The following is a 56,987-nucleotide window of genomic DNA, read 5'->3' on the forward strand; positions in this document are numbered from 1 at the left end:
CTTCATCAACGACTACATCGCCATGGTCATGGGCATGTTGGTGTGCGCCGCCGCCGGGGCGATCATTCTGCCGCCCAACAGCCGCTGGTTGTGGCGTCGGCTTGAGCAGGATTTGCGCGGGCAAGTGGTGTACGCCATCAGTGGAAAACTCAAGGGGCTCGGTTCGAGCTTCGAGAGCCGCACTCGGGATTTGCTGCATCAGGCCTATGGCCTGGCAGTGAGGCAACCGCAGGTGCAGCGTGATCTGCTGCGCTGGATGTTCGTGGTGCTGGAAGTCGGCCACGCGATCATCGAGTTGCGCAAGGAACAGGCGATCCTCCCGGTGCATCCGGCTTACGCCGAAATCCAACCATGGCGCCAGGCGATTCGGGTGATGGGGCGCTCATTGGTGCGGCTGTTTATCCAGCCGAGCCAAAGTAACCTCGAGCGCGCGTTGACCGCGGTCGACCACGCTATCAGCCGGGCGCAGGCCACCGCCGAACCTTTCGCGCCGCACTTCGATACCTCGGCGCTGCGTCGCGTCAAGAGTTACCTGCACTTCATCCGCACCTCATTGCTCGACCCGCAATCACCGCTGGCCGCGTTCGCTGCACCCGCCGAGCCGCAAGGACTAGAACATGCCTCGTGAAATCGCCTTCCACGGCGTGTACATGCCGACCATGACCCTGATGTTTTTCATCGCGGCTCTGCTTGCCTGGGCCCTGGATCGTTTTGTCTCCGGTTACGACCTGTACCGCTTTTTCTGGCACCCGGCGCTGCTGCGCCTGAGCCTGTTCACCTGCATTTTCGGCGCCTTGGCGCTCACTGTTTACCGTTGAGAACGATCTGATGAAAAAACTCTTCAGCCTGCTCGCCACCTTGCTCGTGCTGGCCCTCGCCCTGTGGATCGGCCGGACCCTTTGGGTGCATTACATGAACACGCCCTGGACCCGTGACGGCAGGGTGCGCGCCGATATCATCAACGTTGCCGCCGACGTCACGGGTGAGGTGGTCGACGTCCCGGTGCGTGACAATCAGTTGGTAAAAAAGGGCGACCTGCTGATGCAGATCGACCCTGAGCATTACCAGATCGCGGTGAAACAGGCGCAGTCGCTGGTGGCCTCACGCAAGGCAACCTGGGAAATGCGCAAGGTCAACGCCCATCGGCGCGCCGACATGGACAGCCTGGTCATCTCCAGGGAAAACCGTGACGACGCCAGCAATATCGCTGACTCGGCCCTGGCAGATTACCAACAAGCGCAAGCACAGCTTGAAGCAGCGCAGCTGAACCTCAAACGTACCCAAGTGCTGGCGGCGGTGGACGGTTATGTCACCAACCTCAACGTCCATCGCGGCGACTACGCGCGCATCGGTGAAGCGAAAATGGCCGTGGTCGACATGAATTCATTCTGGGTCTACGGCTTCTTCGAAGAAACCAAACTGCCCCACGTAAGGGTCGGCGATAAAGCCGATATGCAACTGATGAGCGGCGACGTGCTCAAGGGACATGTGGAAAGCATTTCTCGTGGCATCTACGACCGCGACAATCCCGAGAGCCGTGAACTGATCGCCGACGTCAATCCGACCTTCAACTGGGTGCGCCTGGCGCAACGGGTACCGGTGCGCATTCATATCGATGAAGTGCCGGACGGCGTGCTGCTGGCGGCGGGGATTACCTGTACGGTGGTGGTGAAGCAGGAAGGCGAGCAATAGTCCTCAGACCGTCTGATCGTTCCCACGCTCTGCGTGGGAATGCATCTTTCGGATAGCTGCGATCCTCTTACAATCGCCCACTCAACCCGAACCGCTTCATCAACCCCGTCTCCAACACGCCCTTGGGCAGCACTGCCGCCAACAACGGCATCGCCCGGCTGCCATTGCCCAAACGCAGCAAGCGCGGTGGTTTGCTCCGCTGTACAGCCTTGAGCAAATCAGCCGCAAACTCACTGGCAGGTGTCGGGTTGTTCTGGGAGGCTTTGGCCCGGGCGCGGATGCCTTCGCGCAGTGGCCACCAGGGAGATTGTTCGGTGATCAACTGTTCGGCCTCATGCCCTGCATTCTTGGCAAAACTGGAGGCGATGGCGCCGGGCTGGACTTCCATGACGTGGACACCGAACGGTGCCAACTCCATGCGCAGGGCATCGCTCAAGGCATGTACGGCGGCTTTCGAGGCGCAGTAGGCGCCAGCAAATGGTGTCACCAATACGCCGGACACACTGCCGATATTCACCACCAGGCCTTTGCCGCGGCGCAGTACCGGGAACATTGCACGGGTTACCCCGACTACCGCGAACACGTTGGTTTCGAACTGGCGCTGCATCGCCTCCACACCACCATCGAGCAGCGGCCCCATGGCGCCATAGCCGGCATTGTTGATCAGCACTTCCAAACCGCCGTGTTGCTGATTGATGCGCTCGCTCAACGCTTCCAGCGCAGGCCCGTCATTGACGTCCAGTTGCACCGCGGTGAACCCGGCGGCGGCCAATACCGCAACATCATCAGCCTTGCGCGCAGTCGCCCAGACCTCGTAACCGGCCGTTTTGAACGCATCGGCCAACGCGCGGCCGATGCCGCTGGAACAACCGGTGATTAACGCGAGGGGCATGGAGCGGTCCTTGTGCAAAAGGGGAGAAGTGATGGCTCAGTCAGAGAAACTACCCTGCAAATGCTCGGCGCGAAACTCCAGGGTTTGCGGGCGATAACCGGGACGCAGTGGTGGTAGCGGCAAGCAGTCTTCCCACGAGGCGCCGGCCTGTAGCTCACCGGGGCCACGGTAGCGCGGGGCAGCGTAGAGATTGTCCGCAAGGTTTACCGTGTCGCCGGGCGCATACGCGGCGATCCGCCAACGCAGTTCGGTCAGTGGCACGTCATTGCCGTTGTTCATTGTAAGTTTCAGCGGGCGATCCGCCGGGCAGTGCTCGGGCGCATAGCTGATGCGCAACTCCAGCCGCGCCAGTTGCTTGAGTTCGCGGTTGTCCAGCCAGACCACCCACGTCGCTACCAGACCCAGACTCATCGCTGCCGCCAGCGATACCGGCAAGGCTTTGGCCGGATAACGCAGCAGCAGGGTCAGCCAGGTGATGACCAGCAAGACGCCGATGAACATGACGCGGACCTCGGGAATTGAGGAGACCATCCTACCCAAGCGTAGGCGCGATTGACCATGGCCGAAAACCAGTGGTGAATGCTCAGGGGGCCAATCGCTTCGCTTGCTCGTGATGGCGGCCTGTCATCCAGCACCATTGGACAACATGGAAAGCGGGAATAAAAAAGTTCTTCACACAATCCCGGGAAACGCTGTTTGGCGCACGTGCCGATTCATGATGTGCGCCGAAAGAGAGCTCTATTCGGGGGCGTGGTCGCGCAGAAAAACCAGAGTGTCGGGCCTGGACTGCTCAGCGTTGAAGCGGTAACCCTGCGCATCAAATTGCTTGAGTGCGGCCGGGTCGTTGATGCGCTCCTGAATGACGAAGCGGCTCATCATGCCGCGAGCCTTTTTCGCGTAGAAGCTGATGATTTTGTACTGGCCGTTTTTCAGGTCCTTGAACTCGGTGTTGATGATCCGTGCGTTCAGGGCCTGGCGTTTGACCGCCGAGAAGTACTCGTTGGAGGCCAGGTTGAGCAGCACATCGTCGCCTTGTTCGGCCAACGCCTGGTTCAACCACTCACTGATTCGGGTGCCCCAAAAAGCGTACAGGTCCTTGCCACGGGCGTTGGCCAGTTTGGTGCCCATCTCCAGCCGATACGGCTGCATCAGGTCCAGCGGGCGCAGCAGGCCGTACAGACCGGAAAGCATGCGCAAGTGTTGCTGGGTGTAATCGAAATCCGCCTCACTGAACGTTTCGGCGTTCAGGCCGGTATAAACGTCACCTTTGAACGCCAGCAGCGCCTGTTTTGCGTTGGCTTGGGTGAAGGCCGGGGTCCAGCTGCCGAAACGTGCGGCGTTCAGGCCACCGATTGTGTCGGAAACGTGCATCAACTCGCTGATCTGCGCCGGGCTCAGCTCGCGTAACTGCAGGATCAGCTCCTGGGAATGATCGAGGTATTGCGGCTGGGTGAAGCGCTGGGTCACCGGCGGAGTCTGGTAATCGAGGGTCTTGGCTGGGGAAATCACCATCAGCATGAAGTCGTCTCCTGAAATCGTCGGGGGATTCTAGGGGGTTGCAGGCGTTGACTCCAGCTATCAAGGTCATAGGGGGTTTCGTAGCAGCTGGCGAAGCCTGCGTTCGGCCGCACAGCGGTCGTAAAATGGTCAACCGCGTTAATTCAAACAGAGCCCGGATATCCTGATTGCGAGTGCTGCGGTCGGACGCCACCCCGGCTCGAACGCAGCCTTCGGCAGCTGCTACATGGAGCGCGTCAGGCGCAATGCATCAGCTATAGTGCCGCGCGGCTTTTGTTATGGAGACATCCCTTTGCGTATCGCTTTTCTCTTCTTGGCCTGGCTGTTCAGTCTCAGCGCCATGGCTGTGCCCAATGACGTCGCCACGCTGGACCGCAGCACCTGGCCAGAGCAGCTGACCAGTCCGACTCTGTTCGACGTCGCGTCGCGAGCGGAAATCCTCACCTTTGCTCGCGCCTTGCTCGCCAGCGAGGCGCTGGACGAAACCGCTTTAAAGCAGCGCCTGGGGTTGCGGACGATCAATCTGGAGTCGATCAATAGCTTGCGTCAGCGGATGTGGCAGCGTTTGCTCGCCAACTACAATTTCGCCCAGCAAAGCTGCGATCAGGACGCCTCCTTCTGTTATCTGGTCGAAGACATGGACTCCCTGCGCGAGCAGGCCGGTAAGTTTCAGGTTGCTGCGGATTCCTACTACATGCGCTGGGCCGAACCGAGCCGGATCTTTCATGAGCACTATCTGGACGAACAACTGCGCAAGGCGGCGTTGTTTGCGCAAACCAGCAGCGAAGTCGATCGATTCGGCGATTACGAGCGCAACGGTGACGAGCTCAACGATCGGCTGTTTTTACTGACCTTCGACAGCGCCGCCGCAACCTCGCCGGATAACACCGCCTGGCTCAGCGACTACTTGCGCAAGTCGAACATGAGCGCGACCTTTTTTGTGCTGGGCAGCGATATTCAGAATCGTTTGGCCCAACGCTCGGTGGCTGATTTACAGGCGTTGTACTCAAAGCAGTGCGTCGGTGTGCAGGGTTGGGAATACCGCTCCCATAGCCATTGGCAGGACTGGCAATACTCGATCGAGCGCAGCGTGGAACTGGTGAAAAGCAAGTTACCGGAAAATTACAAACCGCTGTTTCGCCCACCTTATGGTCAGCGACGCGCCGACGGCGAAGGGTTTTTCAAGGCGCAGGGTTTGCAGGTCGCCTTGTGGGACATCGACCCTCAGGACGCCGGCGGCAAGCTCAAGGCTCAAGAGAGCGGCCAGAGGGTGTTGACGCTGATGCTGCTGTGGCGGCGTGGGGTGATCAACTTCAATGTCAAACAGGACGCGGTAAAAACGGCGATACCCTGGCTGGTCACGCAAACCGCGCAAAGCGGTATCGGCTGGGAGGATTGTCAGGACGTTTTTCGTTGAAAAGGCAAAAGGCCAGCAATCATTGGGGGAAGGGTAAGGCAGGAAGGTTTTTAGCGGGATTTCGATACAGGCAGACTTTCGACTTTAACGGGGGTGATGGCAGTCCGCCAAGTGCTATTGGTCACTCTGAAAAATAAACTTCAAAAAAACGTCAAAGTGCTTTTTCCTGTCACAGGTTTTGGAGTATTACGAAGACAGACCGCCGAAACCTGCAACACAGGTGGCGTCTTTCAAGACCCAGCGTGTGCAGTTCACTTGAGTCCTGCTGTTTTTGAGTACTGCAGGGTGAATTCGGTGGCCACTTCGAGGCGCAGCACTGTAATGGTATTGCGTCGACTGGCTCCCACAAAGGTGACCGAGTATGGATGATCACGGACGTAGCTCTTCTTCCAACCAGCCAATCCTCTATGTACTCGATACCAACGTATTGATTCACGATCCAAACGCACTCCTGAACTTCGAAGAACACCACGTTGCCATCCCGATGATCGTCCTTGAAGAGCTCGACAAGCTCAAAAGTGGCCATCACAGCGTCGCGTCCGAATGCCGGCAGGCGATCCGTCTGATCGACAAGACTCTGGGTGATGCAACCCCGGAAGACGTTGAGCTGGGGGTGCCGATCCAGCGTGGCAAGAGCGGGCCAAAAGGTTTGCTGTCGATTCTGATGAACAAGCGCAAAGAGCCCAACAATCTTTTGCCCGAGAATCTGAACGACAACATCATCATCAACCAATTGATCGACCTGCACGTGCGCGACAAGGATCTGCGCCTGGTGCTGGTGACCAAAGACATCAACATGCGCCTCAAAGCGCGAGCCTGTGGGATCGCCGCCGAGGACTACAGCACCGACCAACTGGTTGACGACGTGTCGCTGCTGTCACGTGGTTATCACAACATGACGGGTTCGTTCTGGGATCGCGTCAGCAAGGTCGAGACTCGTCAGGACCACGGTCGCACCTGGCATCAGGTGCAACTCATCGACAACCTGCCTGCCGTGCATGTCAACGAGTTCATCATCGACGAGCAGGGTTTTGTCGGCTGGATCAAAGAGATCAGGGTCGACGTCCTGCTGATCCTCGACCTGCATCAAGAACCGCTGATGCACCAGGAAGCCTGGGGGCTGAAGCCGCGTGACGTCTATCAAAGCCTGGCGCTGTTTGCCTTGCTCGATCCGGACATCCATCTGGTCAACCTGTCCGGTGCCGCCGGTTCCGGGAAAACCATCCTGGCACTGGCCGCCGCCATCGAACAAACCATGGTCAGCAAACGCTACCGGCGCATCATCGCCACCCGTAGCGTGCAGGGGCTGGACCAGGAGATCGGCTTCCTGCCGGGCACCGAAGCGGAAAAAATGGAGCCTTGGCTAGGCGCCATTACCGACAACCTCGAAGCCTTGCACATGGATGACGAAAATACCCATGGCAGTGTGGATTACATCCTCAGCAAAGTGCCGTTGCAGTTCAAATCCCTCAATTACATCCGGGGCCGCAGCTTCCAGCAGAGCCTGATCCTGATCGATGAATGCCAGAACCTCACCCCGCACCAGATGAAAACCATCATCACCCGTGCCGGTGCCGGTTCCAAAGTGGTGTGCCTGGGTAACCTGGCGCAGATCGACACCCCTTACCTGTCCGCGACCAGTTCCGGGCTGACCTACCTGACCGAACGCTTCAAAGACTTCCCCAATGGTGTGCACATCACCCTGCAAGGGGTGCCACGTTCGATTCTGGCCGAATACGCCGAATCCCATCTGTAACCCTCAAGAACCGGGCGGCCCAAAGCCGCCCGGCTTTTTTTTGTTGCGATACAACACCCCCTTGTAGGAGCGAGGCTTGCCCGCGATCGGCTGCGAAGCGGCCGCAATCCAGACGACTCAATTGTCCTGTGGGAATGCGCAGACCTGTTCTGCGACCGCTTCGCGCTCGATCGCGGGCAAGCCTCGCTCCTACTATCGCGGGTTTCAATAATCAAACGTGCGAAAAATTGACCTGCAGGTTTACAATCGGCGCTCCTGATCAGGAGTAACCCTGTGCTGACTCATCTCGATTCCCAAGGTCGCGCCAATATGGTCGACGTCACCGAAAAAGCCGTGACGTCCCGTGAAGCCACAGCCGAAGCGCTTGTGCGCATGCTTCCCGAAACCCTGCAAATGATCGTCAGCGGCGGTCATCCCAAGGGTGATGTGTTTGCCGTGGCGCGGATCGCCGGGATTCAGGCGGCGAAGAAAACCTCCGATTTGATTCCGTTGTGCCATCCGCTGATGCTCACCAGCGTCAAGGTCGAGCTCAGCGCCGAGGGCGAGGACGCGGTGCGCATCGTCGCCCGCTGCAAACTCGCCGGCCAGACCGGTGTCGAGATGGAGGCGCTGACCGCCGCCAGCATCGCCGCGCTGACCATCTACGACATGTGCAAGGCCGTGGATCGTGGTATGACCATCGAGAGCGTACGCTTGCTGGAGAAGTTGGGTGGCAAGAGCGGCCACTATCAGGTGTCTGAATAATGCAGGTGTCCGAATAATGAAAGTGACGGTGAAGTTTTTTGCCCGCTACCGCGAGGCGCTTGGAGTGGACTCGCTGAACGTCGAAGGCGATTTCGCCTCGGTCGATGATGTGCGTTTGCTTTTGGCACAGCGCAACGGTGCCGAGGTACTGAGTGAACAGAACCTGATGTGCGCCCGCAATGAAGACCTGTGTCAGCTCGATGAGCCGCTGACCGACGGCGATGAAGTGGCGTTTTTCCCTACCGTGACCGGAGGCTGAGCATGGCCATTCGCGTGCAATCCGCAGCGTTCGACCCAGGCGCTGAAGTCAACGCGATGCACGCGGCGAATGTCGGCGTCGGCGCGGTGGTGAGTTTTGTCGGCTACGTGCGCGACTTCAATGATGGCCGTGAAGTTGCCGGGATGTTTCTCGAGCACTATCCGGGCATGACCGAAAAGGCTCTCGGCAAGATCGCCGATGAAGCCGGGCAGCGTTGGCCGCTGCTCAAGCTTGAAGTGCTACACCGGATCGGCGCCCTGGAGCCGGGTGAGCCGATTGTCTTCGTCGGTGCCGCCAGTGCCCACCGCCAGGCAGCGTTCGACGCCTGCGCTTTTGTCATGGACTACCTGAAAACCCGCGCGCCGTTCTGGAAAAAAGAAAACACCAGTGACGGGCCTCGCTGGGTGGAAGGGAAGGACAGCGACCATGCGGCGGTAGAGCGCTGGGAAAAGTAATCCCCTGATCGTTCCCACGCTCCCGCGTGGGAATGCCGCCCCGGACGCTCTGCGTCCGCTTTGGCTGTGACGCGGAGCGTCACGGGATGCATTCCCACGCAGAGCGTGGGAACAATCAATGGATCTCCTTTCGTTACCCCATTTCATCCTCGCGACCAAAGGAAGGGCGAAGTGTGGACGGCCGATTGACGGCCAATACATAAAAGTCCAGTATGGAATTATAAGTACAAAAAAGCGCTTCAGTTTTAACTTTTCCTTCTGTCTTGCAAAACCAACAACAACCCGCGAGAGAACGAACATGAAGAAACTCCCCCTCATCAGTGGCCTGGCCCTTAGCCTGTTGGCGTGTAGCAGCCTGTTCGCTGCCGAGAAAACCGTACGTATTGGCATTGAAGCCGCTTATCCACCCTTCGCCTCAAAGACTTCCGACGGCAAGATCAGCGGTTTCGATTACGACATCGGCAACGCGTTGTGTGCGCAGATGAAGATCAAGTGCGAATGGATCGAGGGTGAGTTCGATGGCCTGATCCCGTCGCTGAAAGTGAAGAAAATCGATGCGGCCCTGTCCTCGATGACGATCACCGAGGAGCGCAAGAAGTCCGTCGATTTCACCCACAAGTACTACTTCACCTCGTCGCGTCTGGTGATGAAGAAAGGTGCCGTGGTGGATGACCAGTACGCCAGCCTCAAGGGCAAGACCATCGGCGTGCAACGCTCGACCACCACCGACCGCTATGCCACCGAAGTGTTCGAGCCCAAGGGCATCAAGGTGGTGCGCTACAGCAACAACGAAGAGATCTACATGGACCTGGCGTCCGGGCGCCTGGACGCCATCTTCGCCGACACCATTCCGCTGGATGACTTCCTGTCGATGCCGCGCGGTGCCGGTTATGCCTTTGTCGGCCCTGAGTTGAAAGATCCGAAATACGTCGGTGAAGGCGCCGGGATTGCCGTGCGTAAAGGCAACACCGAGTTGCTGGCCGATCTGAACAAGGCCATCGACGGCATTCGCGCCAGCGGCGAATACCAGAAGATCGAGGCCAAATACTTCAAGTCGGATATTTATGGGGATTGATCAGGGGGATTTGTAGCGCCTGATACATTGCAATCGCGGGCAAGCCTCGCTCCTACAGACCCCATTATCCGTAGGAGCGAGGCTTGCCCGCGAAGCGATGGTAAGAACCATAAATCTGATTCAGGTCAAACGCGGACCTTCAGCCCTTCAATTCTTTCAAATGCTTGTACACCGTCGCCCGGCCCATGTTCAGTACATTCGCCACATAATTGGACGCGCTTTTGCCCTTGAAGGCGCCTTCAGCGTGCAGGGCCAGCACCAGCTCGCGTTTATGCTCGCGGGTCAGCAGGTTGAGGCTCAGCTGACGTTCTTGCATCCATGCGTGCAGGAAGGTGTTGATTCGCTCCTGCCAGTCATCACGAAACAGTGAGTCCGGTTGCGCAATCAGCTTGCTCGGCGACAGGAACAAATCCAGCGCCGCCTTGGCATTTTCGAACAGCGAAATATTCAGGTTGATACACAGCACAGCCAGAGGCTGGCCATCGCTGTCGCGCAGCACACTGCTGAGGCTGCGGATTTTTTGACCGTCCCAGTTGAGCTTTTCGTAAGGGCCAATGTTTCGTTCGCTGACCTCTTCGCTGAGCATGTCTTCCAGCGCGGCATCGTCGCCGATTTCGCGTTTGGACAGGTTGTTGGCGATGTAGTCGATCTTTTGCGTGCGCAAATCGTGCAGCACCACCTCGGCGTGGGGATAAAACAGCGTGGCAATGGCGTCGGCAATCGCCCGGAAGTTTTCCAGGGCGGGATCTTGTCGAGGTGGTGTCATAGGGAGTTGCTCCAGGCAGCGTCAGCGCCCTATCGAAAAGGGCGCTGGAAGTGTGCCGCAATCGAGGCGGGTCGTCACCTGAGGGCGTTTTAACCGAGGCGAGCGGGGGAGAGCATTGCGGCGCTCAGACCAAAGCGCGTCAGTTGTTCAGGCAGGGCTTCGCCGCGTACCAGTGCCGCACCGGCCTGACCCATGGCGGGCGAGGTCTGGATGCCATAACCGCCTTGGGCCGCGACCCAGAACAGCCCCGGCACCTGCTGGTCAAAGCCGCACAAAAGGTCACCGTCGCTGACGAAACTGCGCAGTCCGGCCCAGGTTCGGGTCGGGCGGCGGATGGTCAGCGTGGTGGCTTCTTCAATCTGGTAAATGCCCATGGCGATGTCCAGCTCTTCAGGCTGTACGTCGTGAGGTTCGACCGGGTCGGCGTTGGCCGGTGAGCCGAGGAACATCCCGGCATCCGGTTTCATGTAGAACGACTCGTCGAGGCTGACCAGCATCGGCCAGTCATGGATATCCACCCCTTCAGGGCCGGCGAAGATAAATGCCGCACGACGCTTGGGCTGCAGGCCGAGCGGCCTGGCCCCGGCCATCTCACCGATTTTATCGGCCCAGGCACCTGCCGCATTGATCACCACCGCAGCGCTGAAGGTCTGTTTGGCGGTCTTGACCTGCCAATTACCTTGGGCGTCACGGGTCAGGCTCTGGACTTCACTGTCGGTATGCACTTCACCCTGATTGCGCCGGATACCGCGCAGGTAGCCTTGGTGCAGGGCGTCGGTGTCGATATCGCTGGCGCTCGGGTCATAAATCGCCCCGTGAACTTTCTCCCGGCGCAGGATCGGCAGGCGTTCGCAGGCTTGCTCGGCGCTGAGCAATTGCATCTCCGGCACGCTGGCCTTGGCGCTCAGGTATTGGCTGTTCAACTCTGTCGGGTCGCCGGTGAAGTCCACAGTCATTTCACCACGCGGGGTCAGCAACGGGTGCTCGCAGAAACCGGCCGGCGGCGCGTCGAAGAATTCCCGGCTGGCGAGGGTCAATGCACGGACCTGGGCGGTGCCATAAGCGGCGGTGTATAAGGCGGCGGAACGCCCGGTCGAGTGATAGGCCGGATGCGATTCACGCTCCAGCACAATCACCCGAGCCTGACGCGATAGCCAGTAACCGGTGGACGCACCGGCGATACCGCCGCCGATGATGATGAAATCTGCCTGGGGCATGGGGGTTCTCCTGTCACTGCTCAATGCTTTTGTAGGAGCGAGCGGTGCGGCGATCCGACTTGCCCGCGATGAACGATGACGCGGTAAATCAGACAGACCGCAGCGCCTGATTTCGCGGGCAAGTCGGATCGCCGCATCGCTCGCTCCTACAGGTGTTGGTATTAGCCGATGCGTTTTTGTAGAAGGTAGATAGCATTGGCTAGCGCGATGTCTTCCAGGCCCAGGCCAATGGAACGGAAGAATACGTGGCGGTCGTAGGCCGGGCGCGGCGCCTTATCGGCAAGCAGCTCTGGCAGGTCGCCTAGAATGGCGCTCCTGTCCCAGCCATGCTGCTCGCTGGCGATCAGCATTTCCCCGGCCGAGCCTGGGGTGGTCTGACGATAGTCGCAATAGACCTGCATTTCATTCAGGGTTTGCGGCGGCACTTCGTGAGCCCGTGGCGCGTTGGTGCTGATCGAGGTGATCAGTGCCGGTTTACTGAGGGTGCGCGGGTCGATCACCGGGCCCGCGGAGGAGGTGCAGAGCATGATCACGTCGGCGTCCTGAAGCGCCTGCTCGCGGCTGGCAACGATTTGCAAGCGCGGGTCAAGGGTGCTGATTGGCGCCAGCTCTTCAGGGCTTTTGCCGGCCAGGGCTGGCGAGTAGAGGCTGATGCTCTGCCAGTCGCGCAGCGTCTTCACATAGCGCAGGTGAGCCAGGGCCACCGGGCCGCTGCCAATAATCGCAAGACGCCTGGCGTGCGGCTCAGCCAGGGCGTCGATGGCCACAGCGGTCGCGGCGGCGGTGCGGGCGACCGTCAGTTCGCCTGCGTCGCAGAGTAGCAGCGGTTGACCATTGTCCATCGACATCAGCAGCGTCCAGGCCGTCACCAGTGCGCCTTCGCTGCGCACGATATAGGGTGAGGTTTTCACGCCGTAGACGCGGTCTTCGGCCAGAACGCCAAGGTAATTGATGAAATCGCCGGCGCCTTGGGGGAACTCCACCAATTGCTGGGCTGGTTGCACGGCATGCCCGGCGGCCAGATCACGAAACATCTTGCGCAGAATCTGCGGCACGTCGAGGTGTTCGAGTAGCTGGCGGGCCTGGGCTTTGGCGACCACATAAGGCGTGCTGGACATGCTGATGCTCCGTGGAAGTGAATGTAAACTAATTTGTCCATTATGGACTTATAGTTCCATATGACAATATCCAGACGAAAAAAAACGCAGACCGTTTCCGGGCTGCGTCTCTTTTGTTGCGCCGGGTTCTACGGGCGCTTGCGCTCTACTGCGCGCAGTAGATGCGTCGGCGGTGTCTCGCAACTGATCTTGCGACCCAGCAGCGCCTCGATGGACGGTAGCTGGTAGGAGTCGTCTTCACCGGCGAAGCTGATGGACACACCATCGGCGCCCGCACGACCGGTCCGGCCAATGCGGTGGACGTAATCGTCCGGCACTTCCGGCAGGGTGAAGTTGATCACGTGGCTGATGCCGTCGATGTGAATCCCGCGACCGGCGACATCGGTGGCCACCAGCACGCGAATCTTGCCTTCGCGGAAGCCTTCCAGGGTCTTGATGCGCTTGTGTTGTGGAACGTCGCCGGAAAGCTGGGCGGCGTTGACACCGTCACGCACCAGACGTTCTTCGATGCGCCGCACTTCGTCCTTGCGGTTGGCGAAGACCATCACCCGTTCCCAGCCGTTGTCGTTCACCAGGTTGTAGAGCAGTTTGTATTTGTCGGCAGCGGCAACAGCATAGATGTGCTGTTCGACGTTCTCGCTGGCAACGTTCTCGGATTCGATTTCAACGATGGACGGGTCGGTGGTCCATTGCTTGGCCAGGTTCATCACGTCTTCGGTGAAGGTCGCAGAGAACAGCAGGGTCTGACGCTCGTTTTTCGGCGGAGTCTGGCGAATGATCTGACGCACTTGTGGGATGAAACCCATGTCGAGCATTCGGTCGGCTTCGTCCAGGACCATCACTTCGACCATGTCCAGGTGCACGTCGCCGCGCTGGTTGAAGTCCAGCAGACGGCCCGGGGTGGCCACGAGGATGTCGCAGTGGCGGGCCTCGAGGTGCTTGAGCTGCTTGTCGAAGTCCATGCCGCCAACGAACGTCATGACGTTGAGGTCGGTGTACTTGGTCAGGTTGGCGGCGTCCTTGGCGATCTGCACCACCAGCTCGCGGGTCGGCGCGATGATCAGCGCCCGCGGTTCACCCATGTAGCGCTCTTTCGGCGGTGGGGTTTGCAGCAGCTGGGTGATGATCGAGATCAGGAACGCGGCGGTTTTGCCGGTACCGGTCTGGGCGCGGCCGATAGCGTCTTTGCCTGCCAGGGTGAAACCCAGCACCTGCGCCTGGATCGGGGTGCAGTACGGGAAACCCAGGTCCTGGATCGCGTGCATTAATTCTGGCGCAAGCTTGAAATCGTGGAAACGGGTTTTGCCTTCCTGGGGTTCGACGACGAAATCTTCGAGTTTCCAGGGAGTGACAGGCGCTTTCGGCGCGTGCGCGCGACGAGGTTGCTCTGGTTTGGGCTTTTCGCTGCGCGGTTGTTCGGAGGCCGGAGCCGCTGCCGGTTGAGCTTGGGGAGTGTTCACCGGCTCTTTTTTAGGCGCGGTGTCAGGCACGGCGCGACCAGGCTGATTACCGTCGGTGCGGCTGCCGGGGCTGTGGGAAGGTGCAATGGAGCCAGGCGCGAGCTGCTCAGCCTCGCTTTTACCAAACATTTTCTTGAGTGCTTTGAGCACGGTCATCTCATCAATTGGTTAAGGAATGTACGCCGGGCAGTGTAATGCAAGAATCGGGCGCGGCGTAGTGGATTGCTTAAAGGGCTACAGGAAGTTTCTATTTCAACGCAAACGGTTGGTGATCCAGGCGCCAATGTCGCGAATTTCATCGGGTAACACTTCATGGCCCATTGGGTATTCCTGCCATGTCACGGTGACATCAAGTCGCTTCAAATGCTCGTAGGCAGTTCGACCCATGGCGTTTTGTACGACGTCATCGTAGTGGCCATGCAGGCAATACACCGGGATCCGCTGTTGGCTGGCCGACAATTGCAGTTCGTCACTGAATGTCGGTGCATAAGTAGAGAGGGCGATTACGCCACCCAAGGGGCCTTGCCATTTCAAGAAGGCGGTGTGCAGCACCACCGCACCGCCCTGGGAAAAACCGGCTAGAAAAATCCGCGAGGCGTCTATTCCGCTGGCGCGCTGTTCTTCGATCAAATCGGTGAGCGACCGCGCGGACTCATCCAGCTGCTCGCGGTTGATTGCCCGCGCCGGGTTCATGGCCAGAATGTCGTACCAGCTCGGCATTTCATAGCCGCCGTTGATGGTCACGGCGCGGGTCGGCGCTTGTGGCAGAACAAAGCGGGTAGTCAGCAGGCTTTCTTGTAGCGCCTCGGCTACCGGCAGGAAATCGTAGCGGTCGGCGCCCAGGCCATGCAGCCAGATCACGCAGGCATCGACGGGCTTGCTGGGCTGAAGAATCAAGGTCTGGGTCATGTCTGCTCCATTAGTGTGCGTGCGCTCTGATTGAGTGCGACGTCAGAGTGCGCTTCTGGTTAATCAGTTAAGAAGATGTCGCAAGGTTGCAAGTTTTGCTATTGACCTGCCGCTGAAACGCTTTAGCGGCAGGTGTGGTACGGGCTTTGCTATGTGGAAAGCTGTGCAAGTAATCCTGCGCCGAGCGGTAACACTATCAGTCTACCTTCGGTTGTGGGATAGCAAAGAATCCGGTGATGGACGTTCGCCAAGGGCCGCTACGGGCTTCGCGAACATGAAGGGCTACAGCCTGTTCGGCCGATTGGTGAGAAGTGAGTTTTCCATTAAGTGGATTTTCTCCTACTAGACTCATGGCTAGGTCTTACGCCGCTTGACCCTTAAAAAAGCCAACACGGGTCAACAGCGCCTCATAAGGGTGCGGCAAGACTCAAGCTCCGACACAACAAGAGCAAAACTGGAGGTTTGAATGAAGATGTTGAAATCCACCCTGGCCATCGTGACTGCGGCCGCAGTACTCGGTGTCAGTGGGTTCGCTCAGGCGGGTGCAACCCTGGATGCGGTGCATAAGAAAGGTTTCGTACAGTGCGGTGTAAGCGATGGTCTGCCGGGTTTCTCGGTACCGGACGCAACTGGCAAGATCCTCGGGATCGACGCTGACGTCTGCCGCGCTGTGGCCGCTGCCGTATTCGGCGACGCGACCAAGGTCAAATTCAGTCAGTTGAACGCCAAGGAGCGTTTCACCGCGCTGCAATCCGGTGAAATCGACGTACTGTCGCGTAACACCACCATGACCAGCTCTCGCGATGCGGGCATGGGCCTGAAATTTCCGGGTTTCATCACCTATTACGACGGTGTGGGCTTCCTGGCCAACAACAAGCTGGGCGTGAAAAGTGCCAAGGAACTGGATGGCGCGACCATCTGCATTCAAGCCGGTACCACCACTGAGCTGAACGTTTCTGACTACTTCCGTGCCAATGGCCTGAAGTACACCCCGATTACCTTCGATACCTCCGATGAAAGCGCCAAGTCGCTGGAATCCGGTCGTTGCGACGTGCTGACCTCCGACAAATCCCAGCTGTTCGCCCAGCGCAGCAAGCTGGCCTCGCCGAAAGACTATGTGGTGTTGCCGGAAACCATCTCCAAGGAACCTCTGGGGCCGGTGGTCCGTAATGGCGACGACGAGTGGCTGGCCATCGTGCGCTGGACAGGCTACGCCATGCTCAACGCTGAAGAAGCCGGTATCACTTCGAAAAACGTTGTGGAACAAGCCAAGTCCACCAAGAACCCGGACGTTGCCCGTCTGCTGGGCATCGATGGTGAGTACGGCAAGGACCTGAAGCTACCGAAGGACTGGGTCGTCCAAATCGTCAAGCAGGTTGGTAACTACGGCGAAATCTTCGAGAAGAACCTCGGCAAGGGCACGCCGCTGGAAATCGACCGCGGCCTGAACGCCCTGTGGAGCAACGGCGGCATTCAATACGCACCACCTGTGCGCTGATGGTTCTATCACCCGGTGGGCCAACCACCGGGTGATGTTCTGTTCCATTATTTCTGGGGCACTTCATGCAAAATTCAATCGGCGCACCAAAGCAGAGGTTCTCCCTCAGCGATCCTCGAGTGCGTGCGTGGCTCTTCCAGATCATCACGGTTGTCGCGGTGATCGCCATGGGTTGGTACCTGTTCAACAACACTCAGACCAACCTTCAGCACCGGGGCATCACCTCAGGGTTCGGTTTTCTTGAGCGCAGTGCCGGGTTCGGTATCGCCCAGCACCTGATCGATTACACCGAATCGGACAACTATGCCCGCGTCTTCCTGATCGGCCTGCTCAATACCCTGCTGGTGACCTTCATTGGCGTCATTCTGGCGACGATCCTCGGCTTCATCGTTGGCGTTTCCCGACTGTCGCACAACTGGATCATCAGCAAACTGGCGACCGTTTACGTCGAGGTTTTCCGTAACATTCCGCCGCTGCTGCAGATTCTGTTCTGGTACTTCGCGGTGTTCCTGACCATGCCAGGGCCGCGCAACAGTCATAACTTCGGCGACACTTTTTTCGTCAGCAGTCGTGGCTTGAACATGCCGGCAGCCCTGATCTCCGGCGGCTTCTGGCCGTTCATGGTCAGCATCGTGGTGGCCATCGTTGCCATCGTGCTGATGTGCCGCTGGGCCAACAAGCGTTTCGAAGCGACCGGCGTGCCGTTCCACAAGTTCTGGACCGGCCTGGCAATGTTTCTGGTGATTCCTGCGTTGTGCGCGCTGATCTTTGGCGCTCCGCTGCATTGGGAAATACCGAAGCTGCAAGGCTTCAACTTCGTCGGTGGCTGGGTGTTGATCCCGGAACTGCTGGCCTTGACCCTGGCGCTTACGGTGTACACCGCGGCGTTTATCGCCGAGATCGTGCGCTCGGGCATCAAGTCGGTCAGCCATGGCCAGACCGAAGCGGCCCGTTCCCTGGGGCTGCGCAACGGCCCGACCCTGCGCAAGGTGATCATCCCGCAAGCTCTGCGCGTGATCATTCCGCCGCTGACCAGCCAATACCTGAACCTGGCGAAGAACTCCTCGCTGGCTGCCGGTATCGGTTACCCGGAAATGGTTTCGCTGTTTGCCGGCACCGTGTTGAACCAGACCGGTCAGGCCATCGAAGTCATTGCCATCACCATGAGCGTGTACCTGGCGATCAGTATCAGCATTTCCATGCTGATGAACTGGTACAACAAGCGCATTGCGCTGATCGAGCGGTGAGGAAACGCGCATGACGACTCATATTTTCAAACCTGACATGCCACCACCAGGCATCCGCATCGGTGTCGTGGCGTGGATGCGCGAGCACATGTTCTCCAGCTGGATCAACACGCTGCTCACGCTGTTCGCGTTCTACCTGATCTATCTGGTCGTGCCGCCCATCCTGCACTGGGCGTTTCTCGATGCCAACTGGGTCGGTACGACCCGCGCCGACTGCACCAAGGGCGGCGCCTGCTGGGTGTTCATTGAGCAACGCATCGGCCAGTTCATGTACGGCTACTACCCGGTGGATCTGCGCTGGCGCGTGGACCTGACCGTGTTGCTGGCGGTGATCGGCGTGGCCCCGTTGTTCATCACACGCGTCCCGCACAAGGCGATCTACGGCCTGAGCTTCCTGGTGCTGTACCCGATCATTGCCTACACCCTGCTGCACGGCGGCTACCTGGGCCTGAGCAATATCGCCACCAGCCAGTGGGGCGGCCTGATGTTGACCCTGGTAATCGCTACCGTCGGTATTGTCGGTGCGTTGCCGCTGGGAATTCTGCTGGCGCTGGGACGCCGTTCGAACCTGCCGGCGATCCGCGTGGTCTGCGTGACCTTCATCGAGTTCTGGCGCGGCGTGCCCTTGATCACGGTATTGTTCATGTCCTCGGTGATGCTGCCGCTGTTCCTGCCTGAGGGCATGAACTTCGACAAGCTGCTGCGGGCGCTGATCGGCGTGATCCTGTTCCAGTCGGCCTACATCGCCGAGGTGGTGCGCGGTGGTTTGCAGGCCATACCCAAAGGTCAGTACGAAGCGGCCGCGGCGATGGGCCTGGGCTACTGGCGCAGCATGGGCCTGGTGATTCTGCCGCAAGCCCTGAAGCTGGTGATCCCGGGGATCGTCAACACCTTCATCGCACTGTTCAAGGACACCAGCCTGGTGATCATCATCGGCCTGTTCGACCTGCTCAACAGCGTCAAGCAAGCCGCCGCCGACCCGAAATGGCTGGGTATGGCCACCGAAGGCTATGTGTTTGCGGCCCTGGTGTTCTGGATTTTCTGTTTTGGTATGTCCCGCTATTCCATGCACTTGGAACGTAGGCTGGACACAGGCCACAAGCGTTAGGAGTTTTGTGATGAGTGAAGCGATCAAACAGCCTGTGGGCCCTGAAGGCATTATTCAAATGCAGGGTGTGAACAAGTGGTACGGCCAGTTCCACGTGCTGAAAGACATCAACCTGAACGTCAAACAGGGCGAGCGCATCGTCTTGTGCGGGCCGTCCGGCTCTGGCAAGTCGACCACCATTCGTTGCCTCAATCGCCTGGAAGAACACCAGCAGGGCCGCATCGTGGTCGATGGCGTGGAGCTGACCAACGACCTCAAGCAGATCGAAGCGATCCGCCGTGAAGTCGGCATGGTGTTCCAGCACTTCAACCTGTTTCCGCACCTGACCATCCTGCAGAACTGCACGCTGGCTCCGATGTGGGTGCGCAAGATGCCCAAGCGCCAGGCCGAAGAAATCGCCATGCACTATCTGGAGCGCGTACGCATTCCAGAGCAGGCGCACAAATTCCCGGGGCAGCTTTCCGGTGGTCAGCAACAGCGTGTGGCGATTGCCCGTGCGTTGTGCATGAAGCCGAAAATCATGCTGTTCGATGAGCCGACCTCGGCGCTCGATCCGGAGATGGTGAAGGAGGTTCTGGACACCATGATCGGCCTGGCCGAAGACGGCATGACCATGCTCTGCGTAACCCACGAAATGGGCTTCGCCCGCACCGTGGCTAACCGGGTGATCTTCATGGATAAAGGCGAAATCGTCGAACAGGCCGCGCCGAACGACTTCTTCGACAAGCCGCAGAATGAACGGACCAAGCTGTTCTTGAGCCAGATCCTGCATTGATGGGTTAGCCGCTGCACCGATAAACCCGGCCATGTGCCGGGTTTATTTTTGTCTGGAATTTGTGTCCTGCTAGTTGAACTCGTGGCTATATCTGACTATGTTGTCAGGAAATTCATCCGATGATTGGATGAAAAGGCGATTTCCATGACAGATATTTCCCCGTTAGTAAGGCGTTCCCTGGTCGATCAGGCTCTGGAACAGTTGCGTCTGCGCATCAATGACGGCACCTGGACGATCGGCCAGCGCTTGCCCACCGAGCCGGAGCTGGCGATCGAGTTGGGCATCAGCCGCAACACGGTGCGTGAGGCTATGCGGGTGTTGGCGTTTTCCGGGCTGATCGAGATTCGTCAGGGCGACGGCAGTTACTTGCGGGCGGTGGTCGATCCGCTGGACACCATGAAGGTGTTGTCACGCTGTTCCCACGAGCAGGCCCGGGAGACGCGGCACATCCTTGAAGTCGAGGCAATCGGCCTTGCGGCGTTGCGGCGTACGGATGAAGACCTCAAAGCGCTGCATGAAGCGCTGGGCGTCAGCGGCAGTCATTACCACGGCGACCTCGAGAGCTACATCGCGTGTGATCTGGTGTTTCACCGACGGCTGGTGGATGCCGCGCACAACCCCACCTTGAGCGAACTGTACCGCTACTTTTCCAGCATGGTCGGCGCGCATCTGCGCCAGACACTGAGCATCACGCCGCGGCGTCAGGAAGTGTTCGACCTGCACATCGAACTGCTTGAGGCCGTCGAGCAACGGGACCCGGAACGGGCCAAAGCCATTTCCCGGAAGCTGATCAATGAACCTTGAAACCGAGAATCCCATGTCCACCCCACAGGCGACCCGGCGCGGTGTGACGCAACCCAGACGCACGGCGGAGCTTGAGGAGCTATTGATCGACGCCGAAGCGGATGACGAAGAAATCCAGCAAAGCCATCCGCTTTTACGTCGGCCGTGGCTGTTGCTACTGGGATTGATTCTGGTTGCGTTGAACCTGCGCCCGGCGCTGTCGAGCATGGCGCCGTTGCTCAGTGAGGTGTCAAAAAGCCTCGGGCTGTCGGCGGCGCAAGCGGGGCTGCTGACCACATTGCCGGTGCTCTGCCTCGGTCTGTTCGCCCCGCTGGCGCCGATTCTGGCGCGACGTTTCGGTGCCGAGCGGGTGGTGCTGGGAATCTTGCTGACCTTGGCCTGCGGAATCATTCTGCGCAGTTCATACGGTGAAGTCGGCTTGTTTTCCGGCAGCATCCTGGCCGGTGCCAGTATCGGTGTGATCGGTGTGTTGCTGCCGGGCATCGTCAAACGGGACTTTGCCAAACACGCCGGGACCATGACCGGTGTCTACACCATGGCTCTGTGTCTGGGCGCGGCCATGGCGGCGGGGGCGACGGTTCCTCTGAGCCAGCATTTCGAGGGCAGTTGGGCCATGGGGCTGGGTTTCTGGATCCTGCCGGCATTGGTGGCGGTGGTGTTCTGGTTGCCGCAAGTCGGTCAGAAACACGCTACCCACAATGTGGCTTATCGGGTGCGTGGCTTGCTGCGTGATCCGTTGGCCTGGCAGGTGACGCTGTATATGGGCCTGCAATCTTCGTTGGCTTACATCGTTTTCGGCTGGTTGCCATCGATCCTGATCGGTCGTGGCCTGGCACCGACTCAAGCGGGTCTGGTGCTGTCCGGCTCGGTCATCGTCCAGCTGGCCAGCTCGCTGGCCGCGCCTTGGCTGGCAACCCGTGGCAAGGACCAGCGTCTGGCGATCGTCATCGTCATGTGCCTGACGCTCGGCGGTCTGTTCGGTTGTCTCTACGCGCCGCTCGAAGGCCTCTGGGGTTGGGCGATTCTGCTCGGCCTGGGGCAGGGTGGTACCTTCAGCCTGGCGTTGACCCTGATCGTGCTGCGCTCACGGGATGCCCATGTCGCGGCGAACCTCTCGGGCATGGCCCAGGGCATCGGTTACACCCTGGCGTCCATGGGCCCCTTCGCTGTCGGACTTGTGCATGACCTGACAGGCGGCTGGACTGCGCTGGGCTGGATCTTCGGGGTGATCGGTAGCGGTGCCATCATCGCCGGCCTCGGCGCCGGGCGTTCGCTGTACGTTCAGGTCGAAAGCGAAAAGGTCTGAGCCAGGCGCACTATCGGTATTCCCGCCACGAATGCCGATAGTTTTCCCGAGCGCTGCAGACTATCGTGCAGGCATCCTTTCGATTTTTCGGAGCCTGTTTATGAGTGATGCCCACAGCGCATTGATCACTGAGTTCTACACCGCTTTCCAGCGGCTGGATGCCGAGGCCATGAGCGCCTGCTACACCGAGGACGTGGTGTTCAGTGATCCTGCGTTTGGCGAGTTGCGCGGCCGCGATGCCGGCGATATGTGGCGCATGCTGACCACTCGGGCCAAGAACTTCTCTCTGACCTTCGACGATGTCCGTAGCGATGAGCGCACCGGTAGCGCCCAGTGGGTGGCGACCTATCTATTCAGTCAGACCGGCAACACCGTGATCAACGACATTCAGGCACGGTTCGTTTTTCGCGATGGCAAGATCTGTGAACACCACGACCACTTCGATCTGTGGCGCTGGTCGCGGCAGGCGCTGGGTACCAAGGGCTTGTTGCTGGGCTGGACACCATTGGTGAGAAACGCCGTCCGGACCCAGGCCTTGAAGGGATTGAGGGCTTTCCAGGCCAGTCGTTAAGGGCGGGCCTCTGATAAGATCGCAGCTTGTTTTCTGCAAGCCAAGATCCTCACGTGAACAGCAGCCTTGAAGCCCCCATCAACAGCGTCGAACCAGAGCCCGCGGTGAGCAAACCATGGTTCGTCTATCTGGTGCGCGCGGCCAATGGTTCGCTGTATTGCGGGATCAGCGATGATCCCGTGCGACGGTTTGCGGTGCATCAGAGTGGCAAGGGCGCGCGGTTCTTTCTTTCCAGCCCGGCGGTGGCACTGGTTTACACGGAAGTCTGCCGCGACAAGGGTGAAGCCCTGCGTCAGGAACGCCTGATTAAAAAACTCAAGAAAAGCGCCAAGGAATGCCTGGTGACGAGTGCCTCCACAGGCTTTATCAATCTGACTGATAAGGTCCCATCAGGCTGATGGGTAGGCCGCCTACCATTTGCGCGCTAAGCTGGCGACTCTTACTCGTGCGGTGGACTTGAGCATGTCAGATCTGATTCTTCACCATTACCCGACTTCCCCTTTTGCGGAAAAGACCCGGCTGTTGCTGGGTTTCAAGGGCCTGTCATGGCGCTCCGTGAAGATCTCGCCGGTGATGCCAAAACCCGATCTGACAGCGCTGACCGGTGGTTATCGCAAGACGCCAGTCTTGCAGATTGGCGCTGATATCTATTGCGACACCGCGTTGATTGCCCGTCGTCTCGAGCAAGAGAAAGTCTCACCGGCACTGTTTCCTGAAGGTCAGGAAATGATCGCCGCGATGTTCGCCACCTGGGCCGATTCGGTGGTTTTCCAGCATGCGGTCAGCCTGGTGTTCCAGCCAGAGTCGGTGGCGGTGCGCTTCGCCAAATTGTCGCCGGAAGCGATCAAGGCGTTTGTCGCCGACCGTGCCGGTTTTTTCAGTGGCGGTAGTGCCACGCGCTTGTCGGCCGAACAGGCCAAGCATCAGTGGCCGACAATCATGGCCCGTCTGGAGCAGCAACTGCAGCGCGAGCAGGGCGACTTCCTGTTCGGTGAACCGTCGATCGCCGACTTCTCCATGGCCCACCCCTTGTGGTTCCTCAAAGGCACACCGGTTACTGCGCCATTGGTCGATGCGTACCCGGCGGTGTCCGCCTGGCTTGCCCGGGTGATGGGCTTCGGCCATGGCGCATCGAGCGATATGACCGGCGAAGAGGCGCTGGAAATTTCCCGTCAGGCCACGCCAGCCGCTTTGCCGGACGAGCAGTTCGAAGATCCGAATGGTTTCAAGGCCGGTCAGCAGGTGGTGATTGCCGCGATCGACTATGGCGTTGATCCGGTCGCAGGCGAGTTACTGTTTGCGGGTCGCGAAGAGTTGATCCTGCGTCGCGAGGACGAGCGGGGCGGTGTAGTACATGTGCACTTTCCGCGGTTCGGCTTTCGGATTGAAGCACGTTGATTGACAGGTCGAGCGCATAGAGTTGGATGTGTAGGAGCGAGGCTTGCCCGCGAGCAGACGGCGCATTTTTTCAGATGTACCGCGTTGTCTTCATCGCGGGCAAGCCTCGCTCCTATAGCGCTGACAAAATAGCTTCAGGGCTGTAACCGCGAATCAAGGTGCCGTTTACGTCCAGCATCGGAATCCCGCGTCCACCCAATGCCTCATAGGCCTTGCGCCCTTGGGCATCTTTCTCGAAGTCGAACTCGCTATACGGGATGCCTTTCTGGTCCAGGAAGCGTCGGATCAGTTTGCAGTAGCCACACCAGTCGGTGGCGTAGAGCACGACCCTGGCATTGGCCCGGGTCTGCTCGGACACCACCGCTTGCGGGTTGAACACTCGCTCGATTTTCCCCCAGTTCTGGTAGGCCACGACCACCAGCAGAATCAGCAGGAATTTCTTCAGGATCCCGTTCAGCATCAGTTGCGACGCTTGAGCTGATCAGTCAGTTGGGTCGGCAAGCCCTTGATGATGAGCGTGCCGGCTTCTTCGTCGTATTCAATCTTCGAGCCCAGCAGGTGCGCTTCGAAGCTGATGGACAGACCCTCGGCACGCCCGGTGAAGCGGCGGAACTGGTTGAGGGTGCGTTTATCTGCCGGGATTTCCGGCGACAAGCCGTAGTCCTTATTGCGGATGTGGTCGTAGAACGCTTTCGGGCGCTCTTCGTCGATCAGCTCGGACAATTCCTCCAGCCCCATCGGCTCGCCCATTTTTGCCTGGCTGCTGGCGTAGTCCACCAGGGTCTTGGTCTTCTCCCGGGCGGACTCTTCCGGCAGGTCTTCGCTTTCGACGAAATCGCTGAAGGCCTTGAGCAGCGTGCGGGTCTCGCCAGGGCCATCGACGCCTTCCTGGCAGCCGATAAAGTCGCGGAAGTACTCCGAGACCTTCTTGCCGTTCTTGCCTTTGATAAAGGAGATGTATTGCTTGGACTGCTTGTTGTTCTGCCACTCGGAGACGTTGATTCGCGCCGCCAGGTGCAACTGGCCCAAATCAAGGTGGCGCGAGGGGGTCACGTCCAGCTCGGCGTTCACCGCCACGCCTTCGCTGTGGTGCAGCAGGGCAATGGCCAGGTAGTCGGTCATGCCTTGCTGGTAATGAGCGAACAGCACGTGGCCGCCGACCGACAGGTTGGATTCTTCCATCAGCTTTTGCAGGTGTTCGACCGCGATTCGGCTGAAGGCGGTGAAGTCCTTGCCGCCGTCGAGATATTCCTTCAGCCAGCCGCTGAAAGGATGCGCCCCGGACTCGGCATGGAAAAAGCCCCAGGCCTTGCCTTGCTTGGCGTTGTAGCTCTCGTTGAGGTCGGCGAGCATGTTTTCGATGGCCGCGGACTCAGCCAGTTCGGAGTCGCGAGCGTGGAGAACAGCAGGTGTGCCGTCGGGTTTTTTGTCGATCAGGTGGACGATGCAATGACGGATCGGCATGGGCTTCTCGGCTGGTCGTATAGGGAGGGTTGAGCCCCCCAAAAAAGTGCCCAGTGTACCGCACCTATTGGTTTTGGCGCTGTTCGACGGTCGTTTTGGGACTGTCTGACCGGCGTTATGCATTTTTTTACGGTTTTAGTGTGATAAAGCTGACCAAATGGGTAGGTAGAGGCGGATATTTCCCCGTCTCTGTGCTAGTTTTGCCCCGTCTTACGCGCAGTAATGGCGTTAAGCGTGCATTCAGCATTTGTCAGGTCGAACCAAACCCCATTTCCGGTATCTATAACCCCGATCTGTGGTGGTTGTAGCCAGGGGTGCCAAGTCCTGAGGATCTGGCTCGATGGCTGACACTGCACTCTGCAATCCAAATGAATTTGATAGGGAAGGAACACCACAATGGCTATTACTAAAGACCAATTGATCGCTGATATCGCTGAAGCTATCGACGCGCCGAAAACCACCGCGCGTAACGCTCTGGACCAACTGGCTCAAATCGTTGCTGATCAATTGGAAAACGGCGGCGAAATCACTCTGCCAGGTATCGGCAAGCTGAAAGTGACCGAGCGTCCTGCCCGTACTGGCCGTAACCCATCGACTGGCGCTGCCATCGAAATCGCTGCCAAGAAAGTTATCAAGCTGGTCGTGGCTAAAGGCCTGACTGACGCTGTTAACAAGTAAGACGCAGTAAAAAAACCGTGCTCCGGAGCAATCCGGACACGGTTTTTTTGTGCCTGCGATTTCTGCGATTGACCCAGGGTCAATCGCTGTTTCAGCCGTTACTTAGTTTTTGCGAGCCCAACGTTCGCGCCAAGTCTGCTGCTCGGATTTAGTCTGGAAGGTCCAGGCGACGAAGCGGCTTTGCTTCTGCCCTTGGGACATTTCCACGACCTGACTTTCCAGTACGCCGGCCTTTTTCAGCGCCGTCTGGATTGCAGGCAGGTTTGAGGTTTTCGAGACCAGGGTGCTGAACCAGAGCACTTTGTGTTGAAAATGCGCGCTCTCGGCGATCAGTTGCGTCACAAAACGTGCTTCGCCGCCTTCACACCACAGTTCGGCCGATTGACCGCCAAAGTTCAGCACCGGCAGTTTGCGTTTTGGGTCGGCGCGGCCCAGGGCGCGCCATTTACGCTCGCTGCCCTTGGTCGCCTCGTCCATAGATGCGTGGAATGGCGGGTTGCACATGGTCAGGTCAAAGCGCTCGCCGGGTTCGAGCAGGCCCAGCAGAATGTGCTTGGGATTGCTTTGTTGGCGCAACTGGATGGCTTTGTTCAGCCCGTTGGATTGCACGATGGCTTTGGCGGCAGCTACGGCCGTCGGGTCGATTTCCGAGCCGAGGAAGTGCCAGCGGTAATCGCTGTAACCGATCAGCGGATAGACGCAGTTCGCGCCCATGCCGATATCGAGCACCTTGACCGGCGCACCGCGAGGGATTTCGCCGTCGTTGACGCTGGCCAGCAGGTCCGCCAGGAAGTGCACGTAATCGGCACGACCCGGAACCGGCGGGCACAGGTAGTCGGCCGGGATATCCCAATGGGCGATGCCATAGAACGATTTGAGCAGCGCCCGGTTGAACACCCGCACCGCGTCAGGGCTGGCGAAGTCGATGCTTTCCTTGCCGTACGGGTTGATGATCACGAACTTCGCCAGTTCCGGCGTGGTTTTTATCAGCGCCGGGAAGTCGTAACGACCCTGATGGCGATTGCGCGGATGCAGGCTGGCCTTCTCGCGGGGTACGACGGCTTTGGGCGTAGTCGCGGGTTTAGGTTTTTTGCGCGCTGGTTTGGGTGTGCTGGGGGCGGTCATGGGCGAGGTCGATTCGGGTATGGCTTAAAGTGACGGGCATTGTCCCACATCTATCGTCGGGTGCGAGATCGCCAAGATCGCAGGCTTCGCCAATGGCTGTACGCACCCCCTGTAGGAGCAGCCGGTCGACGCTCGATTGCTCGCGATGGACTTGAAGCTGATGCGTTTCGTCAAAAAGCACGCGTTATCGTTGACGACCATCGCGAGCAAGCTCGCTCCTACAAAAAGCAATCGTGCCAATTTTGCCGACAAAAAAAGGGAGGCCTTATGGGCCTCCCTTTTTTCAACTGCCTGATTTGCCGTTACAAACTGGCAATCCGCGCATGCTGTTCAGCCAGCTTGCCCAGAGCCTGTTCGGCTTCGGCCAGTTTGGCGCGCTCTTTGTCGATGACTTCGGCTGGAGCCTTGTCAACGAACGCGGCGTTGGACAGCTTGCCGCCGACCCGCTGCACTTCGCCTTGCAGGCGCTGGATTTCCTTGTCCAGACGCGCCAGTTCCGCTGCCTTGTCGATCAGGCCGGCCATCGGTACCAGCACTTCCATCTCGCCAACCAGAGCGGTGGCGGACAGCGGTGCTTCGGCGCCTGGGGCGAGAATCGTGATCGATTCAAGCTTGGCCAGCTTCTTGAGCAGTGCATCGTTTTCGCACAGGCGACGCTGATCTTCGCTGCTGACGTTTCTCAGGAACAGCTGCAACGGCTTGCCCGGGCCGATATTCATCTCACCACGGATGTTGCGCGTGCCGAGCATCAGGCCTTTGAGCCATTCGATATCGTCTTCGGCCGCCGGATCAATGCGCGCCTCGTTCGCCACCGGCCACGGTTGCAGCATGATGGTCTTGCCTTCGATACCGGCCAGCGGCGCCAGGCGCTGCCAGATTTCTTCGGTGATGAACGGCATGAACGGGTGCGCCAGACGCAGGGCGACTTCCAGCACGCGAACCAGCGTACGACGAGTACCGCGCTGACGTTCGATCGGCGCGTTTTCGTCCCACAGCACAGGCTTGGAGAGTTCCAGGTACCAGTCGCAATACTGGTTCCAGATGAACTCGTACAGCGCCTGAGCGGCCAGGTCGAAACGGAACTGGTCGAGTTGGCGGGTCACTTCGGCTTCGGTGCGTTGCAGCTGCGAAATGATCCAGCGATCGGCCAGGGACAGTTCGACTTCTTCGCCGTTCTGACCGCAGTCTTCGCCTTTATCGAGCACGTAGCGCGCGGCGTTCCAGATTTTGTTGCAGAAGTTGCGATAGCCTTCGACGCGGCCCATGTCGAACTTGATGTCGCGGCCGGTGGAGGCCAGCGAGCAGAACGTGAAGCGCAGGGCGTCGGTGCCATAGCTGGCGATACCGTCAGCAAACTCGTCGCGGGTCTGCTTTTCGATCTTCTTCAGCAGTTTTGGCTGCATCAGACCGGTCGTGCGTTTTTCCACCAGTGCTTCGAGTTCGATGCCGTCGATGATGTCCAGCGGGTCCAGGACGTTGCCCTTGGACTTGGACATTTTCTGGCCCTGGCCATCGCGGACCAGGCCGTGCACGTAGACAGTCTTGAACGGGACCTGCGGCGTGCCGTCTTCGTTTTTCACCAGGTGCATGGTGAGCATGATCATCCGGGCAACCCAGAAGAAAATGATGTCGAAGCCAGTCACCAGCACGTCGGTGGAGTGGAACTTCTTCAGGAACTCAGTCTGCTGCGGCCAACCCAGGGTGGAGAACGTCCACAGACCCGAGCTGAACCAGGTGTCGAGAACGTCGTTGTCCTGTTGCAGCGCTACGTCCGGGCCAAGGTTGTTTTTGGCACGCACTTCGGCTTCGTCGCGACCTACATAAACTTTGCCCGATTCGTCGTACCAGGCCGGAATCCGGTGACCCCACCACAACTGACGGCTGATGCACCAATCCTGGATATCGCGCATCCAGGAGAAGTACATGTTTTCGTACTGCTTGGGTACGAAAGCAATCCGGCCGTCTTCAACGGCGGCAATCGCCGGTTCAGCCAACGGCTTGGTGGAGACGTACCACTGGTCGGTCAGCCACGGCTCGATGATGGTCCCGGAGCGGTCGCCTTTCGGCACTTTCAGGGTGTGATCGTCGACGCTGACCAGCAGGCCTGCAGCCTCGAAGTCGGCAACGATTTCCTTGCGTGCCTGGAAGCGGTTGAGGCCGGCGTACACGGCGGGCAGTTTACCGTCGATCTGCTCGTTGAGCGTGCCGTCGAGGTTGAACACCTGAGCGACCGGCAGTACATCGGCGTTCTTGTCGAAGATGTTCAGCAACGGCAGATTGTGACGCTTGCCGACTTCATAGTCGTTGAAGTCGTGGGCCGGGGTGATTTTCACACAGCCGGTGCCAAATTCCGGGTCGCAATACTCGTCGGCGATGATCGGGATTCGACGGCCAACCAGCGGCAGCTCGACAAACTTGCCGATCAGGGCCTTGTAGCGCTCATCTGCCGGGTTCACCGCGACGGCGGCGTCGCCGAGCATGGTTTCGGGACGCGTGGTGGCAACGATCAGGTAATCCAGACCTTGCGCAGTCCTGGCGCCGTCGGCCAGTGGGTAGCGCAGGTTCCACAGGAAGCCTTTCTCGTCATGGTTTTCCACTTCGAGGTCGGAAATCGCCGTGTGCAGTTTGGTGTCCCAGTTGACCAGACGCTTGCCACGGTAGATCAGGCCGTCTTCGTGCAGGCGCACAAAGGCTTCTTTAACGGCTTCCGAAAGACCGTCGTCCATGGTGAAGCGCTCGCGGCTCCAGTCTACGGACGAACCCAGGCGGCGAATCTGGCGGCTGATGTTGCCACCGGACTGATCCTTCCATTCCCAGACTTTTTCGAGGAATTTTTCGCGGCCCAGGTCATGGCGATTCTGGCCTTGAGCTTCAAGCTGACGCTCCACCAGCATTTGTGTGGCGATACCGGCGTGATCGGTGCCCGGTTGCCACAGGGTATTGCGACCCTGCATGCGGCGGAAACGGATCAGGGCGTCCATGATCGCGTTGTTGAAGCCATGGCCCATATGCAGGCTGCCAGTGACGTTCGGCGGCGGAATCATGATGGTGTAGGAATCGCCCGCGCCTTGCGGAGCGAAATAATTCTCGGACTCCCAGGTGTTGTACCAGGAAGTTTCAATGGCGTGCGGCTGGTAGGTCTTATCCATGCGCGGCGGGACCCTATTGGCATTTATTCAGGAAAAGCCGGCAAGTATAGCGGGGATGTTCGATTGGGCGTAGAGCGAGGTGATAGCAGGAGGGAGAAAAAACGATAGGGGGGAGGCTGGCGGCGAGGGCGGCAAGCCCTAATGCCCCCCTGTAGGAGCGCAATGCTGTTCAGTTAAGGCGACGAAGCGATCCGTAGCAGCTGGCGAAGCCTGCGTTCGGCTGCGCAGCAGTCGCAAATCATGCAACCACGGTCAACCTGTAACACCACAGTGCCTGATTTTACGACCGCTACGCAGCCGAACGCAGCCTTCGGCTGCTGCTACGGGGAATGTGCGGAGCCAGAAATTCCTTAACTGAACAGCATTGCCCTGTAGGAGCGAGCTTGCTCGCGATGGACGTTAACGATAACGCGTGCTGTCTGAATGAACGCGTCGTCCTCAGGTCCATCGCGAGCAAGCTCGCTCCTACAGGGGGGCATTGGGGTTTGCCCTATCGCCACAAAAGAGATGTGTTTGGGGTCAGAACTGATACTGGCTCAACAACCGTTCCATCCGTGCGTCGAGCCGGCGTTTGATTTCGGTTTCGATGTGCGGGGCGAAGTCGTCGATCACGTCTTGCATGATCAGCAGTGCGGCGGCACGCAGTTCGCTGTCCAGATGCAGCAGGGCATCAGGGCCTTTGTTGGCGACCGGCGCTGCTGCCAATGCAGGGGCGGGCTCTGGCTCTGCGATCGGTACCGGCGTCGGTTGTGCCGTGGAGTTTTCGATGGTTTCGGCAGGTTTCTTGCCTGCGACCATGTCAAACAGCATGGGGATCTGTACATCGCTGGCAACCGTTTCGGTCAGCAGCGGTGGTTGCAGGTTGTCATCGCCGAGCAGTTGGCGGATCGACTCGAGGTCGTCCAGCAGGTGCGCGGACTTTTGCAGCGGATTTGGAGTGTCCATCGGGTGCTCAGAGTCGCTGTAGACGGTGATCTTGCAGAGGATAGCCCTGTTCGCGGTAGAAACGGAAACTCTCCCGCGCGGCCTGACGAATAGTAGGGTCTTCGACCACGACTTCTGCCACACGGGCGAAGTGCTGAGCGAATGCCGGGACTTTCAGGTCCAGATTGACCAGCAGGTCGTGATGTTGTCCGCAGTCTTGGCCCAAGCCGAGAACAATCAGCCCGTCCGGCTCGTTTTCAGCGGGGCCATGAGGCACAAAGCTTTCGCCTTTGAAGCTCCACAAGCGGGCGTCGAGATCCTCACGCTGGGCCGCGTCGCTGCAATGCAGATAGACCCGGTGCCCAAGGCGCCAGGCTTTTTCGGTGAGTTTGCAGGCGAAGTCCAGGCGCGCGGACGGATCGGCGCTGGGCAGAATATAAAAGTCGACTTTGGTCATTGCGGGTCCTGACGCCTGCGCTGCGTCATCCTGGGATGACGCAGCGCAGGGTCTTCAGTTTCAGGCTTTGGCGCGGTCCAGCAGGTACTGGGTCAACAGTGGAACTGGACGGCCAGTGGCGCCCTTGTCCTTGCCACCGCTGGTCCAGGCAGTCCCGGCGATGTCCAGGTGCGCCCAGTTGTATTGCTTGGTGAAGCGCGACAGGAAGCAGGCGGCCGTGATGGTGCCGGCTTTCGGGCCGCCGATGTTGGCGATGTCGGCGAACGGGCTGTCCAGCTGTTCCTGATACTCATCGAACAGCGGCAGTTGCCAGGCGCGGTCGTCGGCCTGAACGCCTGCGCTCAGCAGTTGGCCGATCAGCTCGTCGTTGTTGCCCAGCAGGCCGGAAGTGTGAGCCCCCAGAGCGACGACGCAAGCACCGGTCAGCGTTGCGATGTCGATCACCGCTTGTGGCTTGAAGCGCTCGGCATAGGTCAGGGCGTCGCACAGCACCAGACGGCCTTCGGCGTCGGTGTTGAGGATTTCCACTGTCTGGCCGCTCATGGTGGTGACGATGTCGCCCGGGCGGGCCGCGCCGCCGCTCGGCATGTTCTCGGCGCAGGCCAGGATGCACACCAGGTTGATTGGCAGTTTCAGTTCGAGCACGGCATGCAGGGTGCCGAAAACGCTGGCCGAACCGCCCATGTCGTACTTCATCTCGTCCATGCCGGCGCCAGGCTTGAGGCTGATGCCGCCAGTGTCGAAGGTGATGCCCTTTCCGACCAGTACGAATGGCTTCTCGGACTTCTTGCCGCCCTGGTAGTTCATGACGATCAGGCGAGGCGGTTGATCGCTGCCCTGACCTACGGCGTAGAACGCGCCCATGCCCAGTTCTTTGATTTTCTTCTCGTCGTGAATCTCGACTTTCAGGCCTTTGTGCGCCTTGCCGAGGTTTTTCGCTTGTTCGGCGAGGAAGCTCGGGTGGCAGATGTTTGGCGGCAGATTGCCCAGGTCGCGGGTAAAAGCCATGCCGGTGGCGATCGCTTGCGCGTGGGTTACGGCGCGTTCGACTTCGGCTTGTGCCGCCTTGATGGTCAGCAGGGTGATTTTTTTCAGGGCGCGCGGTTCGGTTTTCTGGCTCTTGAATTGCTCGAAGAGGTATTCACCATCCACCAGAGTTTCGGCCAGCAGGCGCGTCTTGCCGTAGCTGTCACGGCCTTTGACGATCACTTCGTCCAGGGCCAGTACCGCGTCGCTGCCGCCCAGGTTTTTGAGGGTGTTCAGCACGCTGCTGATGATTTTGCGGAAAGGACGGTCGCCCAATTCGGCATCTTTACCGATACCTACCAGCAGCACGCGTTCGGCTTTGAGGTTCGGCAGGCTATGCAGCAACAGGCTCTGGCCCACTTTGCCGGCCAGGTCGCCGCGCTTGAGGACTGCGCTGATGGCGCCGCCGCTGAGTTCGTCGAGTTGTTTGGCGACAGTGCCGAGCGTGCGGTCTTCGCCGACGGCGACCACCAGAGTGGCGGTTTTCAACGTTTCTGGGCTAACGCTTTTTACAACCAGTTCCATGTCCGGGTCCCTGAATAAATGGTCAAAGTGCGCACCGCTCAATGGTGTGCGCTTGGCTTATCTATATAAAACTTGCTTATAAAGAGAAGTGCGCCAGTACGTACCAGCGACAAAGCCGCCAGTTTGAACCTCGCTGCCCGAGGCTGACAACCCTCCCATGAGCGATCTCCAGCGCTTTGCGTGCCAGCTTGAGCTTGCGCAGTGACAGGCGTGCTCAATCACAGGATAATGCGCCAGCTTTTTCAGCGGCTCAGCTTCACGAGCCAGCTCGATACGTTTGCTTGTTTGGCCGCCTTAGCCTGACAACCCTGGAGTGTCTGGTTTGATCGTCTTCCGTTATTTGTCCCGCGAAGTCCTGTTGACCTTGAGCGCCGTCAGCGCTGTGTTGTTGGTCATCATCATGAGCGGGCGCTTCATCAAATTCCTGGCTCAGGCAGCTTCCGGCGCCCTTGACCCGGGTTCGCTTTTCCTGATCATGGGTTTTCGCCTGCCCGGCTTCCTGCAGCTGATTCTGCCTTTGGGGCTGTTTCTCGGGATCCTGCTGGCTTACGGCCGTCTGTACCTTGAAAGCGAAATGACAGTGCTCTCGGCCACGGGCATGAGCCAGCAGCGTCTGCTGGGCATGACCATGGTCCCGGCCGTCCTGGTTGCGCTGGTGGTTGCATGGCTGAGCCTTAGCCTGGCGCCGCAGGGTGCGAAGCAGTTTCAGTTGCTGCTCAATAAGCAGGATGCGATGACCGAGTTCGACACGCTGGTGCCGGGTCGCTTTCAGGCCTTGCGTGACGAGACGCGTGTGACCTACACCGAGCAACTGTCCGATGATCGTGCCAATTTGGGCGGCGTATTCATTTCGGAAAAGCGCATGTCCACTGACAAGAAGGATCGTGGCATTTCTGTGCTGGTTGCGCAGAAGGGGCGTCAGGAAGTCAAAGAGGATGGTAGCCGCTACCTGATCCTCGACAATGGCTATCGCTACGACGGTAATCCGGGGCAGGCCGACTACCGCGCCATCAAGTACGACACCTATGGAGTGCTGCTGTCCAAGCCGGATGTGAGCGAAGAAGTGACCGATCGCGATGCGATGGCGACCCGCGATCTGCTGGGTAATCCGGATCTTCGTGCGCGTGCCGAGCTGGAATGGCGAGTCTCCCTGCCGTTGCTGGTGTTTATCGTGACCCTGATGGCGGTGCCGTTGTCACGAGTCAATCCGCGGCAAGGTCGTTTCCTCAAGCTGCTCCCGGCGGTTCTTCTTTATATGGCTTATCTGACCATCCTGATTGCGGCCCGTGGCGCCTTGGAAAAAGGCAAGATCCCGGCGGCGCTGGGGTTGTGGTGGGTGCACGCGATCTTCCTGACCGTTGGTCTGGGGTTGCTGTACTGGGAACCGTTGCGCTTGAAGCTGGCGAGTCGCCGTAGTGTGCTGGAGATGGCCCGTGGATAAGCTGGATCGCTACATCGGTAGAAGCGTGTTCGTAGCCATTGTGGGAGTGTTGGGGGTCATTCTCGGTCTGGCGTCATTGTTTGCCTTCATCGACGAGATGACCGACGTCACTGATACCTACACCTTGGTCGACGTCTTGAGCTTCGTATTGCTGACCGCGCCGCGGCGTGTCTACGACATGTTGCCAATGGCAGCCTTGATCGGCTGCCTGATCGGGCTGGGCAGCCTGGCCAGCGCCAGCGAATTGACCATTATGCGCGCCGCTGGCGTGTCCATCGGTCGTATCGTCTGGGCAGTGATGAAGCCAATGCTGGTGTTGATGCTGGTTGGGGTTCTGGTCGGCGAATACGTTGCGCCGGCCACTGAAAGCCAGGCACAGGCCAATCGCTCCCTGGCTCAGGGTAGCGGTGATGCGCAAAGTGCCAAACATGGTTTGTGGCACCGTCAGGGCGATGAGTTCATTCACGTCAACGCCGTGCAGCCCAATGGTCTGCTATTTGGCGTGACCCGTTATCGTTTTGACGATCAGCGTCATATGCTCACTTCGAGCTTCGCCAAGCGCGCGGAATTCGATAAGGACCATTGGCAGTTGAGTGGTGTGACCACGACGCTTTTCCATGATGGCAGCACCGAGGTCGTCACGGCTCCCGAGGAGCGCTGGGACGTGGCGTTGAGCCCGCAACTGCTTAATACGGTCGTGATGGTGCCGGAAGCGCTGTCTATCACCGGGTTGTGGAGCTATATCCACTATCTGGCCGATCAGGGCTTGAACAACGGTCGCTACTGGCTCGCGTTCTGGGTCAAGGTGTTGCAACCCTTGGTCACCGCCGCGCTGGTGCTGATGGCTATTTCGTTCATTTTTGGCCCGTTGCGCTCGGTAACCCTTGGTCAACGGGTATTCACTGGTGTGTTGGTGGGCTTTACCTTCCGTATCGCTCAGGATCTGCTGGGGCCATCGAGTCTGGTGTTCGGTTTCTCGCCATTGTTCGCGGTATTGGTGCCGGCCGGTATCTGTGCGCTGGCCGGGGCCTGGTTGTTGCGCCGAGCCGGTTGATAGCGGGCTCTGCCCTGCGCTGGCTGAATAGAAACGCCCCTGTCGAAAGATCGGGGCGTTTTTTTCGTTAAGCCTTGCTACCCCTGCGCTGCAGACTGATCAAAGGAACTGAAGTTACAACTGCTACGCAGCCGAGCGCAGGCAAACGTGACGCTTGCTCGGTGTATCAGGTACAATTCCCGGCTATTTTTCGGCGGGCTATGCCTGCAGCCTTTTTGAGTGTTGATCCGTGAGTGATTTGAGTCATATCCGCAATTTCTCCATCATCGCCCACATTGACCATGGCAAGTCGACTCTGGCCGATCGCTTCATCCAGATGTGCGGCGGCCTGGCCGAGCGCGAAATGGAAGCCCAGGTACTGGACTCCATGGACCTTGAGCGTGAGCGCGGGATCACCATCAAGGCTCACAGCGTTACCCTGTATTACACCGCCAGAGATGGCATCAAGTACCAGTTGAACTTCATTGACACCCCCGGCCACGTTGACTTCACCTATGAAGTCAGCCGCTCGCTGGCGGCCTGTGAAGGCGCCTTGCTGGTGGTCGATGCCGGTCAGGGTGTCGAAGCGCAGTCGGTTGCCAACTGCTACACCGCGATCGAGCAGGGCCTTGAGGTCATGCCGGTCCTGAACAAGATCGACCTGCCACAGGCCGATCCGGACCGCGTCAAAGAAGAAATCGAAAAAATCATCGGCATCGATGCCACCGATGCGGTCGAGTGCAGTGCCAAGACCGGTCTGGGCGTCGATGAAGTGCTCGAGCGTCTGGTGCGCACCATTCCTGCGCCGACCGGCAATATCGAAGATCCGCTGCAAGCGTTGATCATCGACTCCTGGTTCGACAACTACCTGGGCGTTGTTTCCCTGGTTCGCGTGCGCCACGGCTGCGTGAAGAAGGGCGACAAGATTCTGGTCAAATCCACCGGCAAGATCCACCTGGTGGACAGCGTCGGTGTGTTCAACCCGAAACACACCGCCACCGTTGATCTGAAAGCCGGTGAAGTAGGCTTCATCATCGCCGGCATCAAGGACATTCATGGCGCGCCGGTCGGCGACACCCTGACCTTGAGCTCGACGCCGGACGTCGACGTGCTGCCAGGTTTCAAACGCATTCAGCCGCAGGTGTATGCCGGTCTGTTCCCGGTCAGTTCCGACGACTTCGAAGACTTCCGTGAAGCCCTGCAAAAGCTCACCCTGAACGACTCCTCCTTGCAGTACACCCCGGAAAGTTCCGACGCCCTGGGCTTCGGTTTCCGTTGCGGGTTCCTCGGCATGCTGCACATGGAGATCATCCAGGAGCGCCTGGAGCGCGAGTACGACCTGGACCTGATCACCACCGCGCCGACGGTAATTTTCGAGCTGTTGCTCAAGAGCGGTGAAACGATTTACGTCGACAACCCGTCCAAACTGCCGGATCTGTCGGCCATCGAAGACATGCGCGAGCCAATCGTTCGGGCCAATATTCTTGTGCCGCAAGAGCACCTGGGTAACGTCATTACCCTGTGCATCGAGAAGCGTGGCATTCAGCACGACATGCTGTTCCTCGGTAGCCAGGTCCAGGTGACCTACGATTTGCCGATGAACGAAGTGGTCCTGGACTTCTTCGACCGTCTCAAATCCACCAGTCGCGGCTATGCTTCGCTGGATTACCATTTCGATCGTTATCAATCAGCTAATCTGGTGAAACTGGATGTGCTGATCAACGGTGACAAGGTCGACGCCCTGGCGCTGATCGTGCACAAGGATAACGCGCACTACAAAGGTCGCCAGTTGACCGAGAAGATGAAAGAACTGATTCCGCGTCAGATGTTCGACGTCGCAATCCAGGCCGCCATTGGCGGGCAGATTATTGCGCGAACCTCCGTCAAGGCACTCAGAAAGAACGTATTGGCCAAATGCTACGGCGGTGACGTTAGCCGTAAGCGCAAGCTGTTGGAAAAGCAGAAGGCCGGTAAAAAACGCATGAAGCAGGTCGGTAACGTGGAAATTCCACAAGAAGCCTTCCTTGCTGTGCTCAGGTTGGATAGTTAGGTCCTATGTCACTAAATTTCCCGCTGTTGCTGGTCATCGCTGTCGCCGTTTGCGGTTTGTTGGCGTTGCTCGATCTGCTCTTTCTGGCACCGCGCCGGCGTGCAGCCATCGCCACTTATCAGGGCAGCGTCAGCCAGCCCGATGTAGTCGTGGTCGAGAAGCTGAACAAAGAGCCGTTGCTGGTTGAATACGGCAAATCGTTCTTCCCGGTGTTGTTCATCGTGCTGGTACTGCGTTCGTTCCTGGTGGAACCGTTCCAGATTCCTTCGGGCTCGATGAAGCCGACCCTGGATGTCGGCGACTTTATTCTGGTGAGCAAGTTTTCTTACGGGATCCGCTTGCCGGTGATCGACAAGAAAGTCATCGAAGTCGGTGATCCGCAGCGCGGCGATGTGATGGTGTTCCGCTACCCAAGCGATCCGAACGTCAACTACATCAAGCGCGTAGTCGGCTTGCCAGGCGACGAAATTCGTTACACCGCCGACAAGCGACTGTTCGTCAATGGGCAATCGGTGGCCGAGCAGTTGGTGGGTTCCGAGCCAGGTACGTTGGGCAGTGCAGAGCTCTATAAGGAAAAACTCGGCGCTGTCGAGCACCTGATCCGCAAGGAAATGAGCCGCTTTCGTGCAACTCCGGACCATCAGTGGACCGTGCCTGCCGGGCATTACTTCATGATGGGCGACAACCGCGACAACTCCAATGACAGTCGCTACTGGGATGACCCGAGTATTCCCAAGGATCTTCTGGGCATGGTTCCCGACAAGAATATTGTCGGTAAGGCCTTTGCAGTCTGGATGAGCTGGCCCGAACCAAAACTCAGCCGCCTGCCGAATTTCTCGCGGGTTGGCCTGATCAAGTAATCACACACGGCGCTGTTGAACACAGCGCCGAATGCTTTTCTGGGTCTTGTAGAACGCTTCACGACGCCGGTTCCGCCGTCGTCAGTGATCTTTACAGCGATGTCGCCAGAAGCATGCAGTCAACAATATTCAGGATGTGGATTTGAACACAGCGTTAATTGTCGAGGGCCAGCGGTGCCTTGTCCCAATGGTGGCGATATTCGACCACGAACTCAGTGTGGGTAAACCGTGAGCGTCTCTTTAAGCCGTCTCGAGCGTCAGCTCGGCTATACCTTCAAGGATCAGGAACTGATGGTCCTGGCCCTGACTCACCGCAGTTTTGCCGGGCGCAACAATGAACGCCTGGAGTTTCTCGGTGATGCCATTCTCAACTTCGTCGCCGGTGAAGCACTGTTCGATCGCTTTCCGCTCGCTCGCGAAGGCCAGTTGTCGCGTTTGCGCGCACGGCTGGTGAAAGGCGAAACCCTGGCGGTGCTGGCTCGTGGTTTCGATCTGGGCGAGTACCTGCGTCTGGGCTCCGGCGAGTTGAAGAGCGGGGGCTTTCGTCGCGAGTCGATCCTCGCTGATGCCCTGGAAGCGCTGATCGGCGCCATCTACCTGGATGCGGGCATGGAGGTGGCGCGCGAGCGCGTACTGGCCTGGCTGACGTCCGAGTTCGAAGGCCTGACGCTGGTCGACACCAACAAAGATCCAAAGACCCGACTGCAAGAGTTCCTGCAGTCGCGTGCCTGTGACCTGCCACGTTATGAAGTGGTAGATATCCAGGGTGAGCCCCATTGCCGGACGTTCTTCGTCGAATGCGAAATCACCTTATTGAATGAAAAAAGCCGAGGTCAGGGTGTGAGTCGTCGTATTGCCGAACAGGTAGCGGCCGCCGCAGCACTGATAGCCCTGGGCGTGGAGAATGGCCATGACTGATTCAACTGCAACTCGCTGTGGCTATGTCGCCATCGTCGGCCGTCCCAACGTGGGCAAATCCACGCTGCTGAACCACATTCTCGGGCAAAAGCTGGCGATCACTTCGCGCAAGCCGCAAACCACCCGCCACAACATGCTCGGCATCAAGACTGAAGGCACCGTTCAGGCCGTCTATGTCGACACCCCGGGTATGCACAAGGGCGGCGAAAAAGCGCTCAACCGTTACATGAACAAAACCGCGTCAGCGGCGTTGAAAGACGTCGATGTGGTGATTTTCGTGGTCGACCGCACCCGCTGGACCGATGAAGACCAGATGGTGCTCGAGCGTGTTCAGTACGTTCAAGGCCCGGTCATCGTGGCATTGAACAAGACCGACCGCATCGAAGACAAAGCTGAACTGATGCCGCATTTGAGCTGGTTGCAAGAACAGTTGCCAAACGCGCAGATCATGCCGATTTCGGCGCAGCACGGTCACAACCTCGACGCCCTGGAGCGCGTGATCGCCGAGCACCTGCCGGAAAACGATCACTTCTTCCCGGAAGACCAGATCACTGATCGCAGCAGCCGTTTCCTTGCAGCGGAACTGGTGCGCGAGAAAATCATGCGTCAGATGGGCGCTGAATTGCCGTACCAGATCACAGTGGAAATCGAAGAGTTCAAGCAGCAGGGCAAGACCTTGCATATCCACGCCTTGATTCTCGTCGAGCGCGACGGTCAGAAGAAAATCATCATTGGCGAGAAGGGCGAGCGGATCAAACGCATCGGTACCGAGGCGCGCAAGGATATGGAGCTGCTGTTCGACTCCAAGATCATGCTCAACCTGTGGGTCAAGGTCAAAGGCGGCTGGTCCGACGACGAACGCGCCCTGCGTTCCCTGGGTTACGGCGACCTGTAAGCGCCAAGGCTGGATGCAACAAAGATCTAATGTGGGAGCGGGCTTGCTCGCGAAGGCGGTGTCACAGTCGACAGAGATGTTGAATGTTGAACCGCTTTCGCGAGCAAGCCCGCTCCCACATTAGGTATGTGCCGTTTTCACTGGCTGTATTCTCTTAGAGATACTCGACTTCCATGCCCCCAACCCCACCCATCGCCCAACCCGCCTACGTACTGCACAGCCGGGCTTACCGCGAAAACAGTGCGCTGGTGGATTTCCTCACGCCTCAAGGTCGGCTGCGGGCGGTGTTGCGCAGTGCGCGGGGTAAGGCCGGGACATTGGCACGGCCGTTCGTGCCGCTGGAAGTCGAATTTCGTGGGCGCAGCGAGCTGAAAAATGTCGGGCGTATGGAAAGCGCCGGTGTTTCCACCTGGCTCAACGGTGAGGCGCTGTTCAGCGGGCTCTACCTCAATGAGTTGTTGATCCGCCTGCTGCCTGCCGAAGATCCTCACCCAGCCGTTTTCGATCACTACGCCGCGACCTTGCTGGCCCTTGCTGAAGGGCGTCCGCTCGAACCTTTGCTGCGGGCCTTCGAGTGGCGCCTGCTGGATGATCTCGGTTACGGATTCGCGCTGGACACCGACATTCATGGCGATCCGATAGCTGCGGACGGTATGTATCGCTTGCAAGTCGATGCCGGGCTTGAGCGGGTCTACTTACTGCAACCGGGATTGTTCAACGGCACTGAGCTGCTGGCCATGGCTGAAGCCGACTGGACTGCCCCCGGCGCGCTCTCCGCTGCCAAGCGTCTGATGCGTCAAGCGCTGGCTGTGCATCTCGGTGGTCGGCCATTGGTCAGTCGCGAGTTGTTTCGCAAGCCGTAGCGAGCGGTTTCCGGTCTCGGAAATACGTTCGAGTTTTGACGAGTGGATCTCGAAGTCAGGCAAGGCGCCGCGACGAGTCATCGCCCGCTGTGGCGAGGAGCGGCAACGCAACATGGCCGAAGTGTCGGACCGAACGAAAGACGCCGTCAAAAGCGAACAGTTATTTTCGTGACCGGACACTATATGCTGTGCGCCGAATCTTCCATTCTTCAGGAGCGCTTCCGTGACCACCAGCAATCGCATTCTTCTTGGCGTGAACATCGACCACGTTGCCACTCTGCGCCAGGCCCGGGGCACTCGTTATCCTGATCCGGTCAAGGCGGCGCTGGATGCGGAAGAGGCGGGGGCTGACGGGATTACCGTGCATTTGCGTGAAGACCGCCGACACATTCAGGAGCGTGATGTGCTGCTGCTCAAGGATGTGTTGCAAACCCGCATGAACTTCGAAATGGGCGTCACCGAAGAGATGATGGCTTTCGCCGAGCGCATTCGCCCGGCGCATATCTGTCTGGTCCCGGAAACCCGTCAAGAGCTGACCACCGAAGGCGGTCTTGATGTCGCGGGGCAAGAAGCGCGGATCAAGGCAGCGGTAGAGCGCCTGGCCAAATTCGGCTGTGAGGTCTCGCTATTTATCGATGCCGATGAGCGGCAGATCGAAGCGTCCAGGCGGGTCGGCGCACCGGCGATTGAATTGCACACCGGCCGTTACGCCGATGCGCAGACACCGACCGAAGTTGCAGAAGAATTGCTGCGAGTCGCTGATGGCGTGGCCTGCGGTCTGGCCCAAGGTCTGATCGTCAACGCCGGTCACGGCCTGCATTACCACAACGTCGAAGCCGTTGCCGCGATTAAAGGCATCAACGAATTGAACATCGGGCACGCGTTGGTGGCACATGCGCTGTTCGTCGGATTCAAGTCGGCAGTGGCGGAAATGAAGGCGTTGATTCTGGCGGCAGCAAAGGCCTGACAAGATCGTTCCCACGCTCCCGCGTGGGAATGCCTCACTGGACGCTCCGCGTCCGTTTTCAGTCATGATCTACAGCGGTGGCATTTCTTCGGTCGGCTTGGTCTTGTCCACGCCGGGTACGTGCAGATTGCCTTCAGCCACCTGATTGCCCTCCAGCTGCGGCTGCGTGACCCAGGTCAGGATGTCGTAGTAACGACGGATGTTGGCGACAAAGTGCACCGGCTCACCGCCACGGGCATAGCCATAGCGGGTTTTGCTGTACCACTGCTTCTGCGCCAGGCGCGGCAGCATCTTCTTCACATCGAGCCATTTGTTCGGATTCAGGCCTTCTTTTTCGGCCAGTTTTCGAGCGTCATCAAGATGGCCGGTACCGACGTTGTAGGCCGCAAGTGCAAACCAGGTGCGATCCGGCTCTTCGATTTTGTCGTCCAGCTGATCCTTCATATACACCAGGTACTTGGCCCCGCCGCTGATGCTTTGCCTGGCGTCCAGGCGGTTGGACACGCCCATGGCCTGCGCGGTGTTCTGAGTCAGCATCATCATGCCGCGAACGCCGGTTTTGGAAGTGACTGCCGATTGCCATAACGACTCTTGATAGCCAATCGCGGCAAGCAGTCGCCAATCGACTTTTTCATCCTTGGCCGACGCTTTGAAGTGCTTTTCGTATTTGGGTAAGCGTTGCTGCAAATGCTGGGCGAAGGTGTAGGCACCGACATAGCCAAGTACGTCCACATGCCCATAATAGCGATCCTTCAAACGTTGCAAGGTGCCGTTCTTCTCCACCTTGTCGAGGAAAGTGTTGATCTCGTTGAGCAGGCTGTTGTCATCGCCAGCGGCCACGGCCCAGCTCTGGTTGCTGGCATCACCCAGGTCGAAGGCGACCCGCACATTGGGGAAGTAGACCTGGTTCATCGCCACTTCGTTGGAGTCGACCAGCGTCAGATCAATCTGGCCCTCATCAACCATGCGCAGCAGGTCGACGACTTCAACGGCGTCGGACTCTTCGTATTCAATACCGGGATATTTGCGTTTCAGATCCGCCAGCTGTTCGGCGTGGGTGCTGCCCTTGAGCACTATGATGTGCTTGCCCACCAGGTCGGCAGCGTTGGTCGGGCGTGACTGGCCGTTGCGGTAGATGATCTGTGGAGTGACTTCCAGATAGGTGTGGGAAAACCTGACCTGCTGTTTGCGCTTCTCGCTGCTGACCAGACCGGCAGCCGCCAGCACCGGGCCATTGGGTTTGCCTATCTGACTGAAAAGATCATCGAGGTTGTCAGCGGTTTCGATCTTCAGCTTGACGCCCAGGTCCTCGGCGAAACGTTTCACCAGCTCGTATTCGAAGCCGGTTTCGCCATTGCGATCCTGGAAGTAGGTGGCGGGGCTGTTACGGGTGACCACCCGCAGCACGCCATCCTCCTTTACGCGCTCGAGTGTGCTGGGTTTATCAACACAGGCACTGAGCATCAGGAAGAGTCCGGTTGCGATGAGCCATTTGACACAGCGCGGACGGAAAGCCGTTTTGGAAAACATTCGCGCAGTATACGCAAAGGACCACGACCGCCATATCTCGACAGCGAAGGGCATGTCTGCTAGCGAGAGAAAAAACCGGCTGAAGCCCTGAAAAACAGGCTCTGTGGCGCGAATGTGACGACAAAAATAACCCGTCGCACGCGCCTTGATAGCCATTGGTTAAAGGTGCTGGGCCACGGGCCGACGTTCGGCCAAAGGCTGGCGTGCCGTTTCGGGTGCCGTCGCGGGCGGTTTAGGCTAGAATGCACGGCCTCAAAGCACACCCCTTCCCGAGGCTGTCCCGAAGATGTTGATCCTGCGCGGCGCTCCTGCCCTTTCTGCCTTTCGCCACAGCAAACTTCTTGAGCAACTGAGCCGATGCGTCCCGGCTGTCAGTGGCTTGTATGCTGAATTCGCTCACTTCGCCGAAGTCACCGGCGTTCTGACCGGCGACGAACAGCAGGTGCTGGCGCGCCTTCTGAAGTACGGCCCAAGTGTGCCGGTACAAGAGCCGACCGGCCGTCTGTTCCTGGTGTTGCCGCGTTTCGGCACCATTTCGCCATGGTCGAGCAAGGCCAGCGACATCGCCCGCAACTGCGGCCTGGCGAAAATCCAGCGCCTGGAGCGCGGTATCGCTTTCTACGTGGCCGGTGAATTCACCGACGCGCAAGCACAGCTGATCGCCGATGCGCTGCACGACCGCATGACCCAGATCGTGCTGGAAAACCTCGAGCAGGCTGCCGGTCTGTTCAGTCACTCCGAACCCAAGCCGCTGACTGCTATCGACGTGCTGGGTGGCGGTCGCGCCGCGCTGGAGAAAGCCAACGTCGAGCTGGGCCTGGCCCTGGCGGAAGACGAAATCGATTACCTGGTCAACGCCTTCGTAGGCCTTGCGCGCAACCCGCACGACATCGAACTGATGATGTTCGCCCAGGCGAACTCCGAGCACTGCCGTCACAAGATCTTCAACGCCAGTTGGGACATCGACGGCGAGAACCAGGAAAAAAGCCTGTTCGGCATGATCAAGAACACCTACGTGATGCACAGCGAAGGCGTTCTGTCGGCTTACAAGGACAACGCTTCGGTGATTGTCGGCAACGTTGCCGGCCGTTTCTTCCCGGACCCTGAAACCCGCCAGTATGGCGCGGTGCAGGAACCGGTGCACATCCTGATGAAAGTCGAGACCCACAACCACCCGACCGCGATTGCCCCGTTTCCGGGCGCCTCCACCGGTTCCGGTGGCGAGATCCGCGACGAAGGCGCCACGGGTCGCGGTGCCAAGCCAAAGGCTGGCCTGACCGGTTTCACCGTGTCCAACCTGCAGATCCCGGGCTTCGAACAACCGTGGGAAGTGCCATACGGCAAACCCGAGCGCATCGTCACCGCGCTGGACATCATGATCGAAGGCCCATTGGGCGGCGCTGCGTTCAACAACGAATTCGGCCGTCCGGCGCTGACCGGTTATTTCCGTACCTTCGAACAATCCATCACCACCCCGCATGGCGATGAAGTGCGCGGTTACCACAAGCCGATCATGTTGGCGGGTGGTATGGGCAACATCCGTGAAGAACACGTGAAGAAAGGTGAAATCGTCGTTGGCTCCAAGCTGATCGTGCTCGGCGGCCCGGCAATGCTCATCGGCCTGGGCGGCGGCGCAGCTTCTTCCATGGCCACCGGCACCAGCTCGGCAGACCTGGACTTTGCTTCGGTACAGCGCGAAAACCCGGAAATGGAACGCCGTTGCCAGGAAGTCATTGACCGTTGCTGGCAGTTGGGTGAACACAACCCGATCAGCTTTATCCACGACGTGGGGGCGGGCGGTCTGTCCAACGCCTTCCCGGAACTGGTCAACGACGGCGACCGTGGTGGCCGCTTCGAGCTGCGCAACATTCCAAACGACGAGCCGGGCATGGCCCCGCACGAGATCTGGAGCAACGAATCCCAGGAGCGCTACGTTCTGGCCGTCGGCCCGGCCGACTTCGAACGCTTCAAGGCGATCTGCGAACGTGAGCGCTGCCCGTTCGCCGTGGTCGGCGAAGCCACTGCCGAGCCACAGCTGACTGTCACCGACAGCCACTTCGGCAACAGCCCGGTGGACATGCCGCTCGAAGTGCTGCTGGGCAAAGCCCCGCGCATGCACCGTTCGGTCGTTCGTGAAAGCGAGCTGGGCGACGATTTCGATCCGTCGACGCTGAACATCGCCGACTGCGTCGAGCGCGTTCTGCATCACCCGGCCGTGGCCAGCAAAAGCTTTTTGATCACCATCGGCGACCGCACCATCACCGGCCTCGTGGCCCGTGATCAGATGGTCGGTCCGTGGCAGGTTCCGGTGGCCGACGTCGCCGTCACCGCCACCAGCTTCGACGTTTACACCGGTGAAGCCATGGCCATGGGCGAGCGCACTCCGCTGGCGCTGCTGGACGCTCCGGCGTCGGGCCGCATGGCCATCGGCGAAACCCTGACCAACATCGCCGCGTCGCGCATCGGCAAGATCTCCGACATCAAACTGTCAGCGAACTGGATGTCCGCAGCCGGTCACCCGGGCGAAGACGCGCGTCTGTACGACACCGTCAAAGCGGTCGGCATGGAACTGTGCCCGGAACTGGGTATCACCATTCCGGTGGGCAAGGACTCGATGTCCATGGCCACCCGCTGGAACGATAAAGGCGTGGACAAGAGTGTAACCTCGCCAATGTCGCTGATCGTGACCGGTTTTGCACCGGTGACCGACATCCGTCAGACCCTGACCCCGCAACTGCGCATGGACAAGGGCACCACCGATCTGATCCTGATCGACCTGGGCCGTGGCCAGAACCGCATGGGCGCCTCGATCCTGGCACAGGTTCACGGCAAGCTCGGCAAGCAGGCTCCGGACGTCGACGACGCCGAAGACCTGAAAGCCTTCTTCGCGGTGATCCAGGGCCTCAACGCCGACGGTCACCTGCTGGCCTACCACGACCGTTCCGACGGTGGTCTGCTGACCAGCGCCGTGGAAATGGCCTTCGCCGGCCACTGCGGTCTGAGCCTGAACCTCGACGGTCTGGCTGAAACCTCGGCCGATATCGCTGCGATCCTGTTCAACGAAGAGCTGGGTGCCGTGATTCAGGTTCGTCAGGACGCCACTGCGGACATCCTCGCGCAGTTCAGCGCTGCCGGCCTGGGCGACTGCGTTTCGGTGATCGGTCAGCCGCTCAACAACGGCGAAGTCACCATCAGCTTCAATGGTGAAACCGTTTTTGAAGGCCAGCGTCGTCTGCTGCAACGTCAGTGGGCCGAAACCAGCTACCAGATTCAGCGTCTGCGCGACAACGCTGATTGCGCCGAGCAAGAGTTCGACGTACTGCTGGAAGAAGACAACCCGGGTCTGAGCGTCAAGCTGAGCTACGACGTGAACCAGGACATCGCTGCGCCGTACATCAAGAAAGGCATTCGTCCTCAGGTGGCGGTACTGCGTGAGCAGGGCGTCAACGGTCAGGTGGAAATGGCTGCGGCGTTCGACCGTGCCGGCTTCAACGCGATCGACGTGCACATGAGCGACATTCTTGCCGGTCGTGTCGACCTCAACGAGTTCAAAGGTCTGGTGGCGTGCGGTGGTTTCTCCTATGGCGACGTTCTCGGCGCGGGTGAGGGCTGGGCCAAGTCGGCACTGTTCAACAGCCGTGCACGGGATGCCTTCCAGGGCTTCTTCGAACGTAACGACAGCTTCACCCTCGGTGTGTGCAACGGTTGCCAGATGATGTCCAACCTGCACGAACTGATCCCGGGCAGCGAGTTCTGGCCGCACTTCGTGCGTAACCGTTCCGAGCAGTTCGAAGCCCGTGTGGCGATGGTTCAGGTGCAGGAATCGAACTCGATCTTCCTGCAAGGCATGGCCGGTTCGCGTATGCCAATCGCCATCGCCCACGGTGAAGGCCATGCTGAGTTCGAGAGCGAAGAGGCACTGCTCCAGGCCGATCTGTCCGGTTGCGTGGCGATGCGTTTCGTCGACAACCACGGCAAGGTCACTGAAAACTACCCGGCCAACCCGAACGGCTCGCCGCGCGGGATCACCGGGCTGACCAGCCGCGACGGTCGTGTGACCATCATGATGCCGCACCCTGAGCGGGTGTTCCGTGCCGTGCAGAACTCCTGGCGCTCGGAAGACTGGAACGAAGACGCGCCATGGATGCGCATGTTCCGTAACGCTCGGGTCTGGGTTAACTAAAGGCCGTGTACAAGCTCAGCTTTTTTGTGCCGCCCAGCCACGTCGACGTGGTCAAAAGCGCCGTATTCGCCGCCGGTGGCGGGCGGATCGGTGCTTATGATCAGTGTTCGTGGCAGGTGCTGGGCCAGGGCCAGTTTCGTCCACTGGACGGCAGTCAGCCGTTTCTCGGGCAAACCGGTCTGGTTGAGCAAGTGGCGGAATGGAAGGTTGAGCTGGTGGTGGCCGATGAGTTGATCCACTCGGTGGTGATGGCGCTCAAGCAAAGCCATCCCTATGAGACGCCGGCTTATGAAGTGTGGCGGTTGGAAGATTTATGATCCGACGCCGTAAAATGAAAAACCCGCTGAATCGGTAACGGTCAGCGGGTTTTTTGTTGTTCGTTCTGGCGCCTCGCGGGCAAGAACCAGGCGGCTCCTGCAGTTGATCGCATTTCCCGGTAGGAGCTGGCGCAGCCTGCGATCTTTTGATCTTCTTTTAAATTACGGACGAATTTCGATCATCGTGCCGTCCGGGACCAGGCCCCAGATTTCGCGCATGTCGATGTTGCGCAAGGCAATACAGCCGTCGGTCCAGTCCAGGGTATGGAAAAGCTGCTCCGGGTAATCCAGGGTATCCGGGGTGCCGTGGATCATGATCATGCCCCCGGGCTCTACCCCTTCACGACGCGAGCGCACCGAGTCGCTGACGTTTGGGTAGGAGATGTGCATGGCCAGGTTGAAGCGGTCACTGATCTTGCGCCAGTCCACCCAATAAATACCTTCCGGCGTGCGTTTATCGCCTTCCATGAGCTTCGCGCCTCTGGGCTGTTTGCCCAGGGAGATGCGATAGGTCCTGACCGGCTTGCCGCCGTTGAGCAATTGCAGTTGGCGGGCTGATTTGAGTACCAGCACTTTTTCGATGACTTTGCCATCCAGGGTTACCACCGTGGAGGCGGTGGCCTGGGAGGCAGTAACGAACAACAGGCAGAAGAGGGCAAGCAACCAGCGCATTACAGCGATATCCCTAAGAGTACGGTGTACTTTCTATTATTTAAGTGTAATCGCAGGTTGCGCGAGTGGTGGAATCGATTCGGACCGGACCGGGTAAACCTGTGTCTGTCTGTCAGCGAAGAAGCATTCTAAAGTACGCCCGACGGTGCGGAAAGCCAGCTCGGACCAAGGGATGTCGGCTTCTTCGAAAAGTCGCACTTCCAGGCTCTCTTCGCCGGCAGCAAAGTCGAGGTCCGCCAGCTCTGCGCGAAAGAACACATGCACCTGATTGATATGCGGCACGTCGATCAAGGTGTAGATGCTCAGGTTACGTACCCGTGCGCAGGCCTCCTCGCTGGTCTCGCGAATCGCGGCTTGCTCGACGGTTTCGCCGTTCTCCATGAAGCCCGCCGGCAACGTCCAGTAACCGCGTCGCGGTTCGATGGCGCGACGGCAGAGCAGTACCTGGGTGCCCCAGGTCGGCAGGCAACCGGCGACAATATTCGGGTTCTGGTAATGAATGGTCTGGCAGTGATCACAGACAAAACGCAGGCGCGAATCGCCTTCGGGAATGCGCTGGGTAACCGGGTTGCCGCAGTGGCTGCAGAATTTCATGCTGGGTTTCCGTAAATGCTGTGCCTATCTTGGCGTGCGGGGCCCTGTGTCGGCAAGTTGTCGTTAAGCGACATGCAGTGGATCGGGGGTTGGGCGAGGGATTTCTTTGGTGCATGATGCAAAGTAGCCAACAGATCGAGATGACTCATGCTGGACGAGCTACTTCATCGCGTAAGCAATCACATTCCGCGTACGCTGGAGACTGACCGACGTTTCCCCGAAGCCGCAGTGCTGGTGCCTATCACCCGCAGTGACGAGCCAGAGCTGGTATTGACCCTGCGCGCGAGCGGGCTCTCGACCCATGGCGGCGAAGTGGCTTTTCCGGGGGGGCGGCGCGATCCGGAAGATCCCGACCTGATCTTTACCGCCCTGCGCGAAGCCGAAGAAGAAATCGGCTTGCCGCCTGGTCTGGTAGAAGTGATCGGGCCACTCAGTCCGCTGATCTCCCTGCACGGCATCAAGGTCACACCTTACGTCGGGGTGATCCCGGATTTCGTTGAGTACCGGGCCAACGATGCCGAGATTGCTGCGGTGTTCAGCGTGCCGTTGGAGTTCTTCCGCGAGGACCCACGTGAACATACCCACCGTATCGACTATCAGGGGTGCAGTTGGTATGTGCCCAGCTATCGTTTCGGTGAGTACAAGATTTGGGGGCTGACAGCGATTATGATCGTCGAGTTGATCAACCTGCTCTATGACGCAAAAATCAGCCTGCATCACCCGCCCAAAAGCTTTATCAATATTTGAAGCCATTGCTCACATGGCCTGAACCCGTGGCACCGTAAGCCTTGAGGATAACTAGATGAAATACCGCCTGGGCGACGCCCGAGTCGAAACCCATCCACAGAGCTGGGTTGCACCCAACGCCACGCTGGTGGGCAAGGTCAAACTGGAGGAGGGCGCCAACGTCTGGTTCAACGCGGTATTGCGCGGTGACAATGAACTGATCCTGATCGGCAAGAACAGCAATGTGCAAGATGGCACCGTCATGCACACCGATATGGGGTATCCGCTGACCATCGGTACCGGTGTGACCATCGGCCATAACGCCATGCTGCATGGTTGCACCGTCGGCGACTTCAGCCTGATCGGTATTAATGCAGTGATCCTTAACGGCGCGAAAATCGGCAAGAACTGCATCATCGGCGCCAATTCGCTGATTGGCGAAGGCAAGGAAATTCCCGATGGTTCGCTGGTGATGGGCTCGCCGGGCAAGGTGGTGCGCGAGTTGACCGAATCGCAGAAGAAAATGCTCGAAGCCAGCGCCGCGCACTATGTCCACAACTCCCGGCGTTACGCCCGGGATCTCGTTGAGCAGCAAGAATGAGCACGACCGAAAGACCAGTCGTCTCGCCCTGCGTGAACATTTGCGCACTCGATGAGGATGACGTCTGCACCGGCTGTCAACGCACCGTCGATGAAATCACCCGCTGGAGCCGGATGGACAACGACGAGCGCCGTAAGGTGCTGGGGTTGTGTCATGAACGGGCGAAGTCCAGCGGGTTGGTGTGGATGATCGGGGCCAAGCCGAATATCTGAACCTCGCCACAGGTTTGGTGTGACTTCCTTGGCCCAACCCCATCGCCTGACGTACCCTGTGTGCCTTGTTTCCAGGTTCCCCTGCGCGCCAGCTCTTCCTGATCGCTTACATCGCCAGCGTCGTGCTGATCAACTACGCCTTTTCCACCGCCCCGCAGCTGGACATTATCTGGTCGGCCTGGGGCGGGTTGGTGTTCGTGTTGCGAGACATGGTGCAAACCCGTTTTGGCCACGGCGCCATTCTTGCGATGCTGGCTGCGCTGGTGCTGTCCTACGTCACTTCGGATCCGTCGATCGCGCTGGCCAGCGCGATCGCCTTCGCAGTCTCCGAATGCATTGACTGGCTGGTGTTCAGCATCACCAGGCGGCCGTTGCACGATCGCCTGTGGATAAGTTCGGCGCTGAGCATTCCGCTGGATACCGTCATCTTTTTCGGCCTGATCGGCGCACTGACTCCGGGTGTGGTTCTCACTGCTCTGGGTTCGAAATTCGCTGGCGTGACCGTCGTTTGGCTGGCCATGGCCTGGCGTTTGCGCAAGAACGCGGTCCTGGGTTAAAGCCAAACCGCCCGGTTCATGTAAAATGCCGCGCTTTCTCCCCATGGGAAGCCCGCTCAGCGTGCGACCCTCGATGATCCGCTCCTTTGAGGACCTGAGATGACCCGTATCGGAACTCCATTGTCGCCAACCGCGACCCGCGTTTTGCTGTGTGGCTGCGGTGAGCTGGGCAAAGAGGTGGTAATCGAGCTGCAACGCCTGGGCGTTGAAGTGATTGCCGTGGATCGCTACGCCAATGCGCCGGCCATGCAAGTGGCTCACCGCAGCCATGTGATCAACATGCTCGACGGTGCGGCGCTGCGTGCAGTGATCGAAGCCGAGAAGCCGCACTTCATCGTGCCGGAAATCGAAGCCATCGCCACCGCCACCCTGGTTGAGCTAGAGGCCGAAGGTTTCACGGTGATTCCAACCGCCCGTGCCGCTCAGCTGACCATGAACCGCGAAGGCATCCGTCGCCTGGCCGCTGAAGAGCTGGACCTGCCGACCTCGCCGTACCATTTCGCTGATACCGTCGAAGACTACCGCAAGGCGGTCGAAGATCTCGGCTTCCCGTGTGTGGTCAAGCCGGTGATGAGTTCGTCGGGCAAAGGCCAGAGCCTGCTACGCAGCGTCGATGACGTGCAGAAAGCCTGGGATTACGCGCAAGAAGGCGGCCGTGCCGGCAAAGGGCGGGTGATCATCGAAGGCTTTATCGACTTCGATTACGAAATCACGTTGCTGACGGTGCGTCATATCGGCGGTACCACCTTCTGCGCGCCGGTCGGCCATCGTCAGGAGAAGGGTGACTACCAGGAGTCCTGGCAGCCGCAGGCCATGAGCCCGATCGCGCTGGCTGAATCCGAGCGTGTTGCCAAGGCCGTGACCGAGGCCTTGGGTGGCCGTGGTCTGTTCGGTGTTGAGCTGTTCATCAAAGGCGATCAGGTCTGGTTCAGCGAAGTGTCGCCACGTCCGCACGACACTGGTCTGGTGACCCTGATTTCCCAGGATCTTTCGCAGTTCGCCCTGCATGCCCGGGCAATCCTTGGTTTGCCAATCCCGTTGATCCGTCAGTTCGGCCCATCGGCCTCGGCGGTGATTCTGGTGGAAGGGCAGTCGACCCAGACTGCATTCGCCAACCTGGGCGCTGCGTTGAGCGAACCGGATACTGCCCTGCGTTTGTTTGGCAAGCCAGAAGTGAATGGCCAGCGCCGCATGGGCGTTGCCCTGGCGCGTGACGAGTCGATCGAGGCTGCAAGGGCCAAGGCGACCCGTGCTTCGCAAGCGGTTGTTGTAGAGCTGTAACCGAGTCGCGGCCATCGCGAGCAAGCTCGCTCCCACAAGGACGATGCATTTCCCTGTGGGAGCGAGCTTGCTCGCGATGCGATCTATCAGGCGACTCGATTCAAATCATTTCCTCTGGTCTCTTTCAAGCACAGCACAGCCATCAAGCTGAGCAGCGCTGCGCCTGACACATAGCCGCCGACCCAACTCAAACCGCCCATTGCCACCAGCTTCTGCGCAAAGAACGGTGCCGCCGATGCACCGACAATGCCGCCCAAATTGTAGGCTGCTGATGCGCCGGTATAACGCACATGTGTGGGAAACAGTTCCGGCAGCAAAGCGCCCATGGGTGCGAAGGTCACGCCCATCAAAAACAGCTCGATGCACAGGAACAGCGCAACACCCCAGGTCGAGCCCTGAGTCAGCAACGGCTCCATGGTAAAACCGGAAAGAACCGCCAGTACAGCGCCGACAATCAACACCGGTTTGCGCCCGTAACGGTCGCTGGCCAAGGCTGCCAGTGGTGTGGCCGCGGCCATGAACAGTACGGCGAAGCACAGCAGGCCAAGGAAGGTTTCACGGCTATAGCCGAGGGTCGAGACACCGTAACTCAGCGAGAATACTGTCGAAATATAAAACAGTGCATAGCAGACCACCATCGCAGCCGCGCCGAGCAGCATCGGCGCCCAATGCTGGCTGAACAGTTCAACGACCGGGATCCTCACCCGCTCCTGACGGGCAATGGCGTTGGCGAAAACTGGAGTTTCATGCAGTTTCAGGCGCACATAGAGGCCGACCATTACCAGTGCTGCGCTGAGCAGGAACGGAATTCGCCAGCCCCACGAGCGGAACTGTTCGTCGTTCAGGGTCATTGCCAGGGTCAGGAACAGGCCGTTGGCGGCGAGGAAACCGATCGAGGGGCCGAGCTGAGGGAACATGCCGAACCAGGCGCGTTTGCCCTTCGGTGCGTTCTCGGTGGCGAGCAGCGCCGCGCCACCCCATTCGCCGCCCAGACCAAGCCCCTGACCGAAGCGCAGCACGCACAGCAGGATCGGGGCCCAGGCGCCGATGCTGTCATAGCCGGGCAGCACGCCGATCAGCGTGGTGCAGACGCCCATCAACAGCAAGGATGCGACCAGCGTCGATTTGCGGCCGATGCGATCACCGAAGTGACCGAACAGCGCCGAACCCAGAGGTCGGGCCAGAAAGGCGATACCGAACGTGAGGAATGCCGAAAGCATTTGCGCAGTGCCGGAGGTCTGCGGGAAGAACACCGGGCCGATGACCAGCGCCGCCGCAGTGGCGTAAACGTAGAAGTCGTAGAACTCGATGGCGGTGCCGATGAAGCTGGCAGTGGCCACGCGGGTGGCGGAGTTCGTCGGTTGGGCGGGTGCAGTGTCACTATACGTGGTGCTGGTAGTCATGCGGTTATCCCTGACAGTCATGTGCTCCGTTGGAGCGAATTATTATGGTCGAACACCCAGGGATGTGGGTTTTACGCAGGCGCGACTCGGGATGGGAGTCGGCGCCGGACAGGTGCAGGCAATGCGGGGCCAGAACTCGCTGAGTGCGGGTAGCACGTGGTCCGGCGGGGCTTGGGTAAGCGGGTTCGATTATAGGAAGCCGCTTATCGATCAAACAAGGAGTAGAGCAGCCTAAATACAGCTGCTAGGGAGCTGCGTTTTATAAAGACACTGGAACGGAGCCGGTGTGCCAGATCAGTACACGGCTGACGCGATTGTCTTCGGTGGCGAGGATTTCCAGGCGATAGCGGCCAATCTTCAGGCATACCGCGCTGTCCGGGATGGTTTCCAGAGCTTCGGTGACCAGCCCGTTGAGGGTTTTCGGGCCGTCGCTGGGCAAGTGCCAGCCGAGACTCTTGTTCAGATCGCGAATCGATGCAGCGCCGTCGATCACCAGGCGGCCGTCGGCCTGGGGATGAATGTGTGGATTGTCGATGCGTTGCTCGCTTTCGAACTCGCCGACGATTTCTTCGAGAATATCTTCCAGAGTGACTATGCCGAGCACTTCACCGTATTCATCAACCACCATGCCCAGACGGCGCTGCTGTTTGTGGAAATTGAGTAACTGCAGCTGTAGAGGGGTGCTTTCCGGAACGAAATAAGGTTCGTGACAGGCATCCAGCAATGCGTTCTTGGTCAGGCTCGCGTCTGGCAACAAGTGGCGAATCTGGCGGGTGTTGAGCACCGCCTCGACCTGGTTGATATCGCTGTGGAACACCGGCAGCCGAGTGCGTTTGGAGAGTCGCAGCTGTTCGATGATCTCTTCGATCGGATCGTCCAGATTGATCCCGTCGACTTCGCTGCGTGGTACCAGGATGTCGTTGACCGTGATGTTGTCCAGTGCATGAATGCCGGACAACAGGTGTGGGCGGCAGGCGGCGTGTTCGTGGTTCGGTTCGTGGTCAAGGGCTGGCGGTAACTCATCATCGCTCAGTTTGACGCTGGCGGATTTGACGCTGAGCGGGCGCAGAAGCAATCGGGCGATGCTGTTCAATAGCCATGCGGCGGGATAGAGGATCTTCAGTGGCACGCCAAGCAGGGTATTGCCCAATCCAAGGATTGCTTCGGGATAACGTGTGGCGAGGGTTCGCGGCAGGTAGTCGGCGAACACCAACAGGATCGCGGTGGCACTCAGGAAGGCCAGCAACGGCCCTTTCTCTTGCCAGTAACCTACGGCTAGCAACGTGCCGATAATCACCGCCAGCACCCGGCTCAGCGTGTTGCAAAAGATCAGGCTCTCGCGCGGGAAGCTCAGTCTGGCCAGTGGCTTGTCACCCGAACGCGACGCGGTGCGCTGGGCCAGCAGATGCTGTTGAGCGATCTCGATGGCGGTAAATAGTCCCGACCATAAAACCAGCAGGGCCAGTACCGCGAGCATAGGCCCCAAGGGCAAGTTGTCCATTATGGTTGCCCGTCAGATATGCAGGATGTATTCACGGACCAGCTTGCTGCCGAAGTACGCCAGCATCAGCAGGCAGAAACCGGCAAGGGTCCAGCGAATGGCCTTGTGTCCGCGCCAGCCGAGGCGGTTACGGCCCCACAGCAGCACACTGAAGACGATCCAGGCCAGGCACGCCAGCAGGGTCTTGTGCACCAGGTGTTGGGCGAACAGGTTCTCGACAAACAGCCATCCGGAGATCAGCGACAGCGACAGCAGCGTCCAGCCAGCCCAGAGGAAACTGAACAGAAAGCTTTCCATGGTTTGCAGTGGCGGGAAATTCTTGATCAGGCCGGAGGGGTGTTTGTGCTTGAGCTGATGATCCTGCACCAGCAGCAGCAAGGCCTGGAACACCGCGATGGTGAACATGCCATAGGCCAGGATCGACAACAGAATATGTGCAAGGATTCCTGGCTCTTCATCGATTACCTGCACGGTGCCCGAAGGTGCGAACTGCGCCAGTAACACCGTCGCCATTCCTAACGGGAATAGTAATAAAAGAAGGTTTTCCACCGGGATCCGCGAGCAAGCCAGCAGGGTCAGGGCAATTACCGCTGCGGCGATCAGGCTGGCGGCGCTGAAGAAGTCCAGGCCCAGGCCGCCCGGGGTCATCAGATGGGTGAAGAGGCTGGCGCTGTGAGCCAGCACCGCGAGGATGCCGAGCGTGACCAGCAGGCGTTTGTTTGCCTTGGCGCCGTTGGCCAGCCGGGTGCCTTGATAGATAGTCGCAGCGGCGTATAGGCAGGCGGCGGCGAGGGTGGTTAGCAAGCTGGGTGACAAGGGGAGCATAAATCCTGTTAGGCAAGCCCGAAAGGAACTGAGTTTGGCATAGAACCCACATATCACGAAAGACCACGCAACCAGACGGCGAGGTGTGCGCCGGGCCCAGTCTTCGCTATAATCCGCGACCTGCCCACGCCGCAGGCTCGCCGAGCGTTCGTTTTTCACGGGCTGGGCCGCCATTACCTCGGTCTACAATAGGGCCTGAAAGGATCGCGCATGTTTGAAAACCTA

At 59.1% G+C, this 56,987-nt stretch carries 56 protein-coding genes (2 of these 56 cut by a window edge); 35 read left to right on the forward strand and 21 right to left on the reverse strand.

Translation table 11 applies throughout. The annotated features are described in order from the left end of the window. The 3 genes in view from AC07VR_RS01045 to AC07VR_RS01055 are tightly spaced (at most 10 nt apart) and all read left to right on the forward strand, a layout consistent with a single transcriptional unit that may run on beyond the window. Positions 1-628, forward strand: partial view of an FUSC family protein gene (locus tag AC07VR_RS01045; protein WP_495010269.1) — the final stretch only. It extends 1,568 nt beyond the left edge of the window; only the last 628 of its 2,196 coding nucleotides appear in the window; its start codon lies off the left edge, out of view; the stop codon is at positions 626-628. Beyond that, positions 618-818: a DUF1656 domain-containing protein gene (locus AC07VR_RS01050; protein WP_494995117.1), complete on the forward strand. Its 201-nt coding sequence runs from the start codon at positions 618-620 to the stop codon at positions 816-818. The genes AC07VR_RS01045 and AC07VR_RS01050 overlap by 11 nt, the downstream gene beginning before the upstream one ends. 10 nt (positions 819-828) lie before the next feature. Next, on the forward strand, positions 829-1,692 hold the full coding sequence (locus tag AC07VR_RS01055; protein ID WP_494995116.1) for an efflux RND transporter periplasmic adaptor subunit: 864 nt from the start codon (positions 829-831) through the stop codon (positions 1,690-1,692). A 67-nt stretch (positions 1,693-1,759) separates the two neighbouring features. Here AC07VR_RS01055 and AC07VR_RS01060 read toward each other — a convergent pair whose 3' ends face one another. From AC07VR_RS01060 to yaaA, 3 genes are all read right to left on the reverse strand, one after another. Further along, positions 1,760-2,584, reverse strand: a complete 825-nt coding sequence (locus AC07VR_RS01060) for an SDR family oxidoreductase (RefSeq protein WP_495010270.1) — start codon at positions 2,582-2,584, stop codon at positions 1,760-1,762. A gap of 36 nt (positions 2,585-2,620) precedes the next feature. Further along, positions 2,621-3,085 (reverse strand): multidrug transporter, encoded by a 465-nt coding sequence (locus AC07VR_RS01065; RefSeq protein WP_495010271.1) that lies wholly within the window; start codon positions 3,083-3,085, stop codon positions 2,621-2,623. A gap of 237 nt (positions 3,086-3,322) precedes the next feature. Further along, a complete protein-coding gene (gene yaaA, locus AC07VR_RS01070) occupies positions 3,323-4,102 on the reverse strand; it encodes a peroxide stress protein YaaA (RefSeq protein WP_494995113.1) in 780 nt (259 codons plus the stop codon). A gap of 292 nt (positions 4,103-4,394) precedes the next feature. Here yaaA and AC07VR_RS01075 point away from each other — a divergent pair, with 292 nt between their 5' ends. The 6 genes from AC07VR_RS01075 (at position 4,395) to AC07VR_RS01100 (ending at position 9,808) form a co-directional block, all read left to right on the forward strand. Then, complete coding sequence (locus AC07VR_RS01075) at positions 4,395-5,519, forward strand: polysaccharide deacetylase family protein (protein WP_495010272.1); 1,125 nt, start codon at positions 4,395-4,397, stop codon at positions 5,517-5,519. A 361-nt stretch (positions 5,520-5,880) separates the two neighbouring features. After that, positions 5,881-7,275, forward strand: coding sequence for a PhoH family protein (locus AC07VR_RS01080; RefSeq protein ID WP_494995111.1), 1,395 nt, complete (start codon positions 5,881-5,883; stop codon positions 7,273-7,275). A gap of 273 nt (positions 7,276-7,548) precedes the next feature. Then, positions 7,549-8,019: a cyclic pyranopterin monophosphate synthase MoaC gene (gene moaC, locus AC07VR_RS01085; protein ID WP_494995110.1), complete on the forward strand. Its 471-nt coding sequence runs from the start codon at positions 7,549-7,551 to the stop codon at positions 8,017-8,019. A gap of 16 nt (positions 8,020-8,035) precedes the next feature. Next, positions 8,036-8,278: a MoaD/ThiS family protein gene (locus AC07VR_RS01090; RefSeq protein WP_494995109.1), complete on the forward strand. Its 243-nt coding sequence runs from the start codon at positions 8,036-8,038 to the stop codon at positions 8,276-8,278. Between the two features lie 2 nt (positions 8,279-8,280). After that, positions 8,281-8,733 carry a molybdopterin synthase catalytic subunit MoaE gene (gene moaE / locus AC07VR_RS01095; protein WP_494995108.1) on the forward strand — a complete coding sequence of 151 codons (453 nt, stop codon included), beginning with the start codon at positions 8,281-8,283 and terminating at the stop codon, positions 8,731-8,733. 298 nt (positions 8,734-9,031) lie between these two features. Further along, positions 9,032-9,808, forward strand: a complete 777-nt coding sequence (locus AC07VR_RS01100; RefSeq protein ID WP_494995107.1) for an ABC transporter substrate-binding protein — start codon at positions 9,032-9,034, stop codon at positions 9,806-9,808. 139 nt (positions 9,809-9,947) lie between these two features. Here AC07VR_RS01100 and AC07VR_RS01105 read toward each other — a convergent pair whose 3' ends face one another. The 5 genes from AC07VR_RS01105 to AC07VR_RS01125 form a co-directional block, all read right to left on the reverse strand. Then, on the reverse strand, positions 9,948-10,574 hold the full coding sequence (locus AC07VR_RS01105; RefSeq protein WP_494995106.1) for a helix-turn-helix transcriptional regulator: 627 nt from the start codon (positions 10,572-10,574) through the stop codon (positions 9,948-9,950). Positions 10,575-10,663: 89 nt separating this feature from the next. Next, positions 10,664-11,791 (reverse strand): NAD(P)/FAD-dependent oxidoreductase, encoded by a 1,128-nt coding sequence (locus AC07VR_RS01110; protein WP_494995105.1) that lies wholly within the window; start codon positions 11,789-11,791, stop codon positions 10,664-10,666. A 161-nt stretch (positions 11,792-11,952) separates the two neighbouring features. Next, on the reverse strand, positions 11,953-12,909 hold the full coding sequence (locus AC07VR_RS01115) for an ornithine cyclodeaminase family protein (protein ID WP_495010273.1): 957 nt from the start codon (positions 12,907-12,909) through the stop codon (positions 11,953-11,955). Between the two features lie 128 nt (positions 12,910-13,037). Continuing rightward, complete coding sequence (gene rhlB, locus AC07VR_RS01120) at positions 13,038-14,525, reverse strand: ATP-dependent RNA helicase RhlB (protein WP_495010274.1); 1,488 nt, start codon at positions 14,523-14,525, stop codon at positions 13,038-13,040. Positions 14,526-14,621: 96 nt separating this feature from the next. Then, the gene (locus AC07VR_RS01125) at positions 14,622-15,278 is read right to left on the reverse strand and encodes an alpha/beta hydrolase (RefSeq protein WP_494995102.1); all 657 of its coding nucleotides are present in this window, start codon (positions 15,276-15,278) and stop codon (positions 14,622-14,624) included. 466 nt (positions 15,279-15,744) lie between these two features. Here AC07VR_RS01125 and AC07VR_RS01130 point away from each other — a divergent pair, with 466 nt between their 5' ends. From AC07VR_RS01130 to AC07VR_RS01170, 9 genes are all read left to right on the forward strand, one after another. Beyond that, a complete protein-coding gene (locus tag AC07VR_RS01130) occupies positions 15,745-16,776 on the forward strand; it encodes an amino acid ABC transporter substrate-binding protein (protein ID WP_494995101.1) in 1,032 nt (343 codons plus the stop codon). Between the two features lie 65 nt (positions 16,777-16,841). Further along, entirely contained in the window at positions 16,842-18,023 is a 1,182-nt protein-coding gene (locus AC07VR_RS01135; protein ID WP_494995100.1) for an amino acid ABC transporter permease, read from the forward strand. Positions 18,024-18,033: 10 nt separating this feature from the next. Continuing rightward, on the forward strand, positions 18,034-19,131 hold the full coding sequence (locus AC07VR_RS01140) for an amino acid ABC transporter permease (RefSeq protein ID WP_495010275.1): 1,098 nt from the start codon (positions 18,034-18,036) through the stop codon (positions 19,129-19,131). A 10-nt stretch (positions 19,132-19,141) separates the two neighbouring features. Then, positions 19,142-19,906 carry an amino acid ABC transporter ATP-binding protein gene (locus AC07VR_RS01145; protein ID WP_494995098.1) on the forward strand — a complete coding sequence of 255 codons (765 nt, stop codon included), beginning with the start codon at positions 19,142-19,144 and terminating at the stop codon, positions 19,904-19,906. 144 nt (positions 19,907-20,050) lie between these two features. Continuing rightward, positions 20,051-20,710: a FadR/GntR family transcriptional regulator gene (locus AC07VR_RS01150; RefSeq protein ID WP_494995097.1), complete on the forward strand. Its 660-nt coding sequence runs from the start codon at positions 20,051-20,053 to the stop codon at positions 20,708-20,710. Then, a complete protein-coding gene (locus AC07VR_RS01155; protein WP_495010276.1) occupies positions 20,700-22,016 on the forward strand; it encodes a CynX/NimT family MFS transporter in 1,317 nt (438 codons plus the stop codon). Before AC07VR_RS01150 ends, AC07VR_RS01155 begins: the two co-directional genes overlap by 11 nt. Before the next feature lie 100 nt (positions 22,017-22,116). Continuing rightward, positions 22,117-22,587, forward strand: a complete 471-nt coding sequence (locus tag AC07VR_RS01160) for a nuclear transport factor 2 family protein (RefSeq protein ID WP_495010277.1) — start codon at positions 22,117-22,119, stop codon at positions 22,585-22,587. A gap of 53 nt (positions 22,588-22,640) precedes the next feature. After that, positions 22,641-22,985, forward strand: a complete 345-nt coding sequence (locus tag AC07VR_RS01165; protein WP_495010278.1) for a GIY-YIG nuclease family protein — start codon at positions 22,641-22,643, stop codon at positions 22,983-22,985. Between the two features lie 64 nt (positions 22,986-23,049). Beyond that, complete coding sequence (locus AC07VR_RS01170) at positions 23,050-23,985, forward strand: glutathione S-transferase family protein (RefSeq protein WP_495010279.1); 936 nt, start codon at positions 23,050-23,052, stop codon at positions 23,983-23,985. Between the two features lie 112 nt (positions 23,986-24,097). On the opposite strand, the gene AC07VR_RS01175 is transcribed toward AC07VR_RS01170, so the two are convergent. Together AC07VR_RS01175 and yejK are read right to left on the reverse strand one after the other, a co-directional pair. Continuing rightward, on the reverse strand, positions 24,098-24,445 hold the full coding sequence (locus AC07VR_RS01175) for a glutaredoxin domain-containing protein (RefSeq protein ID WP_494995092.1): 348 nt from the start codon (positions 24,443-24,445) through the stop codon (positions 24,098-24,100). After that, entirely contained in the window at positions 24,445-25,449 is a 1,005-nt protein-coding gene (gene yejK / locus AC07VR_RS01180) for a nucleoid-associated protein YejK (RefSeq protein WP_494995091.1), read from the reverse strand. Before yejK ends, AC07VR_RS01175 begins: the two co-directional genes overlap by 1 nt. 396 nt (positions 25,450-25,845) lie before the next feature. Here yejK and AC07VR_RS01185 point away from each other — a divergent pair, with 396 nt between their 5' ends. Next, the gene (locus AC07VR_RS01185; RefSeq protein WP_003440137.1) at positions 25,846-26,127 is read left to right on the forward strand and encodes an HU family DNA-binding protein; all 282 of its coding nucleotides are present in this window, start codon (positions 25,846-25,848) and stop codon (positions 26,125-26,127) included. Positions 26,128-26,229: 102 nt separating this feature from the next. Here the strand turns inward: AC07VR_RS01185 and rlmF are convergent, their stop codons facing one another. From rlmF to AC07VR_RS01210, 5 genes are all read right to left on the reverse strand, one after another. After that, positions 26,230-27,252 (reverse strand): 23S rRNA (adenine(1618)-N(6))-methyltransferase RlmF, encoded by a 1,023-nt coding sequence (gene rlmF, locus AC07VR_RS01190; RefSeq protein ID WP_494995089.1) that lies wholly within the window; start codon positions 27,250-27,252, stop codon positions 26,230-26,232. A gap of 302 nt (positions 27,253-27,554) precedes the next feature. Further along, complete coding sequence (locus tag AC07VR_RS01195) at positions 27,555-30,401, reverse strand: valine--tRNA ligase (RefSeq protein ID WP_495010280.1); 2,847 nt, start codon at positions 30,399-30,401, stop codon at positions 27,555-27,557. A 519-nt stretch (positions 30,402-30,920) separates the two neighbouring features. Beyond that, complete coding sequence (locus tag AC07VR_RS01200; RefSeq protein ID WP_495010281.1) at positions 30,921-31,346, reverse strand: DNA polymerase III subunit chi; 426 nt, start codon at positions 31,344-31,346, stop codon at positions 30,921-30,923. Between the two features lie 7 nt (positions 31,347-31,353). After that, positions 31,354-31,782 carry a DNA polymerase III subunit chi gene (locus AC07VR_RS01205; RefSeq protein WP_495010282.1) on the reverse strand — a complete coding sequence of 143 codons (429 nt, stop codon included), beginning with the start codon at positions 31,780-31,782 and terminating at the stop codon, positions 31,354-31,356. Between the two features lie 60 nt (positions 31,783-31,842). Beyond that, entirely contained in the window at positions 31,843-33,333 is a 1,491-nt protein-coding gene (locus AC07VR_RS01210) for a leucyl aminopeptidase (protein WP_495010283.1), read from the reverse strand. 322 nt (positions 33,334-33,655) lie between these two features. Between AC07VR_RS01210 and lptF the strand changes: the two genes are divergently transcribed. From lptF to pdxJ, 8 genes are all read left to right on the forward strand, one after another. Further along, positions 33,656-34,774 carry an LPS export ABC transporter permease LptF gene (gene lptF, locus AC07VR_RS01215; protein ID WP_494992484.1) on the forward strand — a complete coding sequence of 373 codons (1,119 nt, stop codon included), beginning with the start codon at positions 33,656-33,658 and terminating at the stop codon, positions 34,772-34,774. Beyond that, positions 34,767-35,828 (forward strand): LPS export ABC transporter permease LptG, encoded by a 1,062-nt coding sequence (lptG, locus tag AC07VR_RS01220; protein WP_495010284.1) that lies wholly within the window; start codon positions 34,767-34,769, stop codon positions 35,826-35,828. The genes lptF and lptG overlap by 8 nt, the downstream gene beginning before the upstream one ends. A gap of 229 nt (positions 35,829-36,057) precedes the next feature. Continuing rightward, a complete protein-coding gene (gene lepA, locus AC07VR_RS01225; protein WP_495010285.1) occupies positions 36,058-37,857 on the forward strand; it encodes a translation elongation factor 4 in 1,800 nt (599 codons plus the stop codon). Positions 37,858-37,862: 5 nt separating this feature from the next. Next, positions 37,863-38,717 carry a signal peptidase I gene (lepB, locus tag AC07VR_RS01230; protein ID WP_494992487.1) on the forward strand — a complete coding sequence of 285 codons (855 nt, stop codon included), beginning with the start codon at positions 37,863-37,865 and terminating at the stop codon, positions 38,715-38,717. Between the two features lie 228 nt (positions 38,718-38,945). Next, on the forward strand, positions 38,946-39,635 hold the full coding sequence (gene rnc / locus AC07VR_RS01235; protein ID WP_494992488.1) for a ribonuclease III: 690 nt from the start codon (positions 38,946-38,948) through the stop codon (positions 39,633-39,635). Further along, entirely contained in the window at positions 39,628-40,530 is a 903-nt protein-coding gene (era, locus tag AC07VR_RS01240) for a GTPase Era (RefSeq protein ID WP_494992489.1), read from the forward strand. Before rnc ends, era begins: the two co-directional genes overlap by 8 nt. A 173-nt stretch (positions 40,531-40,703) precedes the next feature. Beyond that, positions 40,704-41,393, forward strand: a complete 690-nt coding sequence (recO, locus tag AC07VR_RS01245) for a DNA repair protein RecO (RefSeq protein WP_494992490.1) — start codon at positions 40,704-40,706, stop codon at positions 41,391-41,393. A gap of 223 nt (positions 41,394-41,616) precedes the next feature. After that, on the forward strand, positions 41,617-42,360 hold the full coding sequence (pdxJ, locus tag AC07VR_RS01250; protein ID WP_495010286.1) for a pyridoxine 5'-phosphate synthase: 744 nt from the start codon (positions 41,617-41,619) through the stop codon (positions 42,358-42,360). A gap of 69 nt (positions 42,361-42,429) precedes the next feature. Here pdxJ and mltF read toward each other — a convergent pair whose 3' ends face one another. Continuing rightward, a complete protein-coding gene (gene mltF / locus AC07VR_RS01255; protein ID WP_495010287.1) occupies positions 42,430-43,890 on the reverse strand; it encodes a membrane-bound lytic murein transglycosylase MltF in 1,461 nt (486 codons plus the stop codon). 286 nt (positions 43,891-44,176) lie between these two features. Here mltF and purL point away from each other — a divergent pair, with 286 nt between their 5' ends. Both purL and AC07VR_RS01265 read left to right on the forward strand, forming a co-directional pair. Further along, complete coding sequence (gene purL, locus AC07VR_RS01260; RefSeq protein WP_495010288.1) at positions 44,177-48,073, forward strand: phosphoribosylformylglycinamidine synthase; 3,897 nt, start codon at positions 44,177-44,179, stop codon at positions 48,071-48,073. A 5-nt stretch (positions 48,074-48,078) separates the two neighbouring features. Further along, complete coding sequence (locus tag AC07VR_RS01265) at positions 48,079-48,390, forward strand: NGG1p interacting factor NIF3 (RefSeq protein ID WP_495010289.1); 312 nt, start codon at positions 48,079-48,081, stop codon at positions 48,388-48,390. Between the two features lie 162 nt (positions 48,391-48,552). Here the strand turns inward: AC07VR_RS01265 and AC07VR_RS01270 are convergent, their stop codons facing one another. Then, a complete protein-coding gene (locus tag AC07VR_RS01270; RefSeq protein ID WP_494992495.1) occupies positions 48,553-49,062 on the reverse strand; it encodes a L,D-transpeptidase family protein in 510 nt (169 codons plus the stop codon). A 36-nt stretch (positions 49,063-49,098) separates the two neighbouring features. Next, positions 49,099-49,656 (reverse strand): NUDIX hydrolase, encoded by a 558-nt coding sequence (locus AC07VR_RS01275; protein WP_494992496.1) that lies wholly within the window; start codon positions 49,654-49,656, stop codon positions 49,099-49,101. Positions 49,657-49,803: 147 nt separating this feature from the next. Here AC07VR_RS01275 and AC07VR_RS01280 point away from each other — a divergent pair, with 147 nt between their 5' ends. The 5 genes from AC07VR_RS01280 to purT all read left to right on the forward strand — a co-directional run bounded on the left by AC07VR_RS01280 (position 49,804) and on the right by purT (position 53,033). Continuing rightward, positions 49,804-50,403, forward strand: a complete 600-nt coding sequence (locus tag AC07VR_RS01280) for a CoA pyrophosphatase (RefSeq protein WP_494992497.1) — start codon at positions 49,804-49,806, stop codon at positions 50,401-50,403. Between the two features lie 55 nt (positions 50,404-50,458). After that, on the forward strand, positions 50,459-50,983 hold the full coding sequence (locus tag AC07VR_RS01285; protein WP_495010290.1) for a gamma carbonic anhydrase family protein: 525 nt from the start codon (positions 50,459-50,461) through the stop codon (positions 50,981-50,983). Further along, positions 50,980-51,195 (forward strand): DUF1289 domain-containing protein, encoded by a 216-nt coding sequence (locus AC07VR_RS01290; RefSeq protein WP_494992499.1) that lies wholly within the window; start codon positions 50,980-50,982, stop codon positions 51,193-51,195. Before AC07VR_RS01285 ends, AC07VR_RS01290 begins: the two co-directional genes overlap by 4 nt. A 65-nt stretch (positions 51,196-51,260) precedes the next feature. Further along, positions 51,261-51,752: a preQ0 transporter gene (locus tag AC07VR_RS01295; RefSeq protein WP_495010291.1), complete on the forward strand. Its 492-nt coding sequence runs from the start codon at positions 51,261-51,263 to the stop codon at positions 51,750-51,752. A 99-nt stretch (positions 51,753-51,851) separates the two neighbouring features. Next, positions 51,852-53,033 carry a formate-dependent phosphoribosylglycinamide formyltransferase gene (gene purT, locus AC07VR_RS01300; protein WP_494992501.1) on the forward strand — a complete coding sequence of 394 codons (1,182 nt, stop codon included), beginning with the start codon at positions 51,852-51,854 and terminating at the stop codon, positions 53,031-53,033. An 86-nt stretch (positions 53,034-53,119) separates the two neighbouring features. Here the strand turns inward: purT and AC07VR_RS01305 are convergent, their stop codons facing one another. The 3 genes from AC07VR_RS01305 to AC07VR_RS01315 all read right to left on the reverse strand — a co-directional run bounded on the left by AC07VR_RS01305 (position 53,120) and on the right by AC07VR_RS01315 (position 56,762). Then, positions 53,120-54,436, reverse strand: a complete 1,317-nt coding sequence (locus AC07VR_RS01305; protein WP_495010292.1) for an MFS transporter — start codon at positions 54,434-54,436, stop codon at positions 53,120-53,122. A 259-nt stretch (positions 54,437-54,695) separates the two neighbouring features. After that, on the reverse strand, positions 54,696-55,937 hold the full coding sequence (locus AC07VR_RS01310; protein ID WP_494992503.1) for a CNNM domain-containing protein: 1,242 nt from the start codon (positions 55,935-55,937) through the stop codon (positions 54,696-54,698). 12 nt (positions 55,938-55,949) lie between these two features. Beyond that, entirely contained in the window at positions 55,950-56,762 is an 813-nt protein-coding gene (locus AC07VR_RS01315) for a cytochrome C assembly family protein (protein WP_494992504.1), read from the reverse strand. Between the two features lie 210 nt (positions 56,763-56,972). Between AC07VR_RS01315 and ffh the strand changes: the two genes are divergently transcribed. Then, positions 56,973-56,987: the 5' end (the start) of a signal recognition particle protein gene (ffh, locus tag AC07VR_RS01320; protein WP_495010293.1), read on the forward strand. Its footprint extends 1,362 nt past the window's final position; only the first 15 of its 1,377 coding nucleotides appear in the window; the start codon lies at positions 56,973-56,975; its stop codon lies off the right edge, out of view.

This window comes from Pseudomonas sp. GW821-FHT02H09 (assembly GCF_059421425.1).

Coding starts and splice junctions, on each gene's coding strand:
- AC07VR_RS01050 (WP_494995117.1), top strand. CDS start 618: ATGCCTCGTGAAATCGCCTTCCACGGCGTGTACATGCCGACCATGACC.
- AC07VR_RS01055 (WP_494995116.1), top strand. CDS start 829: ATGAAAAAACTCTTCAGCCTGCTCGCCACCTTGCTCGTGCTGGCCCTC.
- AC07VR_RS01060 (WP_495010270.1), bottom strand. CDS start 2,584: ATGCCCCTCGCGTTAATCACCGGTTGTTCCAGCGGCATCGGCCGCGCG.
- AC07VR_RS01065 (WP_495010271.1), bottom strand. CDS start 3,085: ATGTTCATCGGCGTCTTGCTGGTCATCACCTGGCTGACCCTGCTGCTG.
- yaaA (WP_494995113.1), bottom strand. CDS start 4,102: ATGCTGATGGTGATTTCCCCAGCCAAGACCCTCGATTACCAGACTCCG.
- AC07VR_RS01080 (WP_494995111.1), top strand. CDS start 5,881: ATGGATGATCACGGACGTAGCTCTTCTTCCAACCAGCCAATCCTCTAT.
- AC07VR_RS01090 (WP_494995109.1), top strand. CDS start 8,036: ATGAAAGTGACGGTGAAGTTTTTTGCCCGCTACCGCGAGGCGCTTGGA.
- moaE (WP_494995108.1), top strand. CDS start 8,281: ATGGCCATTCGCGTGCAATCCGCAGCGTTCGACCCAGGCGCTGAAGTC.
- AC07VR_RS01100 (WP_494995107.1), top strand. CDS start 9,032: ATGAAGAAACTCCCCCTCATCAGTGGCCTGGCCCTTAGCCTGTTGGCG.
- AC07VR_RS01105 (WP_494995106.1), bottom strand. CDS start 10,574: ATGACACCACCTCGACAAGATCCCGCCCTGGAAAACTTCCGGGCGATT.
- AC07VR_RS01110 (WP_494995105.1), bottom strand. CDS start 11,791: ATGCCCCAGGCAGATTTCATCATCATCGGCGGCGGTATCGCCGGTGCG.
- AC07VR_RS01115 (WP_495010273.1), bottom strand. CDS start 12,909: ATGTCCAGCACGCCTTATGTGGTCGCCAAAGCCCAGGCCCGCCAGCTA.
- rhlB (WP_495010274.1), bottom strand. CDS start 14,525: ATGACCGTGCTCAAAGCACTCAAGAAAATGTTTGGTAAAAGCGAGGCT.
- AC07VR_RS01125 (WP_494995102.1), bottom strand. CDS start 15,278: ATGACCCAGACCTTGATTCTTCAGCCCAGCAAGCCCGTCGATGCCTGC.
- AC07VR_RS01130 (WP_494995101.1), top strand. CDS start 15,745: ATGAAGATGTTGAAATCCACCCTGGCCATCGTGACTGCGGCCGCAGTA.
- AC07VR_RS01135 (WP_494995100.1), top strand. CDS start 16,842: ATGCAAAATTCAATCGGCGCACCAAAGCAGAGGTTCTCCCTCAGCGAT.
- AC07VR_RS01140 (WP_495010275.1), top strand. CDS start 18,034: ATGACGACTCATATTTTCAAACCTGACATGCCACCACCAGGCATCCGC.
- AC07VR_RS01145 (WP_494995098.1), top strand. CDS start 19,142: ATGAGTGAAGCGATCAAACAGCCTGTGGGCCCTGAAGGCATTATTCAA.
- AC07VR_RS01150 (WP_494995097.1), top strand. CDS start 20,051: ATGACAGATATTTCCCCGTTAGTAAGGCGTTCCCTGGTCGATCAGGCT.
- AC07VR_RS01155 (WP_495010276.1), top strand. CDS start 20,700: ATGAACCTTGAAACCGAGAATCCCATGTCCACCCCACAGGCGACCCGG.
- AC07VR_RS01160 (WP_495010277.1), top strand. CDS start 22,117: ATGAGTGATGCCCACAGCGCATTGATCACTGAGTTCTACACCGCTTTC.
- AC07VR_RS01170 (WP_495010279.1), top strand. CDS start 23,050: ATGTCAGATCTGATTCTTCACCATTACCCGACTTCCCCTTTTGCGGAA.
- AC07VR_RS01175 (WP_494995092.1), bottom strand. CDS start 24,445: ATGCTGAACGGGATCCTGAAGAAATTCCTGCTGATTCTGCTGGTGGTC.
- yejK (WP_494995091.1), bottom strand. CDS start 25,449: ATGCCGATCCGTCATTGCATCGTCCACCTGATCGACAAAAAACCCGAC.
- AC07VR_RS01185 (WP_003440137.1), top strand. CDS start 25,846: ATGGCTATTACTAAAGACCAATTGATCGCTGATATCGCTGAAGCTATC.
- rlmF (WP_494995089.1), bottom strand. CDS start 27,252: ATGACCGCCCCCAGCACACCCAAACCAGCGCGCAAAAAACCTAAACCC.
- AC07VR_RS01195 (WP_495010280.1), bottom strand. CDS start 30,401: ATGGATAAGACCTACCAGCCGCACGCCATTGAAACTTCCTGGTACAAC.
- AC07VR_RS01200 (WP_495010281.1), bottom strand. CDS start 31,346: ATGGACACTCCAAATCCGCTGCAAAAGTCCGCGCACCTGCTGGACGAC.
- AC07VR_RS01205 (WP_495010282.1), bottom strand. CDS start 31,782: ATGACCAAAGTCGACTTTTATATTCTGCCCAGCGCCGATCCGTCCGCG.
- AC07VR_RS01210 (WP_495010283.1), bottom strand. CDS start 33,333: ATGGAACTGGTTGTAAAAAGCGTTAGCCCAGAAACGTTGAAAACCGCC.
- lepB (WP_494992487.1), top strand. CDS start 37,863: ATGTCACTAAATTTCCCGCTGTTGCTGGTCATCGCTGTCGCCGTTTGC.
- era (WP_494992489.1), top strand. CDS start 39,628: ATGACTGATTCAACTGCAACTCGCTGTGGCTATGTCGCCATCGTCGGC.
- recO (WP_494992490.1), top strand. CDS start 40,704: ATGCCCCCAACCCCACCCATCGCCCAACCCGCCTACGTACTGCACAGC.
- mltF (WP_495010287.1), bottom strand. CDS start 43,890: ATGTTTTCCAAAACGGCTTTCCGTCCGCGCTGTGTCAAATGGCTCATC.
- purL (WP_495010288.1), top strand. CDS start 44,177: ATGTTGATCCTGCGCGGCGCTCCTGCCCTTTCTGCCTTTCGCCACAGC.
- AC07VR_RS01270 (WP_494992495.1), bottom strand. CDS start 49,062: ATGCGCTGGTTGCTTGCCCTCTTCTGCCTGTTGTTCGTTACTGCCTCC.
- AC07VR_RS01275 (WP_494992496.1), bottom strand. CDS start 49,656: ATGAAATTCTGCAGCCACTGCGGCAACCCGGTTACCCAGCGCATTCCC.
- AC07VR_RS01280 (WP_494992497.1), top strand. CDS start 49,804: ATGCTGGACGAGCTACTTCATCGCGTAAGCAATCACATTCCGCGTACG.
- AC07VR_RS01285 (WP_495010290.1), top strand. CDS start 50,459: ATGAAATACCGCCTGGGCGACGCCCGAGTCGAAACCCATCCACAGAGC.
- AC07VR_RS01290 (WP_494992499.1), top strand. CDS start 50,980: ATGAGCACGACCGAAAGACCAGTCGTCTCGCCCTGCGTGAACATTTGC.
- purT (WP_494992501.1), top strand. CDS start 51,852: ATGACCCGTATCGGAACTCCATTGTCGCCAACCGCGACCCGCGTTTTG.
- AC07VR_RS01305 (WP_495010292.1), bottom strand. CDS start 54,436: ATGACTACCAGCACCACGTATAGTGACACTGCACCCGCCCAACCGACG.
- AC07VR_RS01310 (WP_494992503.1), bottom strand. CDS start 55,937: ATGGACAACTTGCCCTTGGGGCCTATGCTCGCGGTACTGGCCCTGCTG.
- AC07VR_RS01315 (WP_494992504.1), bottom strand. CDS start 56,762: ATGCTCCCCTTGTCACCCAGCTTGCTAACCACCCTCGCCGCCGCCTGC.